Source organism: Corynebacterium sp. SCR221107, assembly GCF_027886475.1.
Classification (GTDB): Bacteria; Actinomycetota; Actinomycetes; order Mycobacteriales; family Mycobacteriaceae; genus Corynebacterium.
Window position 1 is genome coordinate 803,924 of sequence record NZ_CP115670.1, and the last position, 57,671, is coordinate 861,594.

Here is a 57,671-nt window from a genome sequence, read left to right on the forward strand (position 1 = left end):
TTTGCGAGGGCGGTGGCGAGATATATGGCTGAGGTGGTTTTTCCAGTCCCACCTTTGAGGTTGCAGAGGGTAACGATAGGCAAGATATCTCCTTCTAGAGTCTTGCGGATTGAACGAGTCCGCGGATGTCTGTCGATGCTTTGGTGTATCGCTGTGTGGTTTCGATGGATTCGTGGCCAAGGGCTTCTTGAATCGCGATGATGTCTTGGGACTCCGCGTATGCGGTTGTGGCGAATCGGTGGCGCAGGGTGTGCAGTGTCCAATTGTCTGGAAGGTTTTTCGCCGCTAGTTTCCCTACCCACCTCGGGGAGAGATGCCCGTGGAAGTTTCCCGGGAACAACCATTTTTGGCCCTGGATGTGTTGACTCATCTCGAACATCAAATCTGGGGGAATAGGAAGAACGCGGTCTTTTTGCCCCTTCCCATGAACTGTGAGGATTCCCCATCCATCACTGGCTGGTTGGATGTCTGTTGCGGCAATTGAGGCAATTTCCGCACTACGTAGTCCGAGCTCCGCAGCGAGACGAAGAATTAGTTTGAGGCGTTCATTCGGCGTTGATAACGCCTCTCGGATCGCAACGTCTGGTGCTGGCCTCGGTGGAGGAACTGGCCGCTTTATGGATTTTAAGAGAATCGACGGGTCCTCGCATTCGTTCCGTCGGGAGTGCCATTGGAAGAACAAACGAGTTGAAGCATGATAGGAGTTCCGCGTCTCCGGAGCCCAATCCTTGCTACCGCTCCACCTCACGAGATCCTCACTTGTAACGTCATGGGGCCGATCAACCCCACACTGCCTGGCAAGCGTGCGCAGATGTCGTATGCGGGTGTCGATGGTGGCGGGCGTGCGGCCTTGTGCCCTGAGGAAGAGTTCGAAGTCGAGTAGCTCCGGTTCCCATTCCGTCGGGATCGGCTTAAGCGCGGGTCTTTTCGAAACAAGCATGATCCTTTAGCGTCCCGCAAGGGTTGCCTCTCGGTGGCCATATCCGCGTCAAAAACCGCCGTTTTTACGGTTCGGGGGGAGCTAAGATACCCACTCTCAGGATATTTTGATAGCTTGCTAGCTTGATAAAAATGCAGCAAGCTAGCTAAAAGTTCAAAAAAAATATGTCGAAGCGAACGAGTTATGCGCCAGTAAATAGCCCATAACCCAGAGGTCGTAGGTTCGAATCCTGCCCCCGCTACTAATCCGGAACCCTCGGTTCGCGAAAGCGAATCGGGGGTTTCTTGCATTGCATCGACCTTCTTGGGGAGAAGGTCGGCTACATGAACCATAAACGGGTTTTGGGACACAATGTGTGTCTGCTCAGCAGGCAGTAGAGTTCATAAGCGGAGCGCCTATTGCGGGTTGTGAATTCGGGCTATTCATTCGTCACCATCTTGGAAGTCGCCTTTTCACATCCACCCTAGGTCACGAGCGTACTTCAAAGCCGGAAGGGCCACTAAATCTTAGCCCCTATCCACATTGACCGCAGCCGATATACTTGAGTGCGCCTTTTACCTGAAGGTGGCGAAAAAGGAAAGCAAATATCCCCTCACCTCATAGAGGGCACAACTTGGCCCGGTGATGAGGCATGGAGGGGAAAGTACCTGCGATCGAAAGTGTCGACAAGTCCCGTCGCCTGCGCCCGCCCCTGGGCACGGGTCTGATTGCTTCATTGTCATGGACAAAGCTGTGCGAGCTTGTTTGCCAGCGACAGGAGCCCGGCAGTCAATCACGGGATCGGGACTGCCGGGCTGTCGGCCACAATGAAGAGTAAGGAGCTAACTCATCGATGCGGATCTAAAACAGCACCTATTTGCTGTGGACAAGAGCATCGGTGGTACATGCTGCATCGGAGGCTGACACCCAGTGCGCGGAGCTGCGCTTTGCCATCTGCTCGCGGTACTGCTGGGTGGTCGTGGGAAGGAGTTCGCCGGTGGCCCAGTCCAAGATGATGCCATAGTGGCGCACGAGGTCGAGCTGGTCAAGCTCACCAGCGAGGTAGCGCTCGGCAACCGAGGCTGGATTCTCGTTGAGTTTGTCCATGCGAGTGGCGCGCTGGATCGCGCGCAGGGACTCGGTTCCGTCGGTGTCGAGGAAGTACTGGTCGATCTCGGGATCGATGGCCTCGATGATGACGCCGTAGTCCTTGGCAGCGCGATCGATGGAGACGTAGCCGTCGATCACGTCCTCGAGGACTGCCTCGAGGTCGCGCTCGAGGGGATCGCCGAATCCACCGCCGCCCGCGGAGGGGCGCTCGAAGGTATCGCCTGGGCCGACTGGAACGTTGGAGAACAAAGCGCCGAGGAACTTCTCATCCGGGGTTCCCCTGTTGAGCCAGACACCTTGGGGAATGGAGGGGAGGCCGCCCTCGATGCCCCAGGTAACTGAGCGGGCGCGGTCGCAGCAGTAGCTCATGACGGTCTCGCTTGCGTCGGTAAGCACCCCGCCCTTGGACACTCCCACGCCGCCGCGGAACTTGCCTGGGCCACCGGAGTCGGTGACCAGTGAATGGTGGCTGGTGAGCACGGGGGACAAACGTTCTTGACCTTCAATAGGCTGCACGGCCAGGCCGGGGCCGAATACAGGTGCGGTTGCGGAGGCACCGTCGCGGTCGACACGGCCGCCCCAACCGCCAGCCATCCAGTCGTACCACATGAAGAAGTCGCCCTTGCTGCCCACCTCAGCTACGGCGCGGGTGTCATACCCGCCGATAAGCAGGTATTCCAGGTTGAAAGCGCAGGCCATGGCGCGCTCTTCCATCAGCTGGGACCACAGCTCGAAGACGGCGTTCATGATTTTCTCGTAAGGGCCCGAGCAGAATCCGGTCACCGCGTGTGGGAGTCCCGCGTTGACCACGGTGCCTTCCGGGCCTAAGTCGACATCCATAGCGCGATAGAGCCCGGAGTTAAGGGGGACGTCAGGGAAGAAGGTCTTGGTTCCTGCGACAATGCCGGAGAAGGCCGAGCCATAGCCGGCGTTGAGGAAGCTGGCCACCGCGGGGGCCGAGCCCTCCAAAGAGTAGGACAGGCGCCCCTTGTCGATGCGCATGGTCACCTTGATGGGGACGAGGCCCTCCTCCTTGGCGGGGTCGAGGTCGAGGTAGTCCACCGTTGACCATTCGCCGTCGGGAAGCTCGAGGACGCGGGCGGTGACGATGTCTTCCACGTAGTCCTGGACCTCTCGCAGTGCGGTGCGCACGGTACCCACACCATACTTGTCGACGAGGCGTAGGATCTCTCGCTCGCATACGGCCGTGGCCTCGGCCTGCGCCTTGAGATCGCCCAGGACAATTTCGGGGCTGCGGGTGTTATGGGCCAGGAGCTTGGCCACGTCCTCGAGGAAGATGCCCCTGGACCAGATGCGGACCGGGGTGATGCGCAGACCCTCGGTGTAGTAATTTGTCGCGGAGACATCGAAAGAACCCGGCACCGAGCCGCCAGCATCGGCCCAGTGGCCTTTGTTTTGTGCGAAAGCTAGAAGTTGGCCGTCATAGAAGATGGGGCGCAGGAAGGACACGTCATTCATATGAGTGCCGCCCTGGTATGGATCGTTGATGGCGAAGACGTCGCCCTCGTGGATATCTTTGCCGAATTGCTTGAGAACAGCCTGGCATTGGAAGTGCAGGGTGCCCACGTGGACTGCGATGTCCTGATCTCCTTGCATTACGGTGTTTCCCTCGGCGTCGCACAGCGCCGAGGAAAAGTCACGGGAGTAGATGACAAAGGAATAGCAGGTGCGCAGAATCTGCTCGGACATGAGGTTCACCGAGGTGGCGAAGGCGTTCTTGAGGACCTCGAAGGTCACCGGATCGAGGGTGCGGCGCTGATTGCCAATGGAGGTAGCTGCAGCCATGGTCTTTTCTCTTTCTTGACTTAGGCGTTGACGCCTGCGGATTGAAGGTTGTGGGCAAAGGAGTGGAGTTCATCCTTGGTGTCGGCCAGCCCGATATGGATTCGGATGTTGGCCCACTCGTCGATCACTGCGACGTCTCCCGGCGGGATGACGGTGGTGGCATCTAGCTGGTCGATGATCGCCGGGCCCACCAACGTGGCGCCCGGGGCGAGCTCGGTGCGCTGGTACACGGGCACCTTCGCCCAGCCACCGCCTGCGGAGAAGTAGACGTCACGGTAGGTTGCGGGCGTGCTGGCCTCGTGCTCGACCACCTCAAAGTGGGCAAACGGCGGGCTATCTAACTCGCCGATGGCGACGATGCCAATCTGGTAGAACTCGACCTCACCGTCGCGGTCGGCGAAGGAGTACTCGCGCTCGTGTTCGTCGTGGAACAAAGCGACGGCGTCCTCGAGTGGTGAGCCGGATTCAGGCAGTTCCACGGTCAAGGAGCGCCACTGGCCGCGATAGCGCATGGATGCCGTGCGCTTGAACTTCATGCGTTCGGGCAGGACGTGTTCCTTGGCTAGGCGCTCACGCCCTTCGGCCTTGAGCGACTCGTAGGCCTTGCGCAGGTCGTCCTTGTCCACCGAGCTGACCGGGGACTGATACATCTGGGAGATATCGTGGCGGATGTCCACGAGCAGGCAGCCCTGGGCAGAGGTCACGCCCGGGTGTGGTGGCACGACGACGGTGGGGATGGATAGGTCCCGGGCGACCTCTGCACCGTGGAGGGCTCCTGCGCCGCCACCGACGACCAGGACGAAGTCGCGCGGGTCGTAGCCGCGCCGGATCGACAGGACGCGGACAGCATCGGCCATGTTCGCGTTTGCCACCTTAATGATGTCTTCGGCGGCGGTCTCAATATCGAGACCCAGGGGATCGGCTACGGTCTTGCGCACTGCCTCCTCGGCAGCGGACTTGTTGAGCTTGAGGGCACCGCCGATCAGCTCGGTGCCGAGGCGGCCCAGGGTCACGTTTGCGTCGGTGTTGGTGGCTTCCGTGCCACCGCGTTCGTAGCAGACCGGACCCGGATCTGCGCCCGCGGATTGTGGTCCGTTGCGCAGCGACCCCGCTTCGTCGATCCATGCCAGCGAGCCGCCACCGGCACCGATCGTCCCCACTTCGATGGAGGGGAAACAGATGGGGAAGCCGTATTCGACCTGCCATTGTTTGGTGATGCGGATGTCACCACCGTAGACCAGCGAAATGTCGGTGGAGGTGCCGCCCATCTCGAGGCCGATGGCGTTGGGGTAGCCACAACGGGTGGCGATGTCTTGGACGGCGATTGCGCCCGCAGCGATGCCGGAGGCCGCGAGTCGGACGGGGTACTTGGACACCATCTGCGGGGTCATGGAGCCACCGCCGGAATGGAGCATGAGCAGGTCGCCTTCGTATCCGCCCTCGGCTAGCTGTCGGGACAGACGGTTGACATAGCCGGTAACCAGCGGTGCCAGCACCGCGTTTGAGACGGTAGTGGAGAAGCGATCGTGCTCGAAGATTTCCGGCAGAATCTCCGAAGAGGTGGAGATGGCCGCGTCGGGAAGCTCTTCGCGCAGGATCTCGTACATCCGCGCCTCATGGGCTGCATTGGCGTGTGAGTTGATGAAGCAGATGGCGACCGTCTCGATTCCCTTACGTTTGAGGATGCGTGCTACATGGCGGGCTTCCTCCTCATTTAGGGGGGTGATCTCGGTGCCATCGAAGTCGACGCGTTCTTCCACCTCGTAGCGGTCACGGCGGCGAATGTAGGGATCAGCGACGTCTTTGTAGGCATCCCACAGCTCATCCTTGGTGCCGTCGCGAATCTCCAGCACGTCTCGGAAGCCCTTGGTGGTCACCAGCGCGGCGGCGGGGAACCGTCGCTGGATGAGCGCATTGGTGGCAACGGTTGTTCCGTGCGAGAAGACCTCGACCTGGGACAGCTCGACGTTTCCCTGGCGCAGGCCGTCCATCACCGCGATCATGGGGTCGGCCGGTGTGGACGGCACCTTTGCCACAGATAGCTCGTGCGTGAGCGTATTGACGATGGCCACGTCCGTGAAGGTTCCGCCGACATCGACGGAGACGCGGAAGGGTTTGTTGGTGCTCATGGGGTCCTCACTTTCGGAAATACCTGTCAAACAATCGGTATTGAGGAGTATTGCGGGTTGGCGGCAAAGGCGGCAATGTAAATATCTCCAAATGGGAGGCAAAAAATTCAGCAGAATTACAAAATAGGTGGTTATGCCCATTAAAATCTTCACCAAGAAATGCCAATCGCGATGCCAAGTAGGTGACAAATGGCGACCTCGGCGACCAACCCCACCCCCGCACGGCTAAGGATCTCCGACCTCCTCCTCGTTGAGCCACGGCTGAAGTTGGTGGGCACCATCAAGGGCAGCGGCGAGTTTCAAGGTCTTTGCGCAGAGGAATACGGGGCGGGTGAGGATTGGCTGGTCTTTCCCTCCCGCACGGCGCGTCCACTGGAGGCAGCGCGCAGGCTCACCACCGCGGCAGGCCTCGTCTTCGTGGAAGGCGAAACGCTTGCCACAACCGCCGATTCGGACGGATCGACAGTGCCGACCGTGCCGCCCACGCAGGCTGCGCCGACGCTAGCGGCAGTAACAACTGCGGCGGTGGAAGCCGCAGCAAGCGCCCCGGCTACCCTGCTTCTGGCCACCGGGGGAATGACCCGGCTGGACGTTCGTGCTGCCGTCGATCAGCTGCTTCGGCGTCAGCCTCATCATCAGGCATGGCGAAAGCTCCAAACCATCGCCCACCTCAGCCAGGCTCTCATGAGCCAGTCTCCCGAGTCCGCGCTATTGGCGAGCTATGCCTCGCTGTCCGGAGATGCTCTCCTCCTTTTAGATCTTGATGGGCACGTCCTGGCCAGTGCGGGCATGCTTCCTTCGCGCACCATAGCCCGCGCCCTGCACGGTGAATCCGGCGACAGGCCTTCCATGATGATCGGTCGGTGGAACGTGGCTGCCCAGCTGATCGCTGCCGACGCCACCCGTCGAGCCACCGGTCAGGCCTGGTGGTTGGTGCTGGGCAGGCGGACTGTGGACACACCCAACGTGGAGGACCCGAGCTTTGTCGCACTCCAGGAACTGCTGTTGGGCGTGCTTACCGCCCGCAGACACATGGAGCATTCCCAGCTCGCAGACTCATCTGCGCTCCTGGCTAGTCTGTGTGCGGAGAGTTCTGACAAGGATGAGCTTGAAAGATCGCTCATCGGCCGTGGCTTTTCCCGCCGCGCGCGCCTCCGGCTACTCATTGCCGGCACGGCCAAGGATGCCTTTCGCTCGGAGATCGTTGGCGACATCGCAAGCCTCGGTGCCCGTTATGGAATCCCGCTGTTAGTTGGCTATCGCAAGGGGCGGACCCTCGTGTTGACCACCGACTCGGATGCGGTGAGCCAGCTTGCTGCGGCCCTGCCCGGCCCGGTGGGGATCTCAGCGAGGTTTCTCCAGGTGGGGCAAGGCCCTCTGGCGTGCCGGGAAGCAAGCGTTGCGGCCATCGTCGCGGAAAAGAAGTTGGCCCACAGCGTCGGATTCGATGACTGCAGTGCGATTCAAAAGGCCGCGGCCCTGCTGGGGGAGGATGCGCTCAGCGATGCGGTTGGCGGTCTCGACTCCGCCATCGGTCAGATTAAAGACGGCGTGTCGGTGTGCGTTACCTGGGAGGAAGAGAACTTTAGCGTCGCCAAAGCGGCCAAACGCCTCGGCATGCACTCCAACACTGTGCGCAACCGCATCGAGGCTTTGTCGGGCCAGATAAGCTTCCACGAAGCCGACCTCGTGCTGTGGTCTTTGTGGCGCACGCTTGTCTCACGCGAGCGCTGAAGGTGCTTGCCGACGCCTACGGCTTCGCACCGATATGAATTATCGAGGCGGCGATGTATTCACGACGAGACTTCTCGGCAGGCCCATCGTGCTTACATCGTCAGGTATGGGCTGCGAAACGCCTGCCGGTTTGCACTTCGCGATGGGCGGACTAACTTTAGCCGTCGGCAAGCAAAGTGCAAGCGCTAGGACGCCCGATCGGTGGTGGTCTGCGTTCCCAATTCGGGGAAGGGATCCTGGCCAACAAGATAGCGGATAAAACTATTGAGCGTGGCCACCACCGGTACCGCGAACAGCGCGCCGGGCAGGCCGAAGAGGTAGGTGCCCGCCGCGACGGCGACGATCACACCCAAGGGGTGGACGCTGACGGCGTGCCCCATGAGGAAGGGGTGCAAGACGTTCGCCTCGATGAGGTGAACCACGATGACCACCACGAGCATTGCTGCCGCCATCCAGAAACCCTTGTCAACGAAGGCGATGAGGACGGCGACGAAGCCCGACAGCCAGGCGCCCACGATGGGGATGAAGGACATGAGGTAGACGATCACGGTGATGGGGATGATCAGGGGCAGGCCGAGCGCCCATGCGCCCACACCGATGCCGATCGCATTGATACCGGCCACGGCCAGCTGTGCGCGGGCATAAGAACCTAGGCTCACCCAGCCGCGACGGGCGGCCTCATGGGTGGCTGGGCGGGAATGTGCGGGCAGGAAGTTCAGCAGGAAGCGCCAGATCTGCTTGCCCTGCAGTAGGAAGAAGAAGGTCGCGATAAGGCAAATGAGAAAACCCGCGCCGAAATCGGCCGTGGTGGTGCCCACCTTCATAGCACCCGAAAACAACGGAGAACTCGTGCCGCCGCTGGCCAGCGAATTGAGGCGTTCGGAAAGCTGCGAATTATGTGGCAGCGTAAGATGCAACGGCCCATTCTGCAGCCAGTCGCTGATCTGATTAATGCCCTGGGTGGCGCCGCTGAGTAGATCCCTAAAACCAGAAGTAAGCCGCTGGATTGCTAGGACGAACGCGGCGATGACGATGCTAAAAAAAACAGACTCCGTGGCAAGAGCGGCAATGCCTTTGGGGAAGTGTGCCTTGTCGCGCAGGGTGCGATTCAGTGGCTCAAGCATGGCGCAGATGAGCAACGCGATCGCCAAGGGGATAAGCACCATGGTGATCTTGCCAATCACCCGGCCCGCCACCATCACACCACCGGCGATGAGAATAAGACATAGCGACCAGGCGGCGGCGACGATGACGGGGTAGGGAACATCGCGCTGCAGGCGCGACATGAGGGACTTCATGTCCTCAATAGTGGCACAGGTACTACCGGTGGAAACAATGCCTGCGCCGGGGCCGGTTTTCGCATGACACCGCCGATGAATCCATTCTGCTGGTGAGCAAAAGGGGGGTAATCGGTGCTGCGCGAGTGGAAAGGGCAGTGGCTACGGGACGCGGCAGTGGCCGCACCACTAGGATGGGGTGCATGAACAGTCAGCTTGAATATTCCATCGCGGCTGAAGACGTACGGACGTCACTCATCGAGCGCACGAAGTATGCCTCCGACGCATCCCACTATCTATTTACCCCGCAAGCGATCGTCGTCGCACGAGATGCCAGCGAGGTAGCCGCCGCCTTCCGGGCAGGTGCAAGCCAGAACATCCCCGTGACACTGCGCTCCGGGGGCACGTCGCTTGCGGGTCAGGCCTCCGGCGACGGCATCATGGTCGACACCCGCCGACACTTCAAAAACGTCGAGGTGCTCGATGGCGGCAAACGGGTGCGTGTGCAGCCGGGTGTCACGGTGCGCCAGGTCAATGCGCGGTTGGCCCTCTACGGCTACAAGCTCGGCCCCGACCCGGCTTCCTCCGGGGCCGCCACCATCGGTGGGGTCATCGCCAACAACTCCTCCGGAATGGCATGTGGCACGCAGTTCAACACCTATCAGACACTGGAGTCGATGACCTTCGTGCTGCCGTCTGGCACCGTCATTAACACGGCCGACGCCGATGCCGACCAGCAGCTTCATGCCAAGGAACCAGAGCTTGAGCAAACCCTAATGCGGCTGCAGCGCCGGGTGCGCGACAACGCCGAGTCCGTGGCCACCATCCGCAGGCACTTCGCGCTGAAGAACACCATGGGCTACGGCCTCAACTCCTTCCTCGACTTTGACAGCCCCGTCAAGCTGTTGGAGCACCTGCTCATCGGCTCTGAGGGAACCCTCGCATTTGTGGCCGAGGCCGTCTTCCGCACGGTGCCGATCGCGAAGCTGGCCACCACCACCGTCGCCGTCTTCGATGATCTCGACGGTGCCACCCGCGCGCTGCCAGCCCTGCTGGACACCGGCGCTGCCACCTTGGAGCTTATGGACTCCTCTTCTATAAAGGTCGGCCAGTCCTTGGCCGGGGTACCCGCCGCGATTACGGGCTTTGACGTCGAAAAGCAGGCGGCCCTGCTCATCGAATACCACGCGAACGAAAAGGAACAACTGCACGCCCTGGAGCAGGCGGGCTCGCGGCTGCTGGGGGAGTTGAAGCTGCGGGCGGCCGCGGAGTTTTCTCAAGAACCCACCGACCGCGCCGTGGCCTGGGCCTTCCGCAACGGCCTCTACGCCTCCGTTGCGGGCGCGCGACGCACCGGTACCACCGCGCTGCTCGAGGACGTGGTGGTACCCGTTGCGGATCTCGCGCCTACGTGCGAGTCCCTCCAGGAGTTGTTTATCCGTTATGGTTACGACGACGCTGTCATCTTCGGCCATGCCAAGGACGGCAACATCCACTTCCTGCTCACCGACCGCTTCGAGGGCGAGGAGGCGCTGGGGCGCTACAACGACTTCAACGAGGAGATGGTCTCGCTCATCCTCGCCGCGGAGGGAAACCTCAAGGCCGAGCACGGCACCGGGCGCGCGATGGCCCCCTATGTGCGTCGCCAATACGGGGACGAGCTTTATGAGGTTCACAAGCTGCTGAAATCCGCCTGCGATCCGCGCGGGATCATGAACCCCGGCGTCATCATCGACGAGGACGCCTTGGCGCACATCAAAAATATCAAGCTCAACGCGCAGGTGGAGCAGGCTATCGACCGCTGCGTGGAGTGCGGCTACTGCGAGCCGGTGTGTCCCTCGCGCAACCTGACCCTCACCCCGCGCCAGCGTATCGTCGTGCGCCGCGCGCGGGCCAAAGCGCTGGCCGAGGGGCGGCTTGACGACGCCCGGGAGCTGGAACGCGAATATGAATACCAGGGCATTGACACCTGCGCGGTGGATTCGATGTGTGTGACCGCCTGCCCGGTGGGCATCGACACCGGAAAATTCATCAAGTCGTTGCGCCGTGAGCGCAACGAGGCCGGCAACGCGGTGGTGCCGGGCATGTGGACCGCTGCCGCTAAGGCCTGGAAGGCAGTGCCGCCGGTGGCCTCGGCGGCGCTGACCGGGGTCAACTACCTGCCGACCTCGCTGACCAAGGCTGTCACCGATGTAGCCCGCAAGTTGGTGGGCGAGGACGTCATGCCGGAATACCAGCCGGAGCTCGGCAAGGGTGGCAAGCTGCGTTCGCGTCTGGGAACCCGCGTCGGCGCTTTAGGTGTGGACCCGGTCGCCGTCTACGTCCCGGCCTGCGTCAATACAATGTTCGGCCCCGTCGACGGCGGCACCGGCGTGGGCGCTACCGACGCCTTCGTTCAGTTGATTACTCGCGCTGGCATCGCCATGGAAGTCCCCGCCGATATCGACTCGCTGTGTTGCGGCACCCCGTGGACCTCTAAGGGCATGTCGAAAGGCCACGCGATCATGAAAAAGCGCGTCCAGGAGTCGCTGATGAAGGCAACCGATCACGGTCGCCGGCCGATCGTGTGTGACGCCAGCTCCTGCAGTGAAGGCTTTAAGGCCATGGCCGAGGAGGTTGGCATCACCGTCATCGATGCGGTCACTTTCGTGCGCCATCATGTGCTGCCAAGGATCACGGTTAACCACCGGCTGGAGTCGGTGACCCTGCACCCGACCTGCTCGTCCACCCACTTAGGGATTATCGATGACTTGGAGGCTGTGGCCCAGGCCGCGGCGGAGAAGGTCACCATCCCCGCCGACTGGAACTGCTGCGGATACGCCGGCGATCGCGGCATGCTGCACCCGGAGCTGACCCACTCGGCCACCGAGGCGGAGGCCGCCGAGGTCAAGCGCCTGGGCGCGAAGTACCACGCCTCGCTCAACCGCACCTGCGAACTGGGGCTAACCCGCGCCACTGGGCAGCCCTATCAGCACGTCCTCGAGCTGCTGGAGCTGGCTAGCCGTCCCTAGCACACAGCAGGGTATTGCCTGCTTGCCGACGCCTACGGTCTTACCCGCCTGTGGGCGTCGGTAAGCAGGGCGTGAAAACACAACGCCGCCATCGAACTAGGATGCCGGCGCCGGCTCGGGTGCCGCGTTTTCAGGCGCGCTGCAGGGATTGCTTTCCGACGCTCAACCTGCCCAGCGCGCCGGGATCTTGAGCGCCGTCTATCTTATCTCCTATAGCAGCGCCGCCCTCCCCGGCTTAGCCGCCGGCGCCATGACCCGCGTCTTTAGCCACTTGCAAGTGGCCTTGATCCCAGGGGCCGTAACCCTCATCTGCACCGTATTCGTGCTCCTGCGCCCACGCCCGGCCCGCGCCTAGGCCAAGGCGGCCATGTCGTGTCCGACGCCACCCGCACCCCACACCCACGAGCACGCGAACGTGTCATTGCCAGTTCGCGGCCCGAGCAGGCTGGCACCGCGCCAGTGCAGGTATCGGGGGAAAGAACAACTCTAAACAACACCAAACAACTTTGAACAACTTCAAACAACTGTGATGACCTGCGATAGGAACTCCAGAAGTGGTGACATTGAGTGGATACCTTTTGAGGTGTTTCGTATCTGGTCCCAGTTGTCGAAGTTGCTCTTTCGAGCTGAGATTTCTTGTTGCGGAGGCATTGCTTTTCGACGGCTAAGCCCAAGGGCTCTTCTGAACTCTTTGAGCATGGCTTGTAATAAACTTCCTAGCTATGACCTCGCGTGTGAACCAAAGTGTTCAAAGTCATCAGCCTTCTACTCGCAGCCGTTTTGCTGCTGAGCAATTTCGGGATACCTGGAAGGGTAGGGGTTATGAGAAGGGCGACACGGCGACCTTTTGGAACCACCCTCTCAGCGACGTCGTCGGGATGGATGATGTGGTTACCAACGTCCGCTATGAGGAGCGCGCGGCCAGTGGCGGATTTATTGACGTGATGATTAGCGACGCCAAGACGATCGTCGAGCAGAAGGCTATTAACGTTGATTTAGAGAAGGCCGAAGTTCGCCAGGGTAAGCCCGTAACTCCATTCGAGCAGGCATTATCCTATGCAAACTCAATGCCCTATTCTCTCAGGCCGCGCTTCATCATCGTGTGCAACTTCCAAGAGTTTCGCATTCATGATCTTGACCATGTGCACCCCGAATCCGACTATCTGGCATTTAGTCTTGATGAGCTGCCGGACCAATTCCACCTGTTGGACTTCCTCGTCGATCCGCAGCGGGCAAGGCACCAGCGTGAAGAGCAGGTCTCGATGGATGCTGGCCAGCTCATCGGCACGCTGTATAAGGCTTTGCGCGAGCAATATGTGGATCCAGATAGTGAAGCCAGCCAGCATTCACTCAACGTTTTGTGCGTGAGACTGGTCTTTTGCCTCTTTGCTGAGGATGCAGGGTTATTCGGCAAGGATGCCTTCTACGGCTATTTGAAGGAACTGCGTCCCAATCAGGTGCGCAGCGGTCTCATTGAGCTTTTCCGCGTTTTGGACACCCCTGTTGATCAGCGTGATCCTTATTTTGAGTGAGGAGCTTCAAGCCTTCCCCTACGTTAACGGTGGGTTGTTTCGTCAATCGGAAAAGAGCGAGGTGGAGATCCCCAACTTCACCCCGGAGATGAACTCCTTGTTGGTCGAGGAGGTCTCACGCGACACCGACTGGGCACAGATCAGCCCCACTATCTTCGGTGGCGTCTTCGAGTCGACACTCAACCCGGGAACCCGCGCTAAGGGAGGGATGCATTACACGAGCCCAGAGAACATCCACAAGGTCATCGACCCCTTGTTCCTCGACTCTTTAACGGATGAGCTCGAAAATATTGTCTGATCTCTACGACCCTGACGACACGTTCTTGTACCCCGAGCTGGCCAAAGCCCATGATGGACTTGATCGTGCAGTAGAGGCTGCCTATGGGGTTGACTTCAGCGAGCTCGATGACGACAAGCGCGAGGCAGCCATCGTGGCGCACCTGTTCCCCGCTGTACGCAGAAGCCTCGAAATGAGAGATAGCCGATGAATACAGGAAATCACAGGGATGGCTTGAGCCGGCCGAGTGGTTTCGATCATTGAAAGAACGCGAAATCTGTGGAGTAAAAAACAACTTCAAACAACTCAAAACAACTACCCTGAGCTGCGGAAAAGGTGCCAAATAAGGGTAATTTATCGGCAGAGTTGTGGCCGAGTTGTTTCAAACAACTAAGCAACAACAATTCGCCCGGAATAAGTGGGGTAGAGAAATGGCCTGCGGACATGTGGCCTGTGGACGTCGGAAAGCAAGCAAGGGTATGAAAGGAGTAAACGCCGACACGAGGGCGAAGCCAAGCGTCAGCGTTTCTGTAGTGTGCTTGTTGGTTTAGATGTGGGCGGGGGAGTCGGTGCGATCGGCAAGCTCAATGCGCGGGCGCACATCGACGTTGGTGATTTGGGTGGAAGGTCCGGCGTCGACCACCATGCGCACTGCTTTGGCTACCTCCACCGGGTCGATGTAATGCGCCGGAACATACGGCTGGCCGGTTTCAGCCATCGAACCGCGCAACATGTCCGTATCGGTGGGACCCGGGGAGACGGTAGCCACCCGGATGAGGGGTTCTTCCTTGCGCAACGCATCGGCCACCGCGCGCAGCGCGTGCTTACTGGCCGCATACACCGCATTCCCCGGGTGCGCACCCTGGCCCGCACCGGAGTTGATAAAGATGACCTGCCCGCCCGCGCGGCGCAACGCCGGCAATAGATCCCTCGTCAATATGGCCGGTGCCACCACGTTCAGGCGCAAGTGCTCGTCCCAATCCTGCGCGCTGGCTTCGGCGATGCTTCGACGGTGGGCAATGGCCGCGGCGTGGACCAGGACATCAATGCGCTCAATGCCTGCCAGCGCCGCAGGCAGCGTCAGCGAGGTTAAGTCGTGGCCGGGGGATGCGCGCCGGGAGATCTCAATGACCTCATAATCGCGGACCAAGTCCGCGACGATCTCGCGCCCCATGCCACCCGACGAGCCGGTGACCACGGCAATCGGACGCGGCTTGGGGTTTTGGGAGGCGCCATCAGTGGCGATTTCCGGGTGACTCACTTGCGGTACCTTTCCGGCAACACCGGCTGGCCAAGCACCAGCATCAAACGGTTTGCCCAGTTGAAGAAAGCGGCGGCGTTGATGACATCGATGGTAGCGGCAACGTCGGTACCCAAGGCGGTGAGATGGGCTGGGGAAATCTCCAGCTTCGCCAACGCCACCGCCACGTCGCGCACCGCGCTCCAACCGGGTGCGTGCAAGTCCGCATCGAGATTGGCAAGCAATGCGTCAACGTCGCGCTCATTGCCGGACAGATCCACCGCACGTGCGGCGTGCACGCTCGCACAATAAATGCAGCCGTTATAGCGGCTGGTAGCAGCGGCGGCGAACTCGCGCAGCGCTCGGTCGATCCCGCCGTCCTCATTGTTGAAGATGTCGAAATCTGTCAGAGTACGCGCCTTCAACGCCTTCGGGTCGCGGGCGAGCAACTGGAAATATGGGAACCTCGCACGCGAAGGCTCGACCAGGGCATCTAGCTGTTCAGCGGTGAGTTCCTCGGTGGGAACCGGCGCCACCCACGGAGTCCAGCCCAAAGAAAAGCGCACGAACTCCTCGGGCTCTGGATCATGCGGATCAAGTACGCGCGGGCCGGCCACCCACGTACTCGTGTCCGGGACCGGCACATCGGCCAGGCCGTGGCTGCTGAGCCCGGTCAGCGCCTGCAAACCGGTGACCACCCGCAGCTGGAAGTTGAGGAAGGAAATTAATTGGGTGACGGTGACGATCTCATCGTCGGAATAGTGCTGCGCGAGATGGCCGATCACCTCGCGGGAGGATCGCGCCGGGGCAAGCGTCAAGAGGCGGGCCACATCCAACCCGGCGGAAAGGCGCGGTCCCTGCTCGACCGGCTCGTCGGCGCCTAGGTCCTCGTAAAAGTCCACCGCCGAGGGGATGCGCAGCAGGCGCGCCACCTCCGCGGCGATGGCATAGCGCTCGGGAAGGGCGCCCTCGAGCAACGCCTCGAAGCTGGCCTGGGCGTTTTCCACCGCGGCCGGGCGCAAGCGTCGGGCCTGGCGTTGCTGCGGGCCAATCCCGGAGAGAATGTCAATGATGTCAAAAGTATCAGTGGGGTAAGTAGTGGTAGTCGTGTCAGTCATAGAAGCATCGTCCTTGCGTTCGTACTGTTCTGTGTGTGCTTCGTCTTACAAGCCAACGTTGAGCGAGCCGTCCAAGAACTTTCGTCCCGGGATGGCGCTGAGCAGTTGCTTGGTGAAGTCGGTCTGCGGGTTGTTGAAGACCTCTTCTGTGGTACCCAACTCCACCTGTTTTCCGTGGCTCATCACCGAGACGGTATCGGAGATCTGACCCACCACCGCCAAGTCGTGGGAGATGAACACATAGGTCAGGCCTAGCTCGTCTTGCAGCTTGGCCAAGAGTTTGAGGATCTGCGACTGCACGGTCACATCCAGCGCACTGACGGCCTCATCCAAGACCACGAGCTCAGGCTCGATGATCAGCGCGCGGGCGATGGCCACGCGCTGGCGCTGACCACCGGAAAGCTCCGCGGGCTTGCGACTAGCCAGCGCAGGGTCCAAAGACACGAGCTCCAGGTATTCCTCCACCTTCTTGACGGCCTGGGACTTGGAGGCGAGCTTGAAGTTGGTCAGCGGCTCGGCGATCGTGGCGCCGATGGTTCGGCGCGGATCCAAAGAGGAGTAGGGGTTTTGGTACACCAGCTGGATCTTGCGGTGCAGCTCGCGCTTGCCCGCCTCGACCCTGGTGCCATCGAGCAGGATCGAACCCGAGGTGGGCTTGCTGAAACCTGCGATGGCGCGCCCGGTGGTGGTCTTACCCGAGCCGGACTCGCCGACGATGGCATGAGTCGTGCCGCGCGCCACGGTAAAGGAGACGTTGTCGACCGCCGTGAAATCGCCGAAGACCTGTGACAGCTCGGTGACCTCGAGGAGGGTGGGGGAACCTGCCCGCTTGGGTCGCAAAGACACCTCGGCGGTTGCCAGAGACGGGGCATCGGCAAGCAAACGCAAAGTGTAGGCGTCCTTAGGCTCGTTGAGCACCTGGGCGGCAATGCCGGACTCGCGAACCTGCCCGTGCTGCATCACCACCAGGTGATCGGCGCGGTCGCCGGCCACGGCCAAATCGTGGGTGATCAGCAAGACACCGATGTTGAGCTGCGCACGCATCTCATCGATGAGATCGAGGATCACCTTTTGCACGGTCACGTCCAGCGCGCTGGTGGGCTCATCGGCGATGATGTAATCCGGTTCCAGGGCAAGGGCCGCGGCGATCAGCGCGCGCTGCTTCATACCGCCGGAAAGCTCGTGCGGGTATTGATTGTAGCGGCGCTCCGGGTCGTCGATGCCGACCTTCTCCAGCCACTGCAACACGGTGCGCTTGCGCTCCTCCGGGGTGCCCACCTTGTGAATCGCCAAGCCCTCGCCCACGGACTGCCCGATGGTCTTGACCGGGTTGAGCGAGTTGTTGGGATCCTGCGGAACTAGGCCGATACGGCGCCCGCGGATGCTGTGCCAGGAGTTCGTGGTCGTCAGCTCTTGGCCGTCGAGGGAAATGGAACCCGCGGTGACCTGTGCGTTATTAGCCAGCAGGCCGATGATGGCCTGTGCGGTGGTGGACTTACCCGAGCCGGATTCGCCCACGATCGCGGTGATCTTTCCCGGTTCAACCTCCACGCTGACGTCTTGGACCGCCTGAACCACTCCGCGGCCAGTGGCGTAGGTGACCGCGAGGTTAGTGACTATAAGGCTCATCGGTTCTCCTTCGTTACGATGCGGCTGAGGTAGTTGGTGGACATCACCACGGCGATGATGACCACACCGGGCAGGACGGTCAACCACCAGCTGGTGGCGATGTAGTCGCGGGAGTCGGCGATGATCAGACCCCACTCCGGGATGGGCGGCGGGGCGCCGTAGCCCAAGAAGCCGAGCACGGATAACTGCAAGATCGCGGAGCCGAACTGGACGGCGGCCAGCGCCAGTACCGGGGCCAAGGAGTTAGGCAGGATGTGGCGCAGCAACACCTGCAGCTTGGTGGCACCGCTGCCATAGGCGGCCTCGACGAACTCGAGTGCCTGCACTTTCAGTACCTCGGAGCGCGCCAGCCTGGCGAAGGTAGCCACCGAGGTAACACCGACGGCGATGGCGGCGTTGAGGGTACCGTAGCCGAGCAGGATAATCACCGAAAGCGCAAGCAGCAGGGAGGGGATCGACAGCAGCACATCCACGATGCGCATGACGACGGCGTCCACGATGCCGCGGCTGGCACCGGCAATAAGGCCGATGAGCGTGCCAGCGATCAGACCGACGAGCACCGCGATCAGCGCACCGAGCAGGGTTTGGCGGGTGCCGTAGACCACGCGGGTATACAGATCCCGGCCCACGGAATCGGTGCCGAACCAGTTGTTCAGGCTCGGCGGCAGCAGACCCTCGGCTTGGCCGGAGTAGGGGTTGCCGTAGGTAAACAGCCCCGGGAACAGCGCGGCGACAACCGCCACGATGAGCACGGCCGCGGCGAGGATGGTGGCGGGGGATTTCCTATTCATGAGTTATGCCTTCCTGCGTAGGCGCGGATCGATGGCGGGGTAGAGCAGATCCACCAGCAAGTTGATGAGGACATAGGTGGTCGCGGCGATGAGAACCACGGCGAGCAACACCGGGGTGTCGCGGTTGGCTACCGCCGCTACCGTCAGGTTGCCGATGCCTTGGCGGCCGAACACGGCCTCGGTGACCACGGCGCCGCCGACGAGCTCGCCGAATAAGATGCCCGCGATGGTGATCGTCGGAAGCAAGGCGTTGCGCAACACATTGCGGAAGAACACCCACGATTCGCCAGCGCCCCGGGCACGCACGACCGTCACGAACGGGGCCTTTTCTACCTCCTCTACCTGTCGCAACAACACCTGGGCCAAGGGGGCGGCGATCGGAACAGACAAGGTCAGGGCGGGCAGGATAAGCGACTGCAGGCTCGAGGCGCCGATGACCGGAACCAACCCCCACTTGAAGGAGACGAGCTGGATCAAGATGATGCCCAGCCAAAAGCTCGGCAGGGAGACCAGGAAAGCGGGTAGGGAATGGAAGAAACCGCGCACCCTGCTCGAGGTAGCGGCGGCCACCGCAATGAGCAGCGCCCAGATAACAGCGAGGATAAAGGCGGTCAACGCCAGCGCCAAGGTGGAGGGAAACGCCCCTGCGATCAGCGCCGACACCGCGGTTCCCGTCTGGGTGGAGTAGCCGAAAGAACCGGTCACGAAGCCCCATAGCGAGGCAAAGTACTGCGCAAGAAGCGGGCGATCTGCACCGGTTTGCTCGCGGATTTCCTCGACTTGTTCCGGGGAAAGCCCCAGCTCGGGGCTGGCGTAGCGGGCTGCCACGGCATCAGAGGGAAGCGCGTGCAGCAGCAAGAAGGCCACGGTATAGGTGACCAAGAGTACCAGCACTGCCTGGCCTATGCGGGAGAGAATCTGGTTGCGGGTCATTACTTCTCCTCCAATGACGTGTTGTAGAACCAAGGACGACCAATGGACTCGGTTTCGAAGCCGTGGACATACGGCTGCAGGCCGTAGACCTGTGGTTCCTCAAATAGAGGGAGCACGTAGGCCTGCTCGGTGAGGTAGGCCTGCACGTCCGCGACCGCCTTGAGCCGCGCCTCCTGGCTGGGGGAGGAAGCAACAGTGTTCAACAGCGCCTCCAGCTTGGTGTCGAAAGGCTGCCCGGTCTCCGGGTCGGTATTACGCAGCGCGTTGCGGTTGTCCACGGCGAACTTGGACTTGATCACATCCAGGTCGGCGCGTCCCACCATCGAGTGGCGGATCTGGACCTTGTTAAGATCCGCGGAATCCGCAGTCTGGGTGGCTTGGTCGCCGGGGTTGAGCGTGATCTCCACGCCGATGCGCGCGAGCTGCTCCTGGATCTTGGTGATGACCTCCCGCGATCGAGGCTGCGGAAGTGCCTCGTTCACATTAAGGCTTAGGCGCTGACCGTCCTTGATGCGGATGCCGTCGGCGCCGCGCTCGGTCCAGCCTGCCTCGTCGAGCAATGAGGAGGAAAGCTCCTGGTCGTAGGTGTAGGCATCGCCCTGATCGACATAGCCCAAGGCCGTCGATGCGAGGATCGAGGTGGCTAGCGGATAAGAGTCGGAGAACAGGGTTCGGATGATCTCCTCGCGGTCGATGCCGTGGATAAGTGCCTGGCGCACGCGGATGTCCTGAAGAAGTGGGTGTCCGAAGCGGAAGGAGAGGTGGTTGTTGACACCGTTGGTGGGAGCCGAGGCCACGGTGAGGCCTTGGTCGGTGAGGTGTCGCTCTACTGGTGCCTCGATCTGGCGGGCGATGTCAGCCTGACCTGCCACCAGCCCGCCGACGCGCACTGATTCTTCCTGGGCGAGGATATAGCGCACGCCGTCGAGGTAGGCGCGGCCTTGGTGCTCCAGTGAGGGCGGGGCCCAGTCATAATCCTCGCGGGCCTTGATGAGAAGCTCGGTGCCGAGCTTTTCCTCGGCAATGACGAACGGGCCCGACCCGATAATCTGGGTGGCCTTGCCGGGCGCGAAGCCCTCGTTGCTGAGGCCTAAGGTGGCGTCGGAAAGCAAACCAGCATTGTAGGAGCTGGTTGCCTGCGCGAAGCCGGGGCTGGGGGCGGTGAAATGGAAGCGGACAGTGTCCTCGTCGACGACCTCGCCAAAGTCGTAGTTGTTAATCTGCTCGCTTACCGTCAACGTGCGTGACTTGTCGCCTTTGCCGTACAGATCGAAGTTCTTCACCACGTTTTCTGCAGTCAGGGGGGTGCCGTCGGAATAGGTGACGTCCGTGCGGATGTCGAAGGTGTACTCGGTGGCATCGGCGTTGATTTCCGGGAGCGCGGTGGCGATCCACGGCTGAAGCTCCAGCGTTTCCGGATCCTGGTACAGGAGGCGGTCGGTGATCTGGTTGACCACGCCTCCGTTGGGATAATAGCCCGCCGCAGGCGGATATAAGGAGGTAAAGGTGTTCGGCTGAAGGTAAACCAGCGTGTTATCGGCCTCGGCGGGTTGGGCACTTGCGCTGCAACCGGCTAGCAGCCCAGCTGTTGCCAGGATGCCGATGATGGGCATGAGCTTCATAGGGGATTCCTTCTAATACAGAATAAAGGCAGCATTGTTAAATAACTGTGGATTCCACACTGTAGTAGACAGGGTTGTATAATTCCAACACACTACTAAGTACACATTTAAAAAAGCTGGTTATCGTGCAAAATAAAAGTTTCACTATTGCAATTATTGGAATGGGTCCGCGGGGCGTATCCATCATTGAGCGCATCGCTGCGCAAGAAATAGACCCTCCAGTGCAGCTTGTCTTGATCGATGACGCACAAATCGGTGCGGGCAGGGTCTGGGACACCGCGCAAACCCACCTTTTGTGCATGAACACTCTCGCCGGGGCGGTCACCCTTTTCACCGAGCCCGGCGCTACAGTTGAGGCACCGGTTCTCGAAGGTCCCACCATGTACGAGTGGATCCAGGCCATCCGTGGCGAGTCCATCCCCGCGCCCAAGGCCGCGTTGGTTGCGCGGTACCCGATCTCCGTCGACTCCTCCTTCACAGCCGAAATCGCGGCCACCCGCCCGGAATCCAACCCCAGCCGTGCGCTATATGGCGCCTATATTCGCTGGGTGTACCAGGTCGCTCTCGGCCAGCTCCCCGACACCGTCACGGTCGCCGAGTACAACGCCCGCGCATTAAGCATCCGGCAGTCACCGTCTGCGCCGAACGCCGATGTGATTACGCTTTCCGACGGCCAGGAGATCACTGCCCATGCCACCGTCATGGCCACCGGCTGGCAGCGCCCACAGCTGGAGGACAACAGCGAGTTCGGCCTGTGGGTCGCTCCCGATAACCCGGTGGAACAAGACCTCTCCCGGATCCCAGCGGGTGAAGAAGTTCTCGTGCGTGGGCTTGGGATGGGCTTCTTTGACGTCATGGCGCTGCTGAGCGTGGGCCGTGGCGGACGCTTCATCGACGATCCCCACGCCCGCTCAGGGTTGCGCTATGAGCCCTCCGGCCAGGAGCCGAAGCTGGCGGTGACCTCTGGGCGCGGCTATCCGTACCTGCCGAAGAGCGAATATCACTCATTGCCGCCAGCGGCCACCCTGTCCCGGTTGAAGTCGGTGGTCAACGCCTTGTCCGGGCAATCCGGCATCGACTTCAATGCCCAGGTGTGGCCGGCGATCGCCGCCGACTCCTTTGAGGCCTACTATCGCACGCTGCACAGGGTCGACCCCGGGGCGATCACCGGCAGCATCGAGGAACTGGTAGCTGCCATCGATACCGTCTGCGGGCCGTTGGGCAGTACCAACCGCGGCGTTGACGCAGCTGGCGCTCTCCCTGCCTCAACCAGCGTGGTCGACGCCGTGGATCTCGCGCTCGAAGAGGCCGTGGCCGAATTCGTGCCCGATCCCAAAGACCGCTTTAGCCTGCGCATGTGGAAAGATCCGCTGGCCGGGCTGCGCGAAGACACAACAGCATTAACCGCGCGCATCGCCGATGCCTTAGCCCGCGACATCTCTGCGGCCGTTGCTGCCCGTGACTCGGCCTTAAAGGCCGGGCTGTGGGAGGTTTCTGCTGCCCGCAAACCTGCCTGGATCTTGGGCTCGGAGGGCCGCTATTCCTACGAGTCGCGCAGCGATGGCTTCAACGCGTTCATGGCCTTCGGCGGCATGGTTGGCTCCGGGCCGCCGCTGTTTCGCACTCGCCAACTCTTAGCGCTTGTCGATGCCGGTCTGGTGACCTTCTTGGGGGCGCGTCCACAACTTGTGGCGAACTCGGAGGGTTTTCAGATCACCACCGCCACGACGGGTGAGCCGGTATCCTCACCGGTGCTCATCGATGCCTGGATGCGCGATCCCGACGTGCGTACCCCGGCCGATCCCCTTGCGTTGTCCCTCGGCGATCGCCAGCGCCCCTTCGGCGAAATCGCAGCCGATGGCACCGCAATCCCCACCGCCTCGCCTGAGGTGGTGCCGTCCACCCGGCAGCTTGTGCGCCGCGACGGCACCCCGGACCCGCGACTGCACCTAGTGGGTATTCCCACGCACGCTCAGTTGCCGGACACCACCATCTCGCCGATGCCAGGCACCGATCCCTTGATGCTGCAAGAAACCGACAAGGTGGCCCGCCACCTCATCGAGGTCATCGGCGGTTAAGGCAAGCGCGCTGGTGGGTGTCGGCAAGTACACGTCGGCAAGCGAACGTCGGGAAGCAGGCACGTAGACGTCGGCAAGCAAGCGTTGGCAAAAAACTCGCAACCTGGACATTGATCTTGCACACCGATGGGTGCAGGCTTCATACGATGGTGCAGGTTGCAGAGGATAGACAGACCCTTGGCTCAAACATGCCCCCATGTGAGCTAAGGGTCATCGCTTTGCTGGACAACAGCTTGGTCTCTTGGGGCGGGAGCAACGGGCAGGGAGAGCGAGGGGGAGAGGTCGTCAGGTTGCGTCAGCTTGGCCTGCGCCGCTGTGCGGAGGAGGTGCTGTGCTGAAGGGCTGAAGTGGTGAAGTGCTGAAGGGGCGAAGCATCGAAAGCTGCTGTGACACCGTGACGTGAGGTAGGGGTTTTGGGGTGGAAAGTTTAAGTGCTGGGCAGGGGGTGGCTTTCATTTACAATATGGCGCTAATACGGTTGTTGTGACTGCGGGCACAAAAGGGTTGCTTTTTGTGATGAGGGTTTCCCGGCGTCCGAAACGGCATCACCGTGGCATCCTCGTGGCGGATCGAGCGGCAAAAGTCCATTTCGCAAGGTTTGTTAGGTGGCATCGGTAATCGAATTGGAAGTAGGAGAAAGATTATGACCAACCCCTATGATCCGAAAAAGCCTGGATTCCAAGCTGACGATGCAACCGCCGAATTTGGGTACTACGGCTTGGGGAATACAGATCAGCTCCAAGCCAACGGCGCAGCACAAGCCAATGGCTATGGGTCAAGCGCTGGTGGAAGCGGCGCTGGCTACGGCAGCGGTAGCTATGGTGCTGGCTACAGCGCTGTAGGCAACGGCGGTGGCTACGGTGGCGGCAATTATGGCGGGAACTATGGCGGCGGTGGAAACCCGTTGCCACCGCAGCAGGCGACGAATTCGCTTGCCGTTTGGGCATTGGTGTCGTCGTTTTTCGTCCCGCTGCTGGGAATCATCCTGGGGCATATCTCCCTAGGGCAGATCAAGCGCACCGGGCAGGGCGGGCGCGGGATGGCGCTGGCGGGCACCGTCTTGGGCTACGTCTTCACCGTCCTTGGGCTGGTCGCGATTGCTTTGTTTTTCAGCGTCGGCATGGCCGTAGACAAGGGAATTGAAAGCTTGGAATCTACCAAAAACCAACCCAGCGCGGTGTATAGCTCCCCGGCAATCCCAGAGGAAAACTCTGTCACCGACGTATTGGGTGACCCCAACGCAGCGCTGGCGGCGCCAAGCGATAGCGAGATCGACGCCCTTTTGGGTGAGTTCAATTCCACAGGGGGTGACATTCCAACGCCGAAGGTCAGTGATCAAAACTGTGCTGCGGCTTTCGATTACATGGATGTCCTGGTTACTGACCCGACGCTTGATCAACTGGAGACAACCCCGGAATCCCTGCGCGCCCAGGCGCGTTGGCTAAGCGATTTCGCCAATCGCATCGAGGAGCCCGACGTGCGCGAGGAAATCCTTGCCGTGGCCGCCGTCTACGAAACCGGTGAGATTGACGCAAGCTTCGATCCGGTGCGGGCCGGCGCGGTGGCCATGGTGCCGGTAGACCTTGCTACCGACTGTATGGCAGCAGGTAACCGAGGGTAGGACACGTCATCGGCGGTGGCCACGCCGCTACGCTGTGGCCTGACTGCGTGCGGTAAGAGTAAGACGCGGGATCTTGCCGTCTAGCATGTCGGTGTATAGGGCTTGTTTGTGGTCGATGTAGTCCAGCATGTCGTTTAGCAGCGCAATCTGGGCTTCAACCTCAACTCGCTGGTCGGCCATCATTTCCATCCGAAGTTTAGGCGGGACGAGTCCCACCTTTTTCTGTGGTGCCCATGGTTGTCCCTGGGGGCGACTTCCGGGAAAGCCTGCGCTTGTGATGGCCATTACCTTCTGTTTACTCGTGCTTTTGCCTTGGAATGGTGCCGGGTTACTGTGCTTTCCGACGTCCACAGGACCCCAGTCACTCAGTGCCGTTTGGGTCATATCGGTATTTTTTCTGAATCTTGCAACCGTATCAATGCAGGTCATCAAGTGAAAGTGTGGTGAGGGAAGCAAGACTGCTTGCCATTGGTGTGCTGCGGATGAAGTCGAGAGTCATTATGCTGTGACTACCAACACACTTTGGATGTGCTTGAGGAAGCAACGGCGGGCATTGGAAGGAGGTAACCATGTGCGACGGTGGTGGCGACGGCGACGGTGATGACGATGGCTGGGGATTCTTCGACATCGGTGGCGGTACCGGCGGGGACTCTTTTGAAGGAGGCGCGGCCTCAGAAAGTTGGCGGCCCTCTCCGCCCACCAATTCGATGGCCATCGCCGCAGCCATCTCGGTCTGGTTCGTCCCCTTTCTTGGGATCATCTTTGGGCACCTTGCGCTGGTTCAGATGAAGAAACGGCGTGAATCTGAAATGGTTTTCGCAATTTTCGGACTCTTGGCGGGATACGCATTCACGGCCTTTTTCATCGGCGTCGTGTTGGTATTTGGGTCACTGATCACAGGCTTGGTCGCTGCACCCGAGCCGAGCGCTGTTTCTGGTTATTGAGTTGGTTGCCTTTTCGCATGCGATGGCGGCGACTATCGGATAAATGGGAAGTCGAATCGAAAGCCTGAGGAGTGCCGAGGGGATCGAAGGTTACGCGTGCGTTCGAACGCTCGTTACAGCAAGAGGAGAAAAGAGAAGGGGCGACAATGAGCAACATCTATGGGCCGGGCCACAACGCAGGAGTTGACGACGTGCGTGGCTACCCGTACAACTCCTATTGGAATCAACACGCCCAAGGTGACGCAGCCAATCAATACGCTGTGCCTGGCTCACAAGGCGCGAGTGCATCGAATGCGCCGACGAATCCTGCGTTAAACCCGTATTCTTCCGGCAAACTCTATTCCCAGCAGGTTGACCCGGCTCCCGATGGCTCAACCAACATCTTGTCCATCTTTGCCCTCGTTGGTGCCTTAATTTTCCCGCCGTTCGGCGTATTCCTCGGGCAAGCTGCACTGCGGCAGATCAAGAAAACAAATCAAGGCGGTCGCGGTATGGCTTTGGCGGGTACCATCCTGGGATACGTCTCCTGCGCCATTGTGCTGGTCACCATTGCAATCTTAATTGTGACAGGAATCCCCAACTTCTTTGATAATTAGGTCGTCGAAGCCAAGGACACCAGGCCTCCGGCCTCGAATCCGAACGACACTGCGGCGTTTTCTTAGAAGAATTCTTTCCGTCTTGACCCAGGCGCGCACGGCTTGGGCGCCTGTGGCGCGGCGCGTAACGAAGAGCCCACAACACGCAAACCATGCGTGGCTCGTTAAAATCGCTAGGTGAACTTCTTTCTCCTGGCGCTTTTGGGCTTGGTCGCTTTGGTCGGGCCCGCGCTGAATCTGCCCCGGCGTTTGTCGGTGCCGGTGGTCATCGGGGAGTTGGCGGTGGGACTCATCTTTGGCGCTACCGGTTGGGGCATCTTCGATGCCACCGACGCAACCTTCTCCTTTATGGCTGAGGTTGGCTTCGCGCTGGTGATGTTTATCGCCGGCACGCATGTCCCCTTCCATGACCCGCAGATGCGCGTCGGTTTGCGTCGCGGGCTGGGGCACGCTGTTATTGTCGGCATGCTTTCGGTCCCGGTCGGAGTGGGATTGGCTTGGCTCTTCGGCACCAATCACGGCCTGCTCTATGCTGTCATTGTGGCGTCGTCATCGGCGTCGCTGGTGATCCCGGCGCTTGGCGGGGCAAAGATCACCGGCGCGCAGCCAACGGCGATGATCATGCAGATTGCCATCGCCGACGCTGCAGCAATCATCACGTTGCCCATTGTTTTGGCGCCCGATCGCGTGAGGCATGCGTTGATCGGCTCAGGCTTGGTGATTGTATTGGCCTGCGTCTACGGCCTGATTGCGCGCAACCGGCATCTCAGACGCCTCCGACAGGTGTCCAAGAAGCGCAACCTTGCGCTGGAAATGCGCATCGTCTTGGTTGCCCTTTTTATCCTTGCCGGGGTGGCAAGCTACTTCGGGGTGTCGGTCATGCTCGCTGGCTTCGCCCTCGGCCTGGCAGTAAGCGTCAACGGTGAGCCCAAGCGGCTCAAGCGCCAAATGTTTGCGCTCACCGAGGGCTTCTTCGCACCCCTGTTTTTTGTGTGGCTGGGGGCATCCATCAATCTGCGCGCGCTTGCCGACGCTCCCACGGGCATTCTCCTTGGCCTAGTGCTTGCTGTCGCCGGTGTATTCATTCACCTCCTTCCTACGGTGATGGGGCAGCCGTGGCGGATGGCGATTGCCACGGCGGGCCAATTGGGAATCCCGGTGGGCGCGGTTGCCATCGGCTCGACCCATGGGTTGCTGGCGGACTGGGAGGCACCGGCCTTCCTACTGGGGGCAATACTGAGCATCCTTGCCGTGGCGCTTGTAACCCCAACCATCGCAACACAACTCGCATCGTCACCCGGAACCATGGAAGGTAAAGGCGAAGGTCAGGGGGCGGTTTAACAAACGCGTAACTGAAGAGTATGCTTCAAACGCATTGGGGCATTAGCTCAGTTGGTAGAGCGTCGCGTTCGCAATGCGAAGGCCAGGGGTTCAATTCCCCTATGCTCCACATGTTGTACTCACTTCAGATACAAATTTGTGAGTATGTTTCGATCCCCCCCCCCGGGTTCCGCGTTGTACTAGGTATTTCGCGGGTCTGGAGGGGGTTCAGTATTTCTCGGACACAGGTGGCGTGAGAGTTCTGGTCGGTTTACGAAGGTCGAGATTGGGGGTGCACGGTTGCGCGGGGCTCGGACTCGGGGAGCCGGGAAAGTATGGGCTTCTGTTAAAAGAGTGGGCCAGATGCTAAGCCACCGGCACCGAGTCCAGTAACACCTACAGGGAAGTGGCGACCCGCGACGGGAGTAGCCCATGATCAACCTCGATAAGATGGAAGGAGCCTCCGTTGACAAAGACGGTAGCCGCGATCCCGGCCCACTGACCTCCTCATACCCAACCCCACTTACAAAGGGATCGCCGCAGGGTGAAATCCAGCGCCAAAACACGAAGATGTTGCCGACGAGCGGCTGGCCCGGGAGCTCTGCAACCACAAGCTTGGGGAAGCGTGCAACGCAGCGGATGGCAACGGCTCACCGCAGCGGGCAGCAGGCATGAAGTTTTGATCGTGGCTTAAGGCATCAGGGGGTGGTGGGCGTCGGCACGCACAAGGCACGTGGGTGATCAACACCCACGTTGCTGCCCCTTTTAAGACGGTTGCCTCAGAGCCATTGAATGTAGAAAAAGACCAGGTTTGCGCCAGAGAGGCACAGAAGTAGTCCTAAGAGTGTGGCCTAGGTGCAGAAGGTGCTCTGGTGCCGCTGTCGGCCTTTCGATTTCCGGAGCTCGTTCCTCACACCTGCCCGAGGGGCTGCCACGGATCGGGCTCGAAAAGGTCGTCCACCGTGCATCCGAAGACCTTTGCCATGTTGAACGCCAGCGAAAGGGAGGGATCGTGCTTGCCGTTCTCAACGGAGATGATGGTCTGCCGTGTAACGCCGAGGATCTTTGCCAGTTTCTCTTGAGAGACTCCCAGCCGAGCGCGTTGCTCCACCAAGTGGTTGTGCATCAGGCCTCACGCTTCTTGAGGACTAGGTATGCGATGCCGAAGCTCGCCCAGCCGAGGAGCACTACGCCCCACAGCCAATCCCGATGGATGTGCAGTTCGCGCAGGGACGGGAGAAACAGGGCGACCATTTCGAATACCGACAGAATGATCATGACGGTGAGAAACGCGTAATAGCCGGCTCGCTGGACCCATTGCGCCTCCACGGACTCCTCAGGATGCACGACGGCGCCCGTCATGGTGGTGCGATCGACGATGAGCGTGATGATGAGCCCAAAGCCCATCGGAATGGCAACGAACGCGATGGCGAGCGCCATCATCCACCCCTGGGGGTCACTTCTGTTCGCGGCTAAGTGCAGCAGTCCGAACAGCAGGCCGATGGCGGTTCCGCCGACGAGGCCGATAGGCGCTGCGGGACGCCCGCTCTTGGTGTGCCCCCATTTCCGGGGTTCCACAATGCCCTCCCTGGGTACAGTTTACTTGACGTAAATAAGATTAGACGTCAAGTTTCTATTACGTCAAGTATTCTTTACGTTGTTCGCGTCACGACAATCAGCCGGCCTCATCGGTTGACTGGGGCTATGCGACAAGAGTGTAAGTTTTCCCGCTTTTCGGTCTTGACCTTCTGGTTTGATATGCAAGATTCTTCTCGGAGATTGTGAATCGTCCTTTTGCCCCCGACTACAGCATGTGCCGTGAAGTGAATGTGAACGGCAACGCTCCGTACGTCAGCTAGTCCGGGCCGATGGGCGCAGTCAAGCAACTCCGTGCGCGCGACGCAATCGCGACAGTGGGGCTGGATGAAGGCGGCGATCAATGACTTTGACCCCCAAGGTCCTGTTGGCTTCCAGCTTTGCCGTCAGTATGGATTGACGCCGCGTTGGATAGTTGGCGGTCTCCCGAACTGAACTCAAGTCTTCACGTGCGGTGAGACGAGGACAGGTCCCGAGTCATATGACTTAAGAGTGCTAACGCTTCGCAACTCGGCCCATGATGTGGTGGTGAAACAACGATCGTCTTAGACACCGTTCACCGTCGAACGGTAAAGGGACCGCCCTCGGGTTCGCCGAAGATAATGACATGGAGTGCTCGTTGCGGGGCTTTTTCGGTCTCGTGTGTAAGCGCCATGGTCTAAGCCCGCCGTCGTGCCCACTTCCGAGGCGACAGTGCGGGAGCGGGAGTAGCGAGTCTAGTGCGTGTAGGTGGTGTGCTGTGCTGGTACTGGTGGGCAGCCCGTGGGGTCCTGGGGGAGGGGTGCCCGCGGCGAATAAGAAGGCCTCGGGGACGGTGGGTGCTGCAGGGCGTCGGTGAGCAAATAGGGCTGGAACATGTGGCGGCAAACGGACCGTGCCGTGGTACGGCGTGTGGTAAGGGATCGAGAGTAAAGCCGTGAGCAAGGCGGGCTTTCCGATCGGGTGAAAACGACGCGTCAGGCGACAATTTAGTTCAGAATTATTGCAGTAAAATTTGGTCGGAGACAAAAGTCACAGTGGTCAGACAATAGTGTCGATGTGAGGACAAAATCGCCTTGTGCAGGCAAAACGGAATTGTTGTTTGATGTTGGATTATGTTGCTTTTGTGATGTGACTTTTGCCAAATGCTTTTGGTTCTGCAAACGGCCAAAAATACGCCTACATTGTGGGGTATGAGCCAAAGAACAATCGGAGTGACTGAGGTCGCATTGCGCGATGCGCACCAGAGCTTGTTTGCAACCCGCATGGCCATGGAAGACATGGTCGCAGCATGCGAAGATATTGATCAGGCTGGGTACTGGTCCGTCGAGTGCTGGGGTGGCGCCACTTTTGATGCCTGCATCCGCTTCCTCAATGAAGATCCCTGGGAGCGTCTGCGCACGTTCCGTAAGCTGATGCCTAACTCTCGTCTGCAGATGCTGCTGCGTGGTCAGAACCTGCTCGGCTACCGCCACTATGAGGACATGGTCGTCGACAAGTTCGTCGAAAAGAGCAAGGAAAACGGCATGGACGTCTTCCGCGTTTTCGACGCTCTCAATGACCCGCGCAACCTCGAGCACGCCATGCAGGCCGTCAAGAAGGTCGACGGCCACGCACAGGGCACCATCTGCTACACCGTCTCCCCGCTGCATGACACGGAAGGCTACATCAAGCTTGCCGGCCAGCTGCTGGACATGGGCGCTGACTCCATCGCGCTCAAGGACATGGCCGCACTGCTCAAGCCGCAGGCCGCCTATAACATCGTCAAGGGCATCAAGGAAACCTACGGCGAGGACACCCAGATCAACGTCCACTGCCACTCCACCACCGGCGTCACCATGGTCACGCTGCTCAAGGCCATCGAGGCCGGCGCGGACGTCGTTGACACCGCCATCTCCTCCCTGTCCCTTGGACCTGGCCACAACCCAACCGAGTCCTTCGTCGAGCTGCTCGAGGGCATGGATTACACCACCGACCTGGACATGGATCGCCTCATCAAGATCCGCGACCACTTCAAGACCATTCGCCCGAAGTACAAGGAATTCGAGTCGAAGACGCTGGTAGACACCAACATCTTCCTGTCCCAGATCCCGGGCGGCATGCTCTCGAACATGGAGTCTCAGCTCACCGCACAGGGCGCTGGTGACCGCATCGATGAGGTTATGGCTGAGGTTCCGCGCGTGCGCAAGGATGCAGGCTACCCTCCGCTGGTGACTCCTTCCTCCCAGATCGTGGGCACCCAGGCCGTGTTCAACGTCCTCATGGGCCGCTACAAGGTCATGACCGCCGAGTTCGCTGACCTTATGCTCGGCTACTACGGCGAGTGCATCGGCGAGCGCAACCCAGAGCTCATTAAGCAGGCTGAGGCACAGACCAAGAAGGAGCAGATCACCGTCCGCCCAGCCGACCTGCTCGAACCAGAGTGGGATAACCTGGTCGACCAAGCCAAGGCGCTAGAGGGCTTCAACGGCACCGACGAGGATGTGCTCATCAACGCACTGTTCCCGGGTGTTGCCCCAGGCTTCTTCAAGACCCGCCCGGAGGGCCCGAAGAACGTGGGCAAGGATCCAGCGCTGATCAAGAAGCGCGAGAACGAGGCCGTTCTCGAGCCGATTACCTACAAGGTCACCGTCGGTGGCCGCACCCAGACCGTCCACGTCGAACCGGCTGAGTAAAGGAGTTTGAAGAACAATGGCTGAAGAAAAGTCAATGGCCGAGCGCCTCGAACAGCTGGCCAAGGCCCGCGAAGAGGTCAAGCTCGGTGGCGGCGCCGACAAGATCGAGAAGCAGCACGCCAAGGGCAAGCTCACCGCCCGCGAGCGCATCGATGCCTTTGTGGACGAGGGAACCTTCCACGAGACCGGCATGTTCGCCAAGCACCGCACCACCCACTTCGGCATGGATAAGGCAGTCGCCCCAGCCGACGGCGTGGTCACCGGCACCGGCGCCGTCTTCGGACGCCCGCTGCACATCGCCTCCCAGGACTTCACCGTCATGGGCGGCTCGGCTGGTGAAACCCAGTCCAACAAGGTTGCCGCCATGATGAAGGCATCCGCTACCACCGGCACGCCGTTCGTGTTCATCAACGACTCCGGCGGAGCCCGCGTCCAAGAGGGCATCGACTCCCTGTCCGGCTACGGCAAGGTGTTCTACCAGAACGTTTTGCTTTCCGGCCTGGTCCCACAGATCTCGATCATCGCCGGCCCCTGCGCCGGTGGCGCTGCCTACTCGCCGGCACTGACCGACTTCATCATCCAGACCCGCAAGGCCAACATGTTCATCACCGGCCCGGGCGTGATCAAGTCCGTGACCGGCGAAGAGGTTACCGCTGACGCACTCGGTGGCCCCGATGCCCACATGACCAAGGCTGGCAACATCCACTTCGTTGCCGACGACGACGAGCAGGCCATCCTCATCGCCCAGAAGCTGTTGAGCTTCCTGCCGCAGAACAACACCGAAGAGCCGCCGGTGGTGGACCCGGATCCGATCGTGGAGCCGGACGAGTCCCTGCGCGACATCGTCCCGGTGGAGGGCAAGAAGGGCTACGACGTACGCGAGATCATCGCCCGCGTGGTCGACCGTGGCGACTTCCTCGAGGTCAAGGCGGGCTTCGCCCCGAACATCGTGGTGGGCTTCGGCCGCATCGTTGGCCGCACCGTCGGCGTCATCGCCAACCAGCCCAACGTCATGTCCGGTGTGCTGGACATCAACTCCTCCGACAAGGGCTCCGAGTTCATCCGCTTCTGCAACGCCTTTAACATACCGCTGGTCACCTTCGTCGACGTCCCCGGCTTCATGCCTGGTGTCGCCCAGGAGCACGGCGGCATCATCCGGCACGGCGCCAAGATGCTGTACGCCTACTCCGCAGCCACCGTCCCGAAGATCACCATCGAGCTGCGCAAGTCCTACGGCGGCGCACACCTGGCCATGTGCTCCAAGGACCTGGGTGCAGACCGCGTGTTCGCGTGGCCAACCGCCGAGATCGCCGTGATGGGCGCCGAGGGTGCCGTCAACGTGGTCTTCCGCAAGGAAATCGAGGCGGCCGAGGACAAGGCAGCCAAGCGTGAGGAGCTCATCCAGCTCTACAAGGACACCTTCTCCACTCCGTTCATGGCAGCCTCCCGCGGACTGGTCGACGACATCATCGACCCGGCCGAGACCCGCCTGCACATCGCGGATGCCCTTGAGGTGCTTACCAACAAGCGCGAGACCCGCCCTGCTAAGAAGCACGGCCTGGGTCCGGTGTAAAGATCGGAATCGTCATGAGTGAACCAAACAATGAGGAGCTGCTCGCGCTCGTCGAGAATCTGACCAAGCGCCTCGACGCCGCCGAGTCCGAGATCGCCGAGCTGCGCCGTCGTTCGGACGCCTCCATCCCGGAGGACGTCATCATCGCCATCTCCGCTGCTGTCTCTGCCTTCCTGGGTAACCGGGGTCGGGTCAAGGCCGTGAAGTTTGCACGCCACCGCACCTGGGCTGCGCAGGGACGCCAAGAGGTTCAGCACCACATTCCAAGCCAGTTGTAGGCACTTTCAAGTAAGGGTTAAACAGTATGAAACTCAACGTGACAGTAAATGGCATTGCCTACTCTGTCGAGGTAGAGGTCGAGGAGGAGCAGCGTCAGCTGGGCCCCATCGTCTTCGGTGGCGCAGCAGCGCAGACGCACTCCGAGCCCGCAACCGCATCCGTGCAGGGTGTCTCCGCTAACGCGGTCGTCGCCCCGCTGGCCGGTTCCGTGTTCAAGATCCTCGTCAACGAAGGCGACGAGATCGAGGCGGGTCAGGTCCTGCTCATTCTCGAGGCCATGAAGATGGAAACCGAGATCACCGCACCGAGCGCCGGTGTGGTCGGACAGATCCGCGTCGAGGTCGGCGAGTCCGTCCAGGGTGGCCAGGCTCTGATCGTCATCGATTAGGCAGTGCAACATACGGCCTGACGCAATAAGAAATGCCCCGCTTCATGCGGGGCATTTCTTAGCTTTCGGGGAGGACGTCGGCAAGCACGCGGTGCCCGCCGACGTCCTAGAAGCTGGATCTAGTAGCGCGGGCCTTCGACGCCAGCCTGGTTGAGCATTGGGACGTTCCAGATGGCCTCGGGGACACCGAAGGCGTCGACGAGAACCTCAGCCCACGGCGCGAGGGAGTCCACGAGGTCGCGCTGGGCAGCACGGGCGATGCGTACTCGGCTGGAAGGAAGCACGTTGTGCTCCTCGAACCAACCGGCGTCCTCGATGATGGTCGACAATGCGTAGAGGTTGCGGACCTGCTCCAGCACCTTGCGGGCGGAGGAGTCCTTGGGCAGCTTGCCTTCTGCCTCGACGAGCGCCTGCAGAGCCAAGGACTCCATGCGCGCCCAGCCGGCGGCGATGAGGTGATCTTGCGCCTTGTCTACCTCGATGGCGGCCTCGTCGAACTCCAGCTTGCGAGCATCGCGCATCCGGCCAGCCAGGGACTTGAGGATGGACTGGGAGCGCTGCTCCAGGAGATCGACCTGGTAGCCGGGGTCGAAGAGGGAATTCTCGGCATTGCGGCGAGCGGCATCGAGGGCTGCCTGCACCGTCTTGTGCAAGCCGGAGCGGCGACGAACCAGGTCGGACACCTCGTCGAAACCGTACTTGACCATGTCCAGAGTGGACAGGTCACCCATGTCGCGGGCGTAGGCGGTGAGCATTTCCTTGCCCACCATCTGGATGAGGACGGTGTTATCGCCCTCGAAGGTGGTGAACACGTCAGAGTCTGCCTTGAAGGTGGTCAGCAGGTTCTCAGACATGTAGCCTGCGCCGCCGCAGGCCTCGCGGCATTCCTGGATGGTGCGGGTGGCGTGGCGGGTAGAGATGGCCTTTAGTCCCGCCGCCCAGCTCTCCAGCTCGCGGGAGGCAATCAGCTGCTCCTCGGTGGGGTTGGAAAGGTCGAGCACGCCCTCGGCGATCTGGCGCTGCTGTTCATACAGTCGTGCGGTGACCTCGTTTTGCAGGAGCATCAGCGCGTAGGTCTTGGACAGCGGCACCAGCAGGCGCAGGCGGTGCGAGCGGTGCTCGATGAGGCGCTTCTCCGGTTCGTTGCCGCCGGGGGAGAACTGGCGACGCTGGGTCGCGTAGTGCAGGGCAATCGCCAGCGAAGAACGGGTTGCCGCATTGGCGGCACCGCCGACGGCGATGCGACCACGGATCAGTGTGGACAACATGGTGAAGAAGCGGCGGTTCTTCGACTCGATGGGGGAGGTGTAGTTTCCGGCCTCGTCCACATCGCCGAAGCGGTTGAGGAGGTTCTCACGCGGGACGCGCACGTTGTCGAACAGGAGCGTGCCGTTGTCAACGCCGAGCAGGCCGCCCTTGTGGCCGTGGTCGCCGATGGTGACACCAGGAAGCGGGTTGAGATCCTCATCGCGGATCGGAACGATCAGGCAGTGCACGCCGTGGGACTCCTCCACGCCCGGGGTGTATAGCTGCGCGAACACAGCGGCAATGCGACCGTGGCGGGCGGCGTTGCCCAGGTAGACCTTCTTTGCCGAAGGCGTGGGGCTGTTGATGATAAATTCCTGGGTTTCCGGATCGTAGGTCGCGGTGGTTTGCAGCTGGGCAACATTCGAGCCGTGGCCGATCTCGGTCATGGCGTAGACGCCGAGCAACTCCAGATCCATGGTGGGCTTGATGTAGTGGCGGTGACGCTCGGTGCCAAGGTTATCGATGGCGCCGCCCCACAGGCCCCACTGGACGCCGGCCTTGACCATGGCGGAAAGGTCGGCATGGCCTAGGGTCTCGAGGCCGATGATGGCGCGGTCGGCCTTGCCAGAGCCACCGTTGGCGCGGGAGAAGGAATCGTAGGCGTAGCCGGCGTCGCGGAAGCGCTCGAGAACGGGCAGGATATCGTCGCGGATCTCATCGAGAGTGCCATCGATCTTCGGCAGGAAGAAAGGATCGTTAAGTAGCTCACGGATATCCTCGCGCAGCTCGCCGAACTGCCCGTCGAGAATCATGCGCAGGTCATCGACTGCCTGGCGATCCGGGGTAGCAGGAAGCGGACTGGGAAGGTGTGCGTCCTTGGCAGCCGCCTTGGACGAACCCTTCGTAGCGTTCTTGACTGCGCTCTTGGCAACGGCCTTGGCGTTTTCCTGAGCCTTGGTGATGGTGGACATTGGTGTTCTCCTTCTTGAAGTCGAAAGGATAAGAGGATGGGGTGAATAGGATGAAGTTGTCGTTGGAGAGGGGTCTGTTATGCCTCGAGGATGGCAACGATGCCTTGGCCGCCTGCCGCACAAATGGAGACCAGCGTGCGCCCGCCACCGTTTTCGTGCAGCGTCTTGGCGGCCGTGGCCAGGATGCGGGCGCCCGTTGCGGCGAATGGGTGGCCAGCTGCCAGCGAGGAGCCCTTGACGTTGAGCTTGGCGGTATCGATCGGGCCGAGCGCGCCATCGAGGCCCAGCCGCTGGCGGCAGTACTCGTCGGATTCCCACGCGGCAGTAGTGGCCAGAACCTGGGAGGCAAAGGCCTCGTGGATCTCGTAGAAGTCGAAGTCCTGGAGGCTGATCCCGTTTCGTGCCAGCAGGCGAGGAACGGCGTAGGTGGGGGCCATGAGCAGACCGTCGGGACCGTGGATGTAGTCCACGGCGGCGGTCTCCGAGTCGACGAGGTAGGCCAAAGGCTCCAGCCCGTGGGAGCTGGCAAAGGCCTCGGTGCCCAGCAGTGCCACGGAGGCTCCGTCGGTGAGCGGGGTGGAGTTGCCAGCGGTCATCGTTGCCTGTGCGCCGTGGTCGATGGCGTCCTGCTTGCCAAAGACCGGCTTGAGCTTGCCCAGTGATTCGATGGTTGCGTCCGGTCGGAGGTTCGTGTCCTTGGTGACCCCGAGGAACGGAGTGATGAGGTCGGAGAAGAATCCGGCGTCATAGGCCGCAGCCAGATTGCGGTGGGAGGCAAGCGCCAACTCGTCTTGAGCCTGGCGGGTGATGCCGAACTCGCGCGCGGTGATGGCCGCGTGCTCACCCATGGATAGGCCGGTGCGGGGCTCGGAATTGGCAGGCTGTTCGGGGGCGAGCTGGCTTGGCCTGATCGAGCCAACGAGCTTGAGGCGGTCGGCGGCGGTTCGCGCGTTGGAGAGCTTGATGAGGGTGCGGCGCAGTTGATCGCCGACGGCCAAGGGGGCATCGGAGATGGTGTCGGTGCCACCGGCGATGGCCGATTCATAACGCCCTGCGGCGATGCCATCGGCGACCAGGATAGCGGCCGCCAACCCCGTGCCGCAGGCTTGCTGAACATCGATGGATGGGGTGGTAGGTGCCAGCGCGGAACCGAGTACCGATTCGCGGGTGAGGTTGAAGTCGCGCGAGTGTTTAATCACGGCACCCGCGGCGACCATGCCCAGCTCAAGATCCTGCAGTCCATAGCGGGCGACGAGGCCATCGATGGCGGCGGTGAGCATGTCCTGGTTGGAAGCGTTGGAGTATTCGCGGTTGGAACGAGCGAAGGGGATGCGGTTGCCGCCGAGAATGGCGACGCGGCGAGACGTGGTGCTCATCGGAACTCCTTTTGTTGAGGAAAGTAATATGGCGTAAATCACGTTGTCTTGATAATGTATCCTACATCACGTACCAAGATGATGTACATCACCTTAACCTAGGTTGTTAGAAAGGTTAAAGGGCGAAAGTGAACAAGAAGTCTCGAAATTGTAGTTGAGCTGGGAAAATAGATAGGACAATAAGGGTCACCGAAGGGTATTTTTCGCCGCAACTGCACAAACAAACGGTCTGAAAACTGCACTCCCGGTGCAAGGAAATGACGCCAATGCGTCCTTTTTAAGTACCGGGACAGGCCCCGCCCACGGGTCTGTGAAGCTTCAGATTCGCAACTTCTCCACCCACAAAAACCACATAAATTTCTCGCACCCTCCCGCAAACGGGGAAGGGACATGAAGAAAGGACGGGCCATCATGGCCAAGACAGGATTGCTGGAAAACCTCATCAACTCCTCCGCCGCTGGCAAGCTCGGCGTTCCCCAGGGGGTGCCGCTGCGCCGATACGTCGAAGGCAAGCCCGCCCTCGACGGGCCAGTGGTTATCTGTGGCAGTGGCACCTATGCCCCCGAGCTCGAGCAGTTGCTCGCTGATGACTATGAATTCATCCCCGCCAACGCAGACACCCCGCGCGCGGCCATCGTCTTTGACGCCACCGGTATCACGCGCCCCGAGGATCTCCACGAGCTCTTCGACGTCTTCAATCCTCAGATGCGTAAGCTTCGCAAGTGCGCCCGCGTGGTCGTGCTCGGCACCACCCCTGAGCTGCTCACCGGCAGCGCCGGTGCGGATGCCCGCATCAGCCAGCGCGCGCTAGAGGGCTTCACCCGCTCCCTGGCCAAGGAGCTGCGCCACGGCGCGACCGCCCAGCTCGTCTACGCGGCACCAGGATCGAGCCTGGGTGAGATCGAATCCACGCTGCGCTTCTTGCTGTCGGGCAAGTCGGCGTTCGTCGATGGGCAGGTCATCCGCATCGGCAGCACCGGCACCGGCACGGACGTTGAGGCACCGGAAAGCTGGGACAAGCCGCTAGCCGGCAGGCTCGCTGTCGTCACCGGTTCCGCCCGTGGCATCGGCAAGACCATGGCCGAAGTCCTGGCCCGCGACGGCGCCAACGTCATCTGCGTGGACATCCCCATGGCGGGCGAGGCACTGGCTGAAACCGCCAATGCGGTCAAGGGCACCGCCCTTCCGCTGGACGTCACCGACCCGAACGCAGCCGCAACCATCGCCGAGCACGCTAGGCTGCGCTACGGCCGCAAGATTGACGTCCTGGTACACAACGCGGGCGTGACCCGAGACAAGTTGCTGGCCAACATGGACGAAAAGATGTGGAACATGGTCCAAAACATCAATTTGGTCGCCCCCGTGCGTATCACCGAGGCGCTCATCGAATCCGATCAGCTGGGCGAGCACCCGGCCATCATCGGCGTCTCTTCCATCGCGGGCATCGCGGGTAACCGCGGCCAGACCAACTATGCCACCACCAAGGCGGGCATGATCGGACTGGTCGATTCCCTCAAGGAGGAGCTTGCCGCACGCGGCGGAACCATCAACGCGGTGGCCCCCGGCTTCATCGAGACGGCGATGACCGCCGCCATGCCCACCGTGCCCAAGGAAGTTGGGCGCAAGTCCAACTCACTGGTGCAAGGCGGCCAGACCATCGACGTCGCAGAGACCGTCGCCTACCTTGCAGCGCCGTCCTCCGGTGCGGTCAGCGGCAACGTCATTCGCGTGTGCGGCCAGTCGATCATGGGGGCTTAAATCATGATGAATAACGTGCACGACGACATCGAATACACCACCTTGCCCGCCATCCCTGCGCTGGCCAAGGAATACCGCAAGGTTGCTGTCGACCGGGTCCCGGGCGTGGGCAAGAAGCGGTCGGGTAAGTCCGATCCCACCCGCGGGTTCGCCGTGGTGGGGGTGCGGGTGGATTCGGACAACCTCGCCGCCTACAACCAGGCGGTAGGCTTTCGAACCTCGAACCAACTGCCGCTGACCTATCCGTTTGTCTTGGGCTTCCCGCTGGTCATCCACACCATGTCACAGCCGGATTTCCCCTTCGCCGCGATGGGTGCGGTTCATATTTCCAATTCGATCGAGCAGCGCCGCGCGATCGGCGTAGACGAGCAGTTCTCCCTGCTCGTCCACGCCACCAACCTGCGCGCGCACCGCAAAGGTTTGCTCATTGACCTCGTCACCGAGGTGGTGATCGATGATGAGCCGGTATGGATTCAGACCTCGACCTTCCTGGGGCTCGGTGCGAGGCTCGACGCCAAGGCGGACACGTCGGTGGTCGACCGCGGTGAGCAGCGCGGCACCAACCTAGGCGAGGCGGTGCTGCCGAAGAAGGTGGCGCAGACTGCCCAGTGGAAGGTGACCCGCGCGGATATCGATGCCTACGCTGCAGCCAGCGGCGACCGCAACCCGGTGCACACCAGCACGCTGGGTGCCAAGGCCTTCGGCTTCCCTGGGGTCATCGCCCACGGCATGTACACCGCCGCAAAGATGCTCACCCTCCTTGAGGGGCGGGTAGACGGGCACGTGCGTCACACCGTGGATTTCGCTCGTCCGGTCGTGGTGCCGGCGAAGATCAGCTGCTGGGCGATCCGAAGCGAGGACGGCTCCTGGGATCTGCAGGTTCGCAAGACCAAGGATTCGGAGAAGGTGCACGCCCACGCGACGGTGGAACAGCTCTAACCCCGCGCACACAACCTGCATGAACGAGGGCACGAGGACATCAGCCTTGCTGGATGGAGCCGTTCGACGCGGTGTCGCCGTTGCCGGGGACAGCATGCCCGCAGGCCTGGCTTGCGGCGTGCTCGCGCGCGGCGCCGTGCTTTCCGACGTCTATAGCCGCTGGGCTCCTTCAGTCCGCTATGCCCGGGATCGTGCCCATCCTTGTAGGGAAGGGATGCTGGCGGTAACGGCGAGGACGGTTGGGGCGCAACGGCGCCGGTGGGCGTCGGAAAGCACAACTATGGTGCCCAGAAAACGAGCGAAAGATTCCTGCCCCGTGAGACGGAAATTACTTGCACAAAGTATGTGACGCTGCATAAGGTTAGGGCAATCATAAGCATGATAGAGGCGCGGCCAACAAGAGTAGCTTTCCCCTTATGACACGTGCGCTAGGAAGCACTGGGAAGCGAAAGGGGCGGCCGCCGAGAAAGCGCGTGAGGTCCTGGCCTGCGTGTTTTCGGGCCAGTGGACAATATCTACTGGACTGTCGCTGTGAAGCGGAGAGCTGTCATGACACGTGCGTTTAACGTTTGGAGTCATGAATCTCATGGCTCCTTTTATCTTATGGTTCCTTGAGTTTCTCGATGGCGTACATGCTGGAAAGCACAGTCTTGGGAATCTTAGGCATCCACAGGGTCAAAGACACCATGGCCTTCACGCTTATGAGGAATCTCGCGCCAGTTTGCCTGCGGGAAGTCCAAAGGCAAGCACTTCAAACACGATGACTGAGAAAGAGAAGGCACCATCATGAAAAGCTACGTCAAGAAGGTCATGGCCATCGGCATGGCACTCGGCCTGGCCGCTTGTAGCGCCACCGATAACTCCAGCTCCACCTCCGCCTCCGGTAGCGCCGGCACCAGCGGATCCGGCGTGGAGGATGGCGTTTTGACCGTGGCCATGGAGGCCGCCTACGCCCCGTACAACTGGGCTCAGCCCACCGACGCCAATGGCGCGGTGAAGATGAAGGACTCCGAACTGTACGCCAACGGCTACGACGTCATGACCGCCAAGAAGATCGCCGAGGCCAACAACTGGGAACTCGAGATCAAGCAGCTGGACTGGGATTCCCTCATCCCGGCCGTGCAGTCCGGCACCGTCGACGCCGTCATCGCCGGTCAGTCCATGACCGCCGAGCGCGAGCAGGAGGTCGACTTCGCAGGCCCGTACCTCTACGCCAACATCGTCGTCTTGACCAAGAAGGATAGCCAGTACGCTAGCGCCAAGTCCCTCGCGGATCTGGCCGGTGGAAAGGTCACCAGCCAGACCGGCACCATTTGGTACGACACCCTCATCCCGCAGATCGACGGCGCCAACCGCCTGTCCGCATCCGAGAGCGCACCGGCCATGCTGATGGCACTCGAGACCGGCCAAGTCGACTACGTGGTCACCGACATGCCCACCGCCGAGGGCGCTGTGTTGGCATACCCGGACATGCAGATCGTCAACCTGGATGAGGGCCAGGGCTTCGAGGTCTCCGACGAGGATGTCAACATCGGCGTCTCCGTGCGCAAGGGCAACACCGAGCTCAAGAACAAGATCGACGAGTTCCTTGCCACCCAGACTGAGGACGACTTCACCGCGCAGATGGAAGAAGCCGTCAAGATCCAGCCCCTCGAGAACAACTAGTACACGCCCAGACCCCACCGGGTGAAGGGCTCGAGGGCGGCCGGAGGCAGGTGAAAAGCGCCGGGGGAGTGGGATTTCTACTTGCTCGGCGCACGGATGCTCGCGCCGGAGTCCTGGCCAAAAGCGTTACCTGGTGGCCGTCCGGCAGACGTGTGTAAGTTCCTGGATCGGAAGAAAAGAAGTGAGCAACTGACATGCTGGCACAACTGTGGCAAGACATACTTACCCTGTTAGATTCCTATGGGGCGACCTACGGCAAGGGCATCCTCAACACCTTGATCCTTGCGATCGTGGCCACCTTCTTCGGCTGCATCATCGGGTTCATCTGCGGAATCCTCCAGACGATACCGCACGATAAGTCCGACCCCGCCCTCAAGCGCGTGCTGTTGTGGATCGTGCGCGCGATCATCCGCATTTACGTGGAGCTGTTCCGTGGCACCCCGATGATCCTGCAGGCGGTGTTCATCTTCTACGGTTTGCCGTACTTCTCCAACAACGCCTTCCAGTTCACCAACCTCTGGGCGGTGTCTATCGCCGTTGTCTCCATTAACACCGGAGCCTACATTGCGGAGTCAGTGCGCGGCGGCATCTTCAGCGTGGACCCCGGCCAGATGGAGGGCGCACGCGCCATCGGCATGAACCATTTCCAGGCCATGCGTCAGGTGGTGCTGCCGCAGGCGCTGCGCAACATCCTCCCGCAGATCGGCAACAACTTCATCATCAACATCAAGGACTCCTCGGTGATGTTCATCATCGGTTTCTCCGAGTTCTTCTCCGTCCACCGCATGGTCGCCGGCGCGGTGTTCAAGTACTTCCCCTCGGCCGTGATCGAGATGGCCGGCTACCTCACGCTGACCCTGGTCTCCTCCTTCCTACTGCGCTGGCTCGAGCGCAAGCTCGACGGCGCGGACGCCTATGAGCTCCACGAAACTCCGGACGCGCACAACGGCTACCACCTGATGAATAAGGATCCGTTGGTCATGGCCGCTGGCAACTACACCTTCCGGGATAACAGCGCACAAGGGTCCCACTCCGGGAACCAGCAGGCGCAGCAGGAAGCTAACCAGGTCAAGAAGGAGAAGTGAACTCATGGCTGAGATTGAAACCCCCATCATCGAGGTAAAAGGCCTGCACAAGAGCTTCGGCAAGAACGAGGTACTCAAAGGGGTGGACTTCGAAGTGCACCCGGGTGACGTGACCTGCATCCTGGGTGCTTCTGGATCCGGCAAGTCCACGCTGCTGCGGTGCATCAACATGCTAGAGACCGCCAGCGGCGGCGAGATCCTCTTCCATGGCGAGGACATTCACGGCCGTTCTGTGGATCAGAACAAGTACCGCTCCAAGGTCGGCATGGTGTTTCAAAGCTTTAACCTCTTTAACAACATGTCCATCCTGAAAAACTGCATGGTAGGCCAGCAGACTGTGCTCGGACGTTCAAAGGAGGAGGCCGAGGAAAAGGCGCGCTTCTACCTCGAGAAGGTGGGCATGCTGCCGTACATCAACGCCAAGCCCCGGCAGATCTCCGGTGGGCAGAAGCAGCGCGTTGCCATCTCGCGCGCGCTGGCAATGGACCCAGAGGTCTTGCTTTTCGACGAACCCACCTCCGCGCTTGACCCGGAGATGGTCGGCGAGGTCATCTCGGTGATGAAGGACCTCGCCCGCGAGGGCATGACCATGCTGGTGGTCACCCACGAGATGGGCTTTGCCCGCACGGTGGCCAAGAATGTGGTGTTCATGTCCGATGGCAAGATCGAGGAGCAGGGCACCCCGCAACAGATCTTCGATAATCCCACTAAGGAGCGCACCCGAGAGTTCCTCGCCCGCTACCTGTAGCCGCAGCCCCGTGCTTTCCTGCGTCCCCAGCCCAACCGTGGCTGGGGATTTTTCGTTGTGCATTAAAAGACCGTTTGCTGCGTGTAACTTGAGAGATTAAGAACCGCGGCCGGTGTTGCATGCTGCTTCGGCAGCCCATACCTTGGGCCGGTGGCACCGAAGTATGGGTAGCGGGCGGGGGTAAAGTCGGTGTGGTCTTCATAGGTGTGCGTTGACCGTGTAGCTTAACCAGAGTGCAGGCTATCAATTGTGGTTGTGCTCATGGTGAAAGCAGGAGGGTCACGGCATGGGGAAGAGGAAGAGCCCTCAGCCCGGTGGCTTGGGTGCGAATTTTCTTCGAAATTGCAATGTGGAAAGGGTCCAAGGCGGGGACATGCGAAAATTAGGAAGGTTGCGGTCCGGCTCGGCGCTGGCTTTGCTGTCGGTGGCGGCGTTGGTGGGGTTGGCGCCGCACGCTGGTGCGCAGGAGGCCGCACCGCTGCCGCAGGAGGTTGCGGCCGCGGTGCCACAGGAGGCTGCCGATCAGCTCGGCGTTGGCATTGCCACCTTCTGGCAGCAGGTCGACGAGGCGCGAGCCCAGGTGCAAGCACAGCTTGATGAAGCGCAGGCGCAGCTGGAGGCGCAGGTAGGCCAGGTTAACGCGGACCTTGGCAAACAGGCAGAACAGGCACGCCAGCAGGCCAGCGCCGTCGTGCAGCCGGCAACGGATGCGCTGGGTGCGCAGGCTGCTGGTGCTACTGCCGGTGATGGCGCACAGTATGTCGAGCCGATGACCGACGGTCCTGACTACCACTGGCGCACGGATATCGCCTCCCAGATTCTGGCCGGGCGGCCGGGGCCGGTACTCCAGCGGGTGCAGGGTAGCTACTTTAGCGCGCCGGATATCCCGGCCGAGTCCATCGAGGCGGAGCAGCGCGGGGTCTCCCTGTACGGGCCCGGCACGCCGATCTACATTGGCGAGAGCGGCTTTTGCACAGTGGCCTTCACCGGGGTGGATGCCGCAGGCCACAAGGTTGCCATCACCGCCGGACACTGTGGTCAGGTCGGCGACGCGGTGGCCTCCGCCGATTCCTGGCGGGTGGGACCGTCGGGCACGGTGGTCGCCCAGGGTGCAAACATGGATTATTCGGTCATCGAATTGGGCTCGAATGCGCAGGTGACCAATTCCTATAATGGCGTGACCGTCAATCAGCTCGGCCAGGGCAATCTGCAGCCCGGCCAGGTGGCCTGCAAGCAGGGCATTTCCACAGGTACCACGTGCGGCATCGTTTGGAGCAGTAATCCGGGCGTGCAGATCACCCAAATCTGCGCAGGCCCGGGTGACTCCGGCGCGCCGGTAATGTTGGGCGATCGTGCCGTCGGCATGGTCAACGGTGGCACGCTACCGTTTTATGAGCTGGCCTGCCGCACCCCGCTGCAAGGCGCGCTGTTTATGCCCACTGTCTCCACTCCGGTGGATGCCATTCTCGCGGACCTCAACGCCCCGGGCCCAGGCCATGTGGGCTACGGCCTAGGCGTTGCCGGATAGGGTGCTGGGGGAGAAGACGCCGTCGAGGACGCGCGCTCGGTAATTCGAAAAAGAGTTCAGCCGGCCCCTTTACGTCGACTGCGGTTGTGCCTCCGCGGTCGGCGTACGGCGTTTCAGGTCTGACATTTGGTTCTCGTTGACCTCCGTCAAAAATGTGGCGGGGGTCATTTTATTGGAAATGACATTTGCCACATGAGGTTGTCTTTACTGAGGTCATTATCGAAGGGTAACCTACCTAAGGTAATACAAACTTTGGTTTGCCTTTGGTTGGAAGGTGTCGCGCATCGCCACTGAGGTCGCCGGGCGCTGCGAGTAGCACGCCCGCGGGTGACATCGGCGGGCCAGCCTCAAAAGGCAGGGAAGAAAGTTCCAACACATGACTACCGCACTGCAAACAGGCTCCTTGGACTCGATCTGCGTCGGAGGGGCGTGTCGCGTGTGTGACATTGATGAGTGCATGGATCCCAGCCAGCGTCGCCGGTTGGCCGAGCTGGGCATCCGCCCGGGTTCCACCTTCAGCGTCACCCAGCGCATCGCTGGCGGCGGGCTGATCATCAAGAAGCGCTCCACCCGCTATGCCATCGATCGCAGCACGGCTGCGCGCATCGGGGTGGAAGTCCTGTCATGAGTGCGCCAACACCCAACGCCACAGGTTCCGGCGCCGAGGAGCTGGCCATAGCCCCCACGCCGTGCGGCAATGACTTTGCAACCTGTAAGTGCTCGGATACCGGCCTGAAGATCGCGCCGAAAGACTCACCCATCATCGGGCTCATCGGCGCCCCGAACTCGGGAAAATCCACCCTGTTCAATGGCCTGACGGGCGCGCGGGTGCAGATGGGCAACTGGCCGGGCACCAGCGTGGAGATCGCCCGCGGTGCGTGGACCATCTCTACGCGCACCTTTGACCTCATTGACTTTCCCGGCGCCTATTCGCTCGATGCCCACAGCCCCGACGAGGCCTTCACCCGCGCGATGATCGTGGAGGCGGCGCCGGAGGATCGCCCCGACGTGGTCATTGTCGCGGTCGACTCGGCAAGCCTCGAGCGCGGCTTGTACATGGTGGCGCAGCTGTTGGAGTCGCGCCACCGCGTGGTTGTGGTGATTACCAAGGATGATGTGGCCCGTGCCGCAGGCCAGGAGCTGGATGCTGCATCCCTCGAGCAGGCGATCGGCTGCCCGGTCGTGGTCGTCGACCCGCGCCACCGCAAGGGTCTCGAGCAGGTCGAGGAGGCTGTCGAGGTTGCTCTTGCTCGGGAACCTTGGCGTCGGAAAGCAAGCGCAAGCCAGGACGAGTTTGAGCTGATCGACGACCGCTATGCGTGGATCGAAAATGCCACCGAGCAGGCGGTAACCCTGGGGCAGGCGCCAGCAAGCAGCGTGACGGAAAAGATCGACCGCGTTGCCTTGCACCCGGTGGCAGGCCCGCTGCTATTTTTGGCCGTGATGTGGCTGGTCTTCCAGATAACCACCACCGTCGCCGCGCCGATCCAGGACCTGGTCTCCGGCTTTTTCGAAGGCCCCCTGTCGGACTGGACTCGTTCGCTGCTGGGCCTGCTGCACCTTGATACTCCGCTGGTCACCGGCTTGCTCATCGATGGCCTCTTCGTGGGTGTGGGCACCGTCTTGAGCTTTGCGCCGCTGATGGCGCTCATGTTTTTGTGCCTGGCCGTGCTCGAGGATTCCGGCTACATGGCACGCGCCGCGGTGGTCACCGACCGGGTGATGAAGGCCATCGGGCTGCCCGGCAAGGCCTTTATTCCCATCGTCGTCGGATTTGGCTGCAACGTCCCGGCGATCGCCTCCACCCGCGTGCTCGCCCAGCGCGACCACCGAATCATGACCGCGCTGCTGGTTCCTTTTGCCTCCTGCTCGGCACGCCTGACCGTCTACGCCATGCTCGCTGCGACCTTCTTTCCCGGAGCATCGGGAACGGTGGTTTTTGCCATGTACCTCATCTCGATTGGGCTGATCGTTGCCATGGGCTGGGTTTTCCGAAAACTCCTATGGCGCACGATGGGCACCGAGGCGCTGGTCATCGACCTGCCGGTCTACCAGCTGCCGGGATTGCGCCTGGCGGCGAGTGTGACCTGGACGCGCGTGAAAGGCTTCCTCAAGACCGCCGGTGGCATTATCGTCGTGTGCGTGGCTGCGGTGTTTGCCCTGCAATCGACGCCTATGACCACCGAGTATTCCTTCGCTGACGAGAACCTGCCGGTGTCTGAAAGCGTCTACGGCGAGATCTCGCAGGCGGTGTCGCCGGTGTTTGCGCCGGCGGGATTCGACTCCTGGTCGATCACGGGCACCCTGGTGACCGGCTTTATCGCCAAGGAGGCGGTGATCTCCACCTGGGCGCAGACCTACGCGCTCGATGATGTCAGCGAGCAATCCGCCGCTGAGCAGTCCGTCTCTCCGCTGGCCGACGCCATCCGCGCCGATTTCCATGGGGCCTCCGGCGGGCATCCGATCGCCGCGATCTGGGCGTTTATGGTGTTCTTGCTGGCGTATACCCCGTGTGTGGCCACGCTGGCTGCCCTCAAGCGAGAGATTGGCTGGCGCTGGACCGGGTTTGCCGTGGGTGTCGAGCTGGTCACAGCCTGGGTCCTGGCCGTAGCCGTCTTCAACCTGCTGCGGATCTGGTTCTGATGAAGCCAGCAACCGCCGTGCTCGGCGCGATACGCGAAGGCCACACCACCGCCGCCTCGATCGCTTCGGCCACCGGCCTGCGTGAGACGATGGTGGCGACGCTGCTCGAGCACTTCAAGCGCGACGGTCTCCTGGCCGCCGATGCCCCCAGCTGCGGTACGAACGGCCATTGCTCCAGCTGTGCGGTGGCCAATTCTTGCGGTTCCAAGCAGTTGCTGACGTTGCAGCTTCGCCCGCCATCCTAGTTTTTGCTTGCCGACGTCTACAGTCCCGCGGTCACCCGCCCACAGCAGTTGCTGTGGGTTTTTTTCTCATCTCCTGGCACCAGAGGGGGCGGGGAGCCCGCGGATCCCTGGGCTTCACATTTGCGGTCGATAGGAGTCGGTCGAAAAGGCTGCCAAAAATACCCCGGGGTGGTATAAAAACCGCGCCTATTCGACCGCGCCTATTCGACCGCAAATGTGAAGCCCCCAGGCCGTGGTTCGAAAAGCAGCAGGGATTAGCTCAGCCGCGCGCGGACCTCGTCGTGAAGCAGGCCGTTGGTGGCCAGGGCGTCGCCGCCGTGAGGGCCGTCCACGCCGGCGAGGGAGGTGAACTTTCCGCCCGCCTCGGTCACGATGATCGACAGTGCTGCCAAGTCCCACAGGGAGACCTCCGGCTCGGCGGCGATGTCGACTGCGCCCTCGGCAACCAAGCAGTAGGAGAAGAAGTCGCCGAAGCCGCGCAGGCGCCAGGTGTCGTCGGAAAGCCCCAGAAAACCCGGTAATAGTTCACGGTCGCGCCAGCCGTCGAGGGAGGAGAAGGACACCGAGGCGTCCTTGATCTTGGAGACCGCCGAAACGTGCAGCTGGCGCGGGGTGCTTCCGTTGAAGCTGCGGTAGGCCCCCGCGCCTTCGGCCGCCCACCAGCGGCGCGCCAGTGCCGGTGCGGACACCACGCCCACGACCGGTCGGCCGTCGACAAGCAGGGCGATCAGCGTTGCCCACACCGGCACGCCCCGCACGTAATTCTTGGTGCCATCGATGGGGTCGATGATCCACTGGCGCCCAGTGAGGGCAACGTCGCCGCCGAACTCCTCTCCCAGAATGGCATCACCTGGGCGATCCTGGGCGATTGCCTCGCGCAGCAGTTTCTCGGTGGCGATGTCTGCGTCCGAGACCGGGGTCATATCGGGCTTGGAATCCACGCGCAGGTCTGAGGCCTCGAAGCGGGCAAGCGTGTGGGCGTCGGCAAGCTCGGCGAGGCGGAGGGCGAAGGCGAGATCATCGGAATAGGACATGTTGGCTCCTAGGGAAAACGGGTAGTCAAGGAAAACAAACGCAGGAAGTACACAAAGCCGAAGGCCCGCCGTCGCGGTGCGGCTAGGAGGAGGCGAGGACCTGGCGGATCTCGTCGACGGTGCGGGCGCTACCGGCAACACACCAGGTAACGCCGCCTGCCTCGATCTTTGCGCAGGTGCCGCCAGCGCCCTCCACGAGAGCGCGTCCGGGCAGCCAATCCCACGCGGCCACGGTGTGCTGCATCCACGCCCCCAAGGTGGAATCGGCGACCGAGCCCAAATCCACCGAGCCCGCGCCAAGCATGCGCCAGGTCGCAAACAGCCCTGCCACCTTCAGCCACGCCTGGGTCAGCGCGTCATCGGCCAGGTAGTTGGGGTGCAGGTAGGTGCCCAGGCTCGAGGTCGCAGGAGCGGCGTCGGTGATACCGGCGACCGGCTGTCCATCGCGAGTAGTGGGAATCTCAGGGCCGCCGAACCAGGTATAACCCATCGCCGGGCGGTGCACCGCGCCGAAGTACAAGGTGCTGGGGTCTTCGGGATCGCCTTCGACAAGGGCTACCGCGGAGCACCAATAATCGGAACCGGTGCTGAAGTTGTAGGTGCCATCGACGGGGTCGATCACCCACGTGCGCCCGCTGGCGGACGGGCGGGAGGCGCCCTCCTCGCCGAGCACGCCGTCTTCGGGGCGCAGCAATTCCAGCGCACCCGCCACGAAGTGCTCGGCCGCCCGATCGGCGTCGGTGACCACATCCGACACTGAGGTCTTCTGGTCGACAGTGACCCCCTGCTCGCGCATGCGCCAGGCCAAGCGCCCGGCGTTGTAGACCAAGGCTTGGGCAAGGTGCTCGTCGGAGTCTTTCTCGTGGGCGATGGCAAAGGTCTTCGTAATCGTTGCGATCATGTCGTTGAAGGATGCAGCCTGATTGCTCATGCCCTCTATTGTGCAACATCGGCCAAACCGCGCACCGGCATGGGTGACACATTGCGCATGTAAGTAAGATGTATGTTCATGCGACCGGAAACCTCAGCAGCGTTGGACAAGCTCGACACCACACTAACCTCAATCGAAAAGGTCATGGACCCCGAGGAGATGGCCTTGCGCGTGCGTGAGCTCGAGGCGCAGGCGGCCGACCCCAGCCTGTGGGACGATCCGGAACACGCCCAGCGGGTGACCACCGAGCTGTCCAGCGTGCAGGCGCAGCTGAAGAAGCTCAGCGGCCTACGCGATCGCCTGAATGACATGCCGGTCATGTACGAGCTCGCCGAGGAAGAAGGCGAAGGCACCGAGCTTGCCGACGAAGAACTTGCCGAGCTGCGCGAGGAGATCGAAGCGCTCGAGGTCAAGACCATGCTCTCGGGCGAGTACGATGCCCGCGAGGCCGTGATTTCCATCCGCTCGGGCGCCGGCGGCGTCGAGGCTGCCGACTGGGCGGAGATGCTCATGCGCATGTACACCCGCTGGGCTGAGAAAAATGGCCACAAGGTCGACATCTACGACATTTCCTACGCCGAGGAGGCTGGCATCAAGTCCGCCACCTTCGTCGTCCACGGCGATTACATGTATGGCACCCTGTCGGTGGAGCAGGGCGCGCACCGCCTGGTGCGTATCAGCCCCTTCGACAACCAGGCCCGCCGCCAGACCTCCTTCGCCGAGGTGGAGGTGCTGCCGGTGGTAGAGCAGACCGACCACATCGACATCCCCGATTCCGAGGTGCGCGTGGACGTCTATCGCTCTTCTGGTCCTGGCGGACAGTCTGTGAACACCACGGACTCCGCGGTGCGCCTGACACACATCCCGACGGGCATCGTGGTGACCTGTCAGAACGAGAAGTCCCAGATCCAGAACAAGGCGTCGGCCATGCGCGTGCTGCAGGCCAAACTGCTCGAGCGCAAGCGCCAAGAAGAACGCGCCGAGCTCGACGCCCTGGGCGCAGGTGGTAACGCCTCCTGGGGCAACCAGATGCGTTCCTACGTCTTGCACCCATACCAGATGGTCAAAGACCTGCGCACCGGTTATGAGGTCAACGATCCCTCCAAGGTGCTCGATGGCGACATCGACAAGTTCTTGGAGGAGGGCATTCGCTGGCGCATGTCCGAGCAGGCCAACGCCGAGTAGGCTGACACGCATCCCGACGAAAGCCAGGACTACATGCCAAAAGGAAACGGGGACACCGTGAATGCCGTGGGTAGCGTCACCGACGCCATGATCATCTTCGATAAAGTCACCAAGCTGTACAAGACGTCCACGCGCCCAGCGCTGGATGAGATCACCTTGAGCATCGGCAAGGGTGAATTCGTCTTTCTTATCGGCCCGTCGGGCTCCGGCAAGTCCACGTTCCTGCAGCTGCTCATCCGGGAAACCAATGTCACCAGCGGCGATATTCGCATCGCCGACTTCCACGTCAACACGTTGCGCGGCCGCCAGATCAACCAGCTGCGCCAAAAGATCGGCTACGTCTTCCAGGACTTCCGCCTCCTGCAGAATAAGAACGTCTACGACAACGTGGCCTTTGCCTTGGAGGTGATCGGCACGAAGCGGGACGCGATCGCCACGCTGGTTCCCGAGACCCTGGAAATGGTCGGGTTGGCATCCAAGGCCACCCGCATGCCCCAGGAGCTGTCTGGCGGTGAGCAGCAGCGTGTGGCCATTGCCCGCGCGACCGTGAATAAGCCCTTGGTTCTGCTTGCCGACGAACCCACCGGCAATCTCGACCCGGATACCTCCAACGAAATCATGGTGCTGTTGAACCAGATCAACCGCGGTGGCACCACCGTGGTGATGTCCACCCACAATGCGCGCGCAGTCAACGACATGCGCAAGCGAGTCATCGAGCTCAAGCTGGGCAAGCTCGTTCGCGACGATGCCCACGGCGTCTACGGCGAGACACACTAGGAGAGATCATGGGACTTGGATACGTTTTTCGCCAGGCCATCTCCGGGCTTGGCCGTAACATCACCATGACGATCGCTTTGGTGATCACCACCGCCATCTCCTTGGCGCTGCTAACGACGGGCTTCTTGGTCACCAACATGACCGAGAAAACCAAAGACATCTACCTCGGCCGCGTTGAGGTCATGGTGCAGTTGGATGAGGACATTTCCGGCAGCGACGATGACTGTTCCACGGCCTCCTGTAAGGAAGTCAAGGACAAGCTCGAGGATGCCCCTGGGGTGACATCCGTCGAGTATTACTCGCGCGAGCGCACCTACGAGCGTTTCGTGGAGGTCTTCCAGGACACCGATCCGAAACTGGTGGAGGAGACCAGCCCCGAGGCGCTCCCGGCTGCCCTGCACGTGCGCCTTGAAGACCCGCTGGATGTGTCCCCGCTGGAGGGCATCGCGGATATGGACCAGGTGGTCGACGTCGTCGATCAGGCCGATGACCTGCGCGCTGCCACCGACAACCTGGATTCGATCCGCAACGCCACGTTCCTTTTCGCGGCGGTGCAGACCATCGCCGCCATCTTCCTCATCGCGAATATGGTGCAGATCGCCGCTTTCAACCGCCGCCGCGAGATTGAGATCATGCGCATGGTCGGCGCCTCCCGCTGGTACACCCAAGCCCCCTTCGTTATTGAGGCGGTCATGGCCGCGATCATCGGCGCGGTATTGTCCGCCGCGGGCCTGTTTATCGGCAAGACCTGGGTCGTCGACTCCACCTTGCACAACCTCTACCAAGCCCAGCTCATCGCCCCGATCACCAACGCCGACATCTGGACGATAGCACCCCTCGTGGGCATCGTGGGCGTGGTTTTCGCAGGGTTGGTGGCCCAGGCAACCCTGCGCTTCTACGTGCGAAAATAGGGCTTAACCCCAAAACGTACCAGCACTCATGAGTCCCGAAAGGCGCAATGCCTGCCGGGACTTTTCTGGCCACGGGCTCGCGTGAAGTAGGTCGTGTGTAGTGGTTGAAAAGGACTCTCTTTTTGGACCGCTGGTAGGCAACCCATGACCTTCAGCCACCCAGCAGCACCGTTTTCTAACACCGCCCGTCAGCGTTGGCTTGCTCCTTGATGTCTGGGCACCGTTTCCTCGCTGTTTCCTCGCCGTTTCCCCACGTCCGGGTTCGGTTTTCTTGCTTTCCGACGAGGTGAAGTGGTTGCTGGCGCGGGCCCTGCCAACGACGGTCCTTGCAGTGCCACTTCCCATGGCAGGCCTGGGAGGATCGGTCTCGCCACAGCTGTGGCTGTTTCACACCGACCTAAATCGTCATTACCCAGACACAGCTAGCGCGATGACGCCTCAAGCAAGGCCCGGCTGCGGCTGCTGCCTGCGCCCGGAGAATACACCAGCGATGACGGTGATGATGAGGAGAATGATGCCCAAGACCCACCAGCCGGTCGCGCCTGCATCCATGACCCACGTGGTGATGACCAACGGGGCGATGATCTCCACAACCGAAAAGGACATGTTGAACAAGGCCAGGTAGGTGGTGCGCTGCTCCGCTGGGGCGAAGGCATAAGAAATTGTCCAGGACGCGGAGGTCTGCGCGCATTCCGTCACCGCCAACACGGTCACCACCACAAAGCAGATGATGACGAGGCTGCGGTAGGCGTCGGAAAGCAAACCGGCGCCGAGCAAACCGCAACAAACAAGCAGGCCCAGCCCCGCGCCATACAGCGCCCACTGCGCGCGGCGAAGATTGGTGACCAGGCTCGTGATCGGGACCTGTGCTAGCACCATGACGGCGGTATTGATAACCAAACCCCACGAAACGAAACTGTGCGGCAGGATGTCTGTGGTAGTGATCCACAACGGCATGCCGATGAGCATGATGTGAATGACAAAAGTGGGCACGTTGACCAGCAACGCCAACGTGGCAAAGCGAACGTCCCTCAAAGCAACGAAAGCCGAGCTCAGCGGCTGAGCATGAACTTGCCGTGGCGCCTTGATCAGCGCGATACCAATGAGGGATACCGCCATGCATGCCGCCACCAGCCCGAGGATCAACCTTCCCAGGTGGGCGTCGCCGGAGTTGAGAAACGGGATAGCGATGATCGAGCCCAGGCCGATGCCTAGGTTGCGCAGAGCCAAGATCACCGCCATGGCCTTGACCTTTTCGGTGGTGATCACCGCAACGATCGACTGGGTGACCGGGAAGGAGGCGGTAAACGCCGCGCTAAAGCAGCAGATACTGATCACGAAATGCCAAAAACTGGTGGTCAAGGCGAAGGAAGCCATGAATACCGACTCAATGAGCATGAGCACAAACATCGTCGGCTTTTGCCCGATCCGGTCGGCGATCACCCCGGCCGGGAAGCTGCACACCAGACCCGCCACCGCGGCGGCGGAGGTGCCCACGCCCACCTGCGCGGGGCTGAGCCCAACCACGGTGAGCAAGAAGATCACCGAGGTGGATAAATACACGCCCTTGCCGATCGCGGCAACGAGCATGGCAGAAAACAAGGCGAGCGTGTTGCGCTCACGAAACAAGGTGTTCAAAGGCGATGAAGGTCCGGTGTTTCGGCGTGAAGGAAGGGAAGCGAAGAAAATCGGGTGGCCGCAGCGCATGGGCCAGGAGTATCCGTAGAATCGCCCCGGCCAACCAACCTTAGCGGAGATTGGGTTAACTACAGGTAATCAGTACTATGAACTCATCATGGCCAAGAAGAATAAGAAGAACTCGGGCGCAGGTGGCAAGGATCCCGTAGTAGCCACCAACCGCAAGGCCCGGCACGAGTACAAGATCCTCGAAACCTATGAATGCGGTGTTGTGCTGGTAGGCACGGAGGTCAAGAGCCTGCGCGAAGGCAAGGCTTCGCTGACCGATGCCTTTGCCACCATCGACGACGGCGAAGTGTGGCTGCGCAACCTCCACATCCCGGAGTACTCGATGGGGCACTGGACCAACCATTCGCCCAAGCGCACCCGCAAGCTGCTGCTCCACCGCCGCGAGATCGACTCGCTGATGGGCAAGGTGCGTGACGGCAACAAGACGCTCATCCCGCTCAAGCTCTACTTCAAGGACGGCCGCCTGAAGCTGGAGCTGGGTCTTGCCCAGGGCAAGCAGGATTATGACAAGCGCCAGGACATCAAGCGTCGCACGCAGGAGCGTGAGATCACCCGCGAGCTCGGCCGCCGGGTCAAGGGAATCCAGGGATAGGACACAAGCGCCGGGGAGCCCGGGGTGCTGGGGTGCTAAGGGGTGTGAGCTCATCCGATGGGCGCCCGCGTGATGTCTGACATCGCTAGACTCAAAGGCGGTAGAAGGCGCGCCCACAAAGCATGCGCCGCGACGCCACCGTCGGTGGTATCGACGCTTCGACACATGGTGAAATTCGTGACCCCTCTTCTTCACTTTCTTGCCGATCAACCCGTCCTTTTAGTATTCCTGCTCATCGGTGCCGGAATGGCCTTCGGCGGGATCAAGATCCGTGGCATCAGCCTTGGGGCGGCCGCCGTACTGTTTCTGGGCATCGCCTTTTCCGCGCTCGCAACGAGTCTTGGCGTTGAAGTAAGCCTGCCCCCGCTGGTGGGCACGCTGGGCCTGGTGCTTTTCGCCTTCGGCATCGGCAACAACTCAGGCGTGACCTTCTTCCAGTCGCTGAAGAATGCTACCGGGCCGGTGCTGGGAATGGTCGGGGTGTTTATTCTCGCGGCCATCGCCGCCTGGGGCGTGGGCAGTTTCGTATTCGGCCTGGATGCGGCCATGATCGCGGGTACCTTCGCCGGCGCCATGACCAACACCCCGGCGTTGGCGGCCGCCTCCGAGGCAACGGGAGATCCCACCCAGGCGACCGTGGGCTACGCCGTGGCCTACCTTTTTGGCGTCATCGGAATGATGATCGCCACCGTGTTGGTGCTGCGCGGCGCCGGGCTTGACGACGACACCGCCGCCCCCGTGGTCCAGATCAACATGCAGGTCACCCGCCCGGGCGGCATCAGCGTGGCGGAGGTCTTCGACATCGGTTCTAACGGCGTACAGGTCACCCGCCTGCGCCGCGTGGGCAGCAACGAGGTGGAGATCCCCGGGCAGTTCGACATCCTGCACCCCGGCGACGTGATCACCCTCGTGGGTTCCCCACGCTTCCTCGATGCGATCCTGCATGCCGCAGGTAGGGAGTCGCCGCAGACACTGACATCCGACCGCCACGAACTCGACTTTCGGCGGATCACCATCTCCCAACACCAGCTGGCCGGGCACACCATCGATGAGTTGAACAAGGAACTGACCAGCCGCTGGGGTGCCCGCATTTCCCGAGTGCGCCGCGGCGACCAAGACAAGGTTGCCGTGCCGGACTACGCGGTAGAACTCGGCGACCGCGTGCGGGTGGTCGCCCCGGCGGAGGCGCTGCCGGAGATCTCTGCCTTCCTCGGGGATTCCTCCCAAGGCCTTACCGATATCAACCCCATTTCTCTCGGACTTGGCCTCGCGGCCGGAATTGTCATCGGTCACTGGACCATCCCGCTGCCGGGCGGGATCTCCTTGAGTCTGGGCGCTGCCGCTGGTGTGCTCATCGTGGCCTTGATCATGGGTCGGGTCGGCAGGATTGGCAAGCTCATTACCGCCTTGCCGCATTCGGCGAACACCGTGCTCGCCGAGCTTGGACTCTTGATGTTCCTTGCGCAGGCGGGCACCAACGCCGGCGGCCACATCCGGCACGCCTTTGCCACCGATGCCTGGTGGAAGATCTTGCTCCTCGGGGTGCTCATTACCGCGTTGGTTGCTGCCGGGGTGGCTGTAGTCATGCGCAGGTTCTGCCGCATCGGGGCCACCAAGACCGCAGGCATCCTCGGCGGCGCGCAGACCCAACCAGCGATCTTGGCCTTCGCCAACAACCGCACCGGCGCGGATCCGCGCGTCGAGCTCGGCTACGCGATGGTGTACCCGGCGGCGATGATCGCGAAGATCCTCGTGACGCACATGCTGGCACTGCTGGCCTAGGTGGGTACCGGCCCATGGTTGTTTTCAGCAGGGAAGCAGCTTCGCATGGGCAGTGGTATCTGTAATGAGGAAATCAGGACTGGACCTGCTGACGATGGGGCAGCGGTGCCCGTGCTCGTGGATAGGAGGTTTAAGAAAGCCGCGGGGGAGTGTTGAGCGTCAATAGTGGGGCACCTGCTTCGACACAAATATAAATACTTTGATGAATGTCAAAATAATTGTGGGTAGCTGCATGGTTAACTAAAGAGGCATGACCTGGTATTTCGCGGATCCGCTGGGTTGTTTGGATAGCCGAACTTTTGTTGCCGCGGTGTCTGTTGCGCGATAGCTTCCAAGCATGCTCGAAAACATCGGCGGGATCCCCGCCCA

The 57,671-nt window shown here is 61.4% G+C and carries 47 protein-coding genes, 1 tRNA gene, 1 pseudogene and 1 riboswitch (2 of these 50 running past the window's edge); of the genes and pseudogenes, 30 read left to right on the forward strand and 19 right to left on the reverse strand.

Going from position 1 to position 57,671, the window contains the following annotated elements; all coding sequences use genetic code 11:
* The 4 genes from PAB09_RS03710 to PAB09_RS03720 all read right to left on the reverse strand — a co-directional run.
* Positions 1-83, reverse strand: the 5' end (the start) of a protein-coding gene (locus PAB09_RS03710; RefSeq protein ID WP_271034716.1) for a ParA family protein. Its footprint begins 505 nt before the window's first position; 83 of the gene's 588 nt are visible here — the first part of the coding sequence; its start codon is at positions 81-83; its stop codon lies off the left edge, out of view.
* 11 nt (positions 84-94) lie between these two features.
* Positions 95-940 carry a tyrosine-type recombinase/integrase gene (locus tag PAB09_RS13340; RefSeq protein WP_442873703.1) on the reverse strand — a complete coding sequence of 282 codons (846 nt, stop codon included), beginning with the start codon at positions 938-940 and terminating at the stop codon, positions 95-97.
* A gap of 852 nt (positions 941-1,792) precedes the next feature.
* Positions 1,793-3,835, reverse strand: a complete 2,043-nt coding sequence (locus PAB09_RS03715; RefSeq protein WP_271034717.1) for a hydantoinase B/oxoprolinase family protein — start codon at positions 3,833-3,835, stop codon at positions 1,793-1,795.
* A gap of 20 nt (positions 3,836-3,855) precedes the next feature.
* On the reverse strand, positions 3,856-5,964 hold the full coding sequence (locus PAB09_RS03720) for a hydantoinase/oxoprolinase family protein (protein WP_271034718.1): 2,109 nt from the start codon (positions 5,962-5,964) through the stop codon (positions 3,856-3,858).
* Between the two features lie 189 nt (positions 5,965-6,153).
* On the opposite strand from PAB09_RS03720, the gene PAB09_RS03725 reads away from it, so the two are divergent.
* On the forward strand, positions 6,154-7,698 hold the full coding sequence (locus tag PAB09_RS03725) for a PucR family transcriptional regulator (RefSeq protein ID WP_271034719.1): 1,545 nt from the start codon (positions 6,154-6,156) through the stop codon (positions 7,696-7,698).
* A 185-nt stretch (positions 7,699-7,883) separates the two neighbouring features.
* Here PAB09_RS03725 and PAB09_RS03730 read toward each other — a convergent pair whose 3' ends face one another.
* Positions 7,884-8,996 (reverse strand): AI-2E family transporter, encoded by a 1,113-nt coding sequence (locus PAB09_RS03730; protein WP_271034720.1) that lies wholly within the window; start codon positions 8,994-8,996, stop codon positions 7,884-7,886.
* A gap of 182 nt (positions 8,997-9,178) precedes the next feature.
* Between PAB09_RS03730 and PAB09_RS03735 the strand changes: the two genes are divergently transcribed.
* From PAB09_RS03735 to PAB09_RS03750, 4 genes and pseudogenes are all read left to right on the forward strand, one after another.
* A complete protein-coding gene (locus PAB09_RS03735; protein ID WP_271034721.1) occupies positions 9,179-11,986 on the forward strand; it encodes an FAD-binding and (Fe-S)-binding domain-containing protein in 2,808 nt (935 codons plus the stop codon).
* A 148-nt stretch (positions 11,987-12,134) separates the two neighbouring features.
* Complete coding sequence (locus tag PAB09_RS03740; protein ID WP_271034722.1) at positions 12,135-12,341, forward strand: hypothetical protein; 207 nt, start codon at positions 12,135-12,137, stop codon at positions 12,339-12,341.
* Positions 12,342-12,708: 367 nt separating this feature from the next.
* Positions 12,709-13,813: pseudogene (locus tag PAB09_RS03745) on the forward strand (type IIL restriction-modification enzyme MmeI); the annotation flags it as partial.
* Positions 13,794-14,006: a type IIL restriction-modification enzyme MmeI gene (locus tag PAB09_RS03750; protein WP_271034723.1), complete on the forward strand. Its 213-nt coding sequence runs from the start codon at positions 13,794-13,796 to the stop codon at positions 14,004-14,006. The pseudogene PAB09_RS03745 and the gene PAB09_RS03750, both read left to right, overlap by 20 nt.
* 336 nt (positions 14,007-14,342) lie before the next feature.
* Here the strand turns inward: PAB09_RS03750 and PAB09_RS03755 are convergent, their stop codons facing one another.
* The 6 genes from PAB09_RS03755 to PAB09_RS03780 form a co-directional block, all read right to left on the reverse strand.
* Complete coding sequence (locus PAB09_RS03755) at positions 14,343-14,969, reverse strand: SDR family oxidoreductase (RefSeq protein WP_271035258.1); 627 nt, start codon at positions 14,967-14,969, stop codon at positions 14,343-14,345.
* Positions 14,970-15,052: 83 nt separating this feature from the next.
* Positions 15,053-16,153 (reverse strand): CMD domain-containing protein, encoded by a 1,101-nt coding sequence (locus PAB09_RS03760; RefSeq protein ID WP_271034724.1) that lies wholly within the window; start codon positions 16,151-16,153, stop codon positions 15,053-15,055.
* 45 nt (positions 16,154-16,198) lie between these two features.
* Complete coding sequence (locus tag PAB09_RS03765) at positions 16,199-17,782, reverse strand: dipeptide ABC transporter ATP-binding protein (RefSeq protein WP_271034725.1); 1,584 nt, start codon at positions 17,780-17,782, stop codon at positions 16,199-16,201.
* Complete coding sequence (locus tag PAB09_RS03770; protein WP_271034726.1) at positions 17,779-18,573, reverse strand: ABC transporter permease; 795 nt, start codon at positions 18,571-18,573, stop codon at positions 17,779-17,781. Before PAB09_RS03770 ends, PAB09_RS03765 begins: the two co-directional genes overlap by 4 nt.
* A 3-nt stretch (positions 18,574-18,576) precedes the next feature.
* Positions 18,577-19,506, reverse strand: coding sequence for an ABC transporter permease (locus tag PAB09_RS03775; protein ID WP_271034727.1), 930 nt, complete (start codon positions 19,504-19,506; stop codon positions 18,577-18,579).
* Positions 19,506-21,128, reverse strand: coding sequence for a TIGR04028 family ABC transporter substrate-binding protein (locus tag PAB09_RS03780; protein WP_271034728.1), 1,623 nt, complete (start codon positions 21,126-21,128; stop codon positions 19,506-19,508). The genes PAB09_RS03775 and PAB09_RS03780 overlap by 1 nt, the downstream gene beginning before the upstream one ends.
* 161 nt (positions 21,129-21,289) lie before the next feature.
* Here PAB09_RS03780 and PAB09_RS03785 point away from each other — a divergent pair, with 161 nt between their 5' ends.
* Positions 21,290-23,206: an FAD/NAD(P)-binding protein gene (locus PAB09_RS03785; protein ID WP_271034729.1), complete on the forward strand. Its 1,917-nt coding sequence runs from the start codon at positions 21,290-21,292 to the stop codon at positions 23,204-23,206.
* 643 nt (positions 23,207-23,849) lie between these two features.
* On the forward strand, positions 23,850-24,827 hold the full coding sequence (locus tag PAB09_RS03790; protein WP_271034730.1) for a DUF4190 domain-containing protein: 978 nt from the start codon (positions 23,850-23,852) through the stop codon (positions 24,825-24,827).
* Positions 24,828-24,854: 27 nt separating this feature from the next.
* Here PAB09_RS03790 and PAB09_RS03795 read toward each other — a convergent pair whose 3' ends face one another.
* Entirely contained in the window at positions 24,855-25,010 is a 156-nt protein-coding gene (locus PAB09_RS03795; RefSeq protein WP_271034731.1) for a hypothetical protein, read from the reverse strand.
* Between the two features lie 386 nt (positions 25,011-25,396).
* Between PAB09_RS03795 and PAB09_RS03800 the strand changes: the two genes are divergently transcribed.
* From PAB09_RS03800 to PAB09_RS03815, 4 genes are all read left to right on the forward strand, one after another.
* Positions 25,397-25,771: a DUF4190 domain-containing protein gene (locus PAB09_RS03800; protein ID WP_271034732.1), complete on the forward strand. Its 375-nt coding sequence runs from the start codon at positions 25,397-25,399 to the stop codon at positions 25,769-25,771.
* 146 nt (positions 25,772-25,917) lie between these two features.
* Positions 25,918-26,367 carry a DUF4190 domain-containing protein gene (locus tag PAB09_RS03805; RefSeq protein WP_271034733.1) on the forward strand — a complete coding sequence of 150 codons (450 nt, stop codon included), beginning with the start codon at positions 25,918-25,920 and terminating at the stop codon, positions 26,365-26,367.
* A gap of 177 nt (positions 26,368-26,544) precedes the next feature.
* Positions 26,545-27,708, forward strand: coding sequence for a cation:proton antiporter (locus tag PAB09_RS03810; RefSeq protein WP_271034734.1), 1,164 nt, complete (start codon positions 26,545-26,547; stop codon positions 27,706-27,708).
* Between the two features lie 36 nt (positions 27,709-27,744).
* A tRNA-Ala gene (locus tag PAB09_RS03815) sits at positions 27,745-27,817 on the forward strand.
* A 780-nt stretch (positions 27,818-28,597) separates the two neighbouring features.
* Here PAB09_RS03815 and PAB09_RS03820 read toward each other — a convergent pair.
* Positions 28,598-28,813, reverse strand: a complete 216-nt coding sequence (locus tag PAB09_RS03820; RefSeq protein ID WP_271034735.1) for a helix-turn-helix transcriptional regulator — start codon at positions 28,811-28,813, stop codon at positions 28,598-28,600.
* A complete protein-coding gene (locus tag PAB09_RS03825; protein WP_271034736.1) occupies positions 28,813-29,265 on the reverse strand; it encodes a hypothetical protein in 453 nt (150 codons plus the stop codon). The genes PAB09_RS03820 and PAB09_RS03825 overlap by 1 nt, the downstream gene beginning before the upstream one ends.
* A gap of 1,190 nt (positions 29,266-30,455) precedes the next feature.
* Here PAB09_RS03825 and PAB09_RS03830 point away from each other — a divergent pair.
* The 4 genes from PAB09_RS03830 to PAB09_RS03845 are packed head-to-tail and all read left to right on the forward strand — an operon-like array spanning position 30,456 to position 34,177.
* Entirely contained in the window at positions 30,456-31,937 is a 1,482-nt protein-coding gene (locus tag PAB09_RS03830; RefSeq protein ID WP_271034737.1) for a methylmalonyl-CoA carboxytransferase subunit 5S, read from the forward strand.
* A 16-nt stretch (positions 31,938-31,953) separates the two neighbouring features.
* Complete coding sequence (locus tag PAB09_RS03835; RefSeq protein ID WP_271034738.1) at positions 31,954-33,510, forward strand: acyl-CoA carboxylase subunit beta; 1,557 nt, start codon at positions 31,954-31,956, stop codon at positions 33,508-33,510.
* Between the two features lie 14 nt (positions 33,511-33,524).
* Positions 33,525-33,788 (forward strand): hypothetical protein, encoded by a 264-nt coding sequence (locus tag PAB09_RS03840; protein WP_271034739.1) that lies wholly within the window; start codon positions 33,525-33,527, stop codon positions 33,786-33,788.
* A 26-nt stretch (positions 33,789-33,814) separates the two neighbouring features.
* Entirely contained in the window at positions 33,815-34,177 is a 363-nt protein-coding gene (locus PAB09_RS03845) for a biotin/lipoyl-containing protein (protein ID WP_271034740.1), read from the forward strand.
* Between the two features lie 119 nt (positions 34,178-34,296).
* Here the strand turns inward: PAB09_RS03845 and PAB09_RS03850 are convergent, their stop codons facing one another.
* The gene (locus PAB09_RS03850) at positions 34,297-36,396 is read right to left on the reverse strand and encodes an acyl-CoA dehydrogenase family protein (RefSeq protein WP_271034741.1); all 2,100 of its coding nucleotides are present in this window, start codon (positions 36,394-36,396) and stop codon (positions 34,297-34,299) included.
* Between the two features lie 77 nt (positions 36,397-36,473).
* Entirely contained in the window at positions 36,474-37,772 is a 1,299-nt protein-coding gene (locus PAB09_RS03855) for an acetyl-CoA C-acetyltransferase (RefSeq protein ID WP_271034742.1), read from the reverse strand.
* A 411-nt stretch (positions 37,773-38,183) separates the two neighbouring features.
* Between PAB09_RS03855 and PAB09_RS03860 the strand changes: the two genes are divergently transcribed.
* From PAB09_RS03860 to PAB09_RS03900, 9 genes are all read left to right on the forward strand, one after another.
* On the forward strand, positions 38,184-39,530 hold the full coding sequence (locus PAB09_RS03860) for a 3-oxoacyl-ACP reductase (RefSeq protein WP_271034743.1): 1,347 nt from the start codon (positions 38,184-38,186) through the stop codon (positions 39,528-39,530).
* A gap of 3 nt (positions 39,531-39,533) precedes the next feature.
* On the forward strand, positions 39,534-40,469 hold the full coding sequence (locus PAB09_RS03865; RefSeq protein ID WP_271034744.1) for a MaoC family dehydratase: 936 nt from the start codon (positions 39,534-39,536) through the stop codon (positions 40,467-40,469).
* A gap of 374 nt (positions 40,470-40,843) precedes the next feature.
* Positions 40,844-41,024, forward strand: a riboswitch (Lysine riboswitch).
* 231 nt (positions 41,025-41,255) lie between these two features.
* Positions 41,256-42,134: a transporter substrate-binding domain-containing protein gene (locus PAB09_RS03870; RefSeq protein WP_271034745.1), complete on the forward strand. Its 879-nt coding sequence runs from the start codon at positions 41,256-41,258 to the stop codon at positions 42,132-42,134.
* 194 nt (positions 42,135-42,328) lie between these two features.
* Positions 42,329-43,219, forward strand: coding sequence for an amino acid ABC transporter permease (locus tag PAB09_RS03875; RefSeq protein ID WP_271034746.1), 891 nt, complete (start codon positions 42,329-42,331; stop codon positions 43,217-43,219).
* Between the two features lie 4 nt (positions 43,220-43,223).
* Positions 43,224-43,967, forward strand: a complete 744-nt coding sequence (locus PAB09_RS03880; RefSeq protein WP_271034747.1) for an amino acid ABC transporter ATP-binding protein — start codon at positions 43,224-43,226, stop codon at positions 43,965-43,967.
* Positions 43,968-44,340: 373 nt separating this feature from the next.
* On the forward strand, positions 44,341-45,495 hold the full coding sequence (locus PAB09_RS03885) for a hypothetical protein (protein ID WP_271034748.1): 1,155 nt from the start codon (positions 44,341-44,343) through the stop codon (positions 45,493-45,495).
* A gap of 376 nt (positions 45,496-45,871) precedes the next feature.
* Complete coding sequence (locus PAB09_RS03890) at positions 45,872-46,123, forward strand: FeoA family protein (protein ID WP_271034749.1); 252 nt, start codon at positions 45,872-45,874, stop codon at positions 46,121-46,123.
* Positions 46,120-48,138, forward strand: a complete 2,019-nt coding sequence (gene feoB, locus PAB09_RS03895; RefSeq protein ID WP_271034750.1) for a ferrous iron transport protein B — start codon at positions 46,120-46,122, stop codon at positions 48,136-48,138. The genes PAB09_RS03890 and feoB overlap by 4 nt, the downstream gene beginning before the upstream one ends.
* Positions 48,138-48,383, forward strand: coding sequence for a hypothetical protein (locus PAB09_RS03900; RefSeq protein ID WP_271034751.1), 246 nt, complete (start codon positions 48,138-48,140; stop codon positions 48,381-48,383). The genes feoB and PAB09_RS03900 overlap by 1 nt, the downstream gene beginning before the upstream one ends.
* Positions 48,384-48,637: 254 nt before the next feature.
* Here the strand turns inward: PAB09_RS03900 and hisN are convergent, their stop codons facing one another.
* Both hisN and PAB09_RS03910 read right to left on the reverse strand, forming a co-directional pair.
* Complete coding sequence (gene hisN / locus PAB09_RS03905; protein ID WP_271034752.1) at positions 48,638-49,417, reverse strand: histidinol-phosphatase; 780 nt, start codon at positions 49,415-49,417, stop codon at positions 48,638-48,640.
* Between the two features lie 82 nt (positions 49,418-49,499).
* A complete protein-coding gene (locus PAB09_RS03910; protein ID WP_271034753.1) occupies positions 49,500-50,348 on the reverse strand; it encodes an inositol monophosphatase family protein in 849 nt (282 codons plus the stop codon).
* 78 nt (positions 50,349-50,426) lie between these two features.
* Here PAB09_RS03910 and prfB point away from each other — a divergent pair, with 78 nt between their 5' ends.
* The 3 genes from prfB to ftsX all read left to right on the forward strand — a co-directional run bounded on the left by prfB (position 50,427) and on the right by ftsX (position 53,221).
* Positions 50,427-51,533 (forward strand): peptide chain release factor 2, encoded by a 1,107-nt coding sequence (prfB, locus tag PAB09_RS03915; RefSeq protein WP_271034754.1) that lies wholly within the window; start codon positions 50,427-50,429, stop codon positions 51,531-51,533.
* An 87-nt stretch (positions 51,534-51,620) separates the two neighbouring features.
* Positions 51,621-52,310: a cell division ATP-binding protein FtsE gene (gene ftsE, locus PAB09_RS03920; RefSeq protein WP_271035259.1), complete on the forward strand. Its 690-nt coding sequence runs from the start codon at positions 51,621-51,623 to the stop codon at positions 52,308-52,310.
* A gap of 8 nt (positions 52,311-52,318) precedes the next feature.
* Positions 52,319-53,221, forward strand: a complete 903-nt coding sequence (gene ftsX, locus PAB09_RS03925; RefSeq protein ID WP_271034755.1) for a permease-like cell division protein FtsX — start codon at positions 52,319-52,321, stop codon at positions 53,219-53,221.
* Positions 53,222-53,659: 438 nt separating this feature from the next.
* On the opposite strand, the gene PAB09_RS03930 is transcribed toward ftsX, so the two are convergent.
* Complete coding sequence (locus PAB09_RS03930; protein WP_271034756.1) at positions 53,660-54,859, reverse strand: MFS transporter; 1,200 nt, start codon at positions 54,857-54,859, stop codon at positions 53,660-53,662.
* Positions 54,860-55,016: 157 nt separating this feature from the next.
* Between PAB09_RS03930 and smpB the strand changes: the two genes are divergently transcribed.
* The 3 genes from smpB to PAB09_RS03945 form a co-directional block, all read left to right on the forward strand.
* On the forward strand, positions 55,017-55,520 hold the full coding sequence (gene smpB, locus PAB09_RS03935; protein ID WP_271034757.1) for an SsrA-binding protein SmpB: 504 nt from the start codon (positions 55,017-55,019) through the stop codon (positions 55,518-55,520).
* Positions 55,521-55,697: 177 nt separating this feature from the next.
* Positions 55,698-57,302: an aspartate:alanine exchanger family transporter gene (locus tag PAB09_RS03940; RefSeq protein ID WP_271034758.1), complete on the forward strand. Its 1,605-nt coding sequence runs from the start codon at positions 55,698-55,700 to the stop codon at positions 57,300-57,302.
* A 337-nt stretch (positions 57,303-57,639) separates the two neighbouring features.
* Positions 57,640-57,671, forward strand: the start of a protein-coding gene (locus PAB09_RS03945; RefSeq protein WP_271034759.1) for a DUF2231 domain-containing protein. 430 nt of this gene lie beyond the right edge of the window; the window shows 32 of its 462 coding nt (coding positions 1-32); the start codon lies at positions 57,640-57,642; its stop codon lies off the right edge, out of view.

Excerpts from the sequence above, each read along its gene's own strand:
- PAB09_RS13340 (WP_442873703.1), bottom strand. The coding sequence starts at position 940 with ATGCTTGTTTCGAAAAGACCCGCGCTTAAGCCGATCCCGACGGAATGG.
- PAB09_RS03715 (WP_271034717.1), bottom strand. The coding sequence starts at position 3,835 with ATGGCTGCAGCTACCTCCATTGGCAATCAGCGCCGCACCCTCGATCCG.
- PAB09_RS03720 (WP_271034718.1), bottom strand. The coding sequence starts at position 5,964 with ATGAGCACCAACAAACCCTTCCGCGTCTCCGTCGATGTCGGCGGAACC.
- PAB09_RS03725 (WP_271034719.1), top strand. The coding sequence starts at position 6,154 with ATGGCGACCTCGGCGACCAACCCCACCCCCGCACGGCTAAGGATCTCC.
- PAB09_RS03730 (WP_271034720.1), bottom strand. The coding sequence starts at position 8,996 with ATGAAGTCCCTCATGTCGCGCCTGCAGCGCGATGTTCCCTACCCCGTC.
- PAB09_RS03735 (WP_271034721.1), top strand. The coding sequence starts at position 9,179 with ATGAACAGTCAGCTTGAATATTCCATCGCGGCTGAAGACGTACGGACG.
- PAB09_RS03750 (WP_271034723.1), top strand. The coding sequence starts at position 13,794 with ATGAGCTCGAAAATATTGTCTGATCTCTACGACCCTGACGACACGTTC.
- PAB09_RS03755 (WP_271035258.1), bottom strand. The coding sequence starts at position 14,969 with ATGGGGCGCGAGATCGTCGCGGACTTGGTCCGCGATTATGAGGTCATT.
- PAB09_RS03760 (WP_271034724.1), bottom strand. The coding sequence starts at position 16,153 with ATGACTGACACGACTACCACTACTTACCCCACTGATACTTTTGACATC.
- PAB09_RS03765 (WP_271034725.1), bottom strand. The coding sequence starts at position 17,782 with ATGAGCCTTATAGTCACTAACCTCGCGGTCACCTACGCCACTGGCCGC.
- PAB09_RS03770 (WP_271034726.1), bottom strand. The coding sequence starts at position 18,573 with ATGAATAGGAAATCCCCCGCCACCATCCTCGCCGCGGCCGTGCTCATC.
- PAB09_RS03775 (WP_271034727.1), bottom strand. The coding sequence starts at position 19,506 with ATGACCCGCAACCAGATTCTCTCCCGCATAGGCCAGGCAGTGCTGGTA.
- PAB09_RS03780 (WP_271034728.1), bottom strand. The coding sequence starts at position 21,128 with ATGAAGCTCATGCCCATCATCGGCATCCTGGCAACAGCTGGGCTGCTA.
- PAB09_RS03785 (WP_271034729.1), top strand. The coding sequence starts at position 21,290 with ATGGGTCCGCGGGGCGTATCCATCATTGAGCGCATCGCTGCGCAAGAA.
- PAB09_RS03790 (WP_271034730.1), top strand. The coding sequence starts at position 23,850 with ATGACCAACCCCTATGATCCGAAAAAGCCTGGATTCCAAGCTGACGAT.
- PAB09_RS03795 (WP_271034731.1), bottom strand. The coding sequence starts at position 25,010 with ATGATGGCCGACCAGCGAGTTGAGGTTGAAGCCCAGATTGCGCTGCTA.
- PAB09_RS03800 (WP_271034732.1), top strand. The coding sequence starts at position 25,397 with ATGTGCGACGGTGGTGGCGACGGCGACGGTGATGACGATGGCTGGGGA.
- PAB09_RS03805 (WP_271034733.1), top strand. The coding sequence starts at position 25,918 with ATGAGCAACATCTATGGGCCGGGCCACAACGCAGGAGTTGACGACGTG.
- PAB09_RS03820 (WP_271034735.1), bottom strand. The coding sequence starts at position 28,813 with ATGCACAACCACTTGGTGGAGCAACGCGCTCGGCTGGGAGTCTCTCAA.
- PAB09_RS03830 (WP_271034737.1), top strand. The coding sequence starts at position 30,456 with ATGAGCCAAAGAACAATCGGAGTGACTGAGGTCGCATTGCGCGATGCG.
- PAB09_RS03835 (WP_271034738.1), top strand. The coding sequence starts at position 31,954 with ATGGCTGAAGAAAAGTCAATGGCCGAGCGCCTCGAACAGCTGGCCAAG.
- PAB09_RS03840 (WP_271034739.1), top strand. The coding sequence starts at position 33,525 with ATGAGTGAACCAAACAATGAGGAGCTGCTCGCGCTCGTCGAGAATCTG.
- PAB09_RS03845 (WP_271034740.1), top strand. The coding sequence starts at position 33,815 with ATGAAACTCAACGTGACAGTAAATGGCATTGCCTACTCTGTCGAGGTA.
- PAB09_RS03850 (WP_271034741.1), bottom strand. The coding sequence starts at position 36,396 with ATGTCCACCATCACCAAGGCTCAGGAAAACGCCAAGGCCGTTGCCAAG.
- PAB09_RS03855 (WP_271034742.1), bottom strand. The coding sequence starts at position 37,772 with ATGAGCACCACGTCTCGCCGCGTCGCCATTCTCGGCGGCAACCGCATC.
- PAB09_RS03860 (WP_271034743.1), top strand. The coding sequence starts at position 38,184 with ATGGCCAAGACAGGATTGCTGGAAAACCTCATCAACTCCTCCGCCGCT.
- PAB09_RS03865 (WP_271034744.1), top strand. The coding sequence starts at position 39,534 with ATGATGAATAACGTGCACGACGACATCGAATACACCACCTTGCCCGCC.
- PAB09_RS03870 (WP_271034745.1), top strand. The coding sequence starts at position 41,256 with ATGAAAAGCTACGTCAAGAAGGTCATGGCCATCGGCATGGCACTCGGC.
- PAB09_RS03875 (WP_271034746.1), top strand. The coding sequence starts at position 42,329 with ATGCTGGCACAACTGTGGCAAGACATACTTACCCTGTTAGATTCCTAT.
- PAB09_RS03880 (WP_271034747.1), top strand. The coding sequence starts at position 43,224 with ATGGCTGAGATTGAAACCCCCATCATCGAGGTAAAAGGCCTGCACAAG.
- PAB09_RS03885 (WP_271034748.1), top strand. The coding sequence starts at position 44,341 with ATGCGAAAATTAGGAAGGTTGCGGTCCGGCTCGGCGCTGGCTTTGCTG.
- PAB09_RS03890 (WP_271034749.1), top strand. The coding sequence starts at position 45,872 with ATGACTACCGCACTGCAAACAGGCTCCTTGGACTCGATCTGCGTCGGA.
- feoB (WP_271034750.1), top strand. The coding sequence starts at position 46,120 with ATGAGTGCGCCAACACCCAACGCCACAGGTTCCGGCGCCGAGGAGCTG.
- PAB09_RS03900 (WP_271034751.1), top strand. The coding sequence starts at position 48,138 with ATGAAGCCAGCAACCGCCGTGCTCGGCGCGATACGCGAAGGCCACACC.
- hisN (WP_271034752.1), bottom strand. The coding sequence starts at position 49,417 with ATGTCCTATTCCGATGATCTCGCCTTCGCCCTCCGCCTCGCCGAGCTT.
- PAB09_RS03910 (WP_271034753.1), bottom strand. The coding sequence starts at position 50,348 with ATGAGCAATCAGGCTGCATCCTTCAACGACATGATCGCAACGATTACG.
- prfB (WP_271034754.1), top strand. The coding sequence starts at position 50,427 with ATGCGACCGGAAACCTCAGCAGCGTTGGACAAGCTCGACACCACACTA.
- ftsE (WP_271035259.1), top strand. The coding sequence starts at position 51,621 with ATGATCATCTTCGATAAAGTCACCAAGCTGTACAAGACGTCCACGCGC.
- ftsX (WP_271034755.1), top strand. The coding sequence starts at position 52,319 with ATGGGACTTGGATACGTTTTTCGCCAGGCCATCTCCGGGCTTGGCCGT.
- smpB (WP_271034757.1), top strand. The coding sequence starts at position 55,017 with ATGGCCAAGAAGAATAAGAAGAACTCGGGCGCAGGTGGCAAGGATCCC.